The following is a 57,671-nucleotide window of genomic DNA, read 5'->3' as shown; positions in this document are numbered from 1 at the left end:
TAAAGCAACATACGGCTAATAATATGGCTGTCGTTGAAGAACATCGTAAAAATTACCCGAAATCTATTCAATATTATAAAGAATATATGATATGGACCGATTCAATAAACGATCAGGAGAAACTATATGCATTAGGACAAGCTGAACAAAAAGCTACTGTTGAAATCAAACAAAAAGAAGTTGCAGTACTAAAAGCTGAAAATAAAGCGAAACAAGCAGAGTTGGATACGTATTTATATTCTGCGATCATTTTATTTGTCATGTTTGGTGTAAGCATGTATTTGTATCGTGAAAAAGTAAAACGCAATAAGATCATTAATACGCAAAAGGAAGATTTAGATGAATTGAATGCCACAAAAGACAAACTGTTTTCTATTGTGAGTCACGATTTACGTTCTTCAGTGAATGCTATTAAAACAAGTAATAAAAAGTTAATGACGACGATAGAAACTAAAGATTTTCATAAAGTTGGCAATCTATTACAGAATAATAGTTCTATTGTAAATGGCGCTTATAATTTATTGGATAATTTATTGAACTGGGCATTGCTGCAAACCAAACAAACACGTTTTGAAATATCCAAACTTCGCCTGACTTCAATTATAGATCATGTTGCGTATAACTACAAAGCTATTTTAACAGATAAAGAACTTAAGTTTGAAAATACCATTTCTAAAAAAGAGGTGGTTTATGCCGATCAAGAATCGCTTAAAATCATTTTACGAAACCTGATTGACAATGCTATTAAGTTTACAAATCCAAACGGTAAGATTACGGTATACACTCATAATGATGATCCCGATTTTTGTCAGTTAATTATAGAAGATACAGGCATTGGCATGAATGAAACTACACGTTTAGAATTGCTCAAAGACACTACACTACTTGCCAAAAAACAACATGAAGACATCATCGGTACAGGATTAGGTATGCAACTCTGCAAATCTATGATCAAAAAAAACAACGGTACTTTTTCTATAGAAAGCGAATTGGGAAAAGGCACAAAAATGATGGTTTCGTTGCCTAAAATGATGCCATCATAACTATTACTTTTCTCTTTTACTTTTTAAAATACATTTTATTGTCTATTTGGTGATTTTTCAGCTTATAAAAGTTTGTATTTCTACCTCCAAAAAATTCCATACCCAAATTTTTGAGTTTTATTCCAAAAAAGTGAACTCTCGTTCTTTTCATTCAGAAAATCAACGATTTAATCTTTTTCTTTGTATAGAATTATTAAACTAATAAAGCTAATAATTCTATACAAAATTAAAATAACGGCGGAATCTGAAAAGCCTTAAAAGAGTAGGAAATCAACTAAACACTTAAAGTATGCATACAGAATATTCAGATCATTCGGTAATTGGTCAACTAACTAATCTTGCAGTAACGAAGTCAACAATGCAAGAAATAGAAAAAATTATAGACCCACTTTTAGAAGATTTTGGTAAAGGAGAAATACTAATTAAAGGACAAGCTCCGTTGGGGCAACCATTTTATGAATCTGTAGGTCATAATTCATCACTGATTAATAAAATGCCTCATATTGACAGAGCAATAGATCATCTATTATCTCCCACTCCTATTGCTTTTTCTACAGTAAATGGAAGAATTACATTTGGCTTGTCTTTAATTGCCAAAACTAAAAATCCTTTAATAAACATCAGCCATCGAAATTTCACGTATCAACTTACGTTAAGTCAATACGGAACTCCTCAATTAAACATTTATGTATTCTTTGATGAAAGTAATAATCGTTCAGGTCAACTGGAGTTTTGGGATAATACTTTTTATATAGAATTTCCTGCGGGATCCATTCCTCATTTAACAAACCCAAATACTATTGAACATATACAAGCATTTATCATAGAAAATGACCCTAGAACTTCTAGAGGAACGGTTACTACAGTAAAACCAACAAGTAATTAATGTTAAAATTATGTATCTAAAGGCGAATTCCGAAAAGCCTCTAAGAGAGTAGGAAGTAAACTAAATAATTATAGCTATGAGCACACACGATAAATTAGAAGAAATCAAAAAAATAGTAACTGAAATTGAAAATGATATAACGCAACTTGAAGGCATTAATTATCAAATTCCAGGTATAAAGTTAGCCCCAACCTATTACAATCATAAACTTATAAAAAACATACCTGATCCCAATAAACTCCTTTTAGAAGCTACTAGGCAGCAAATTACAGGATTAATCTCTTATTTAGAAGGACATGATTATAGTAATCCAGAAATTAATGGAACTTTACAAAAATATGGAACCGAAATCGTCGATATGATGATTAGTTTTTTAGGACTTACAAAAGGAAATACTGAAATTTCACAGGAATATGAAAAATTGTATTACGAATTTATAAGGACCGCATCTGATAGTGAAATCTTAATTCAACCTACAATTGGAGCACTTAGAGATGATAAAAATATTTATACTAGTATTTACTTTTTTGAAAATTATGCTAAAGAGATGACAAAAGATGATTTTGACATCTATCAAAATTTCTCAATTGGTCCTGGTGGAAGATCTCAATTGAGTTATTACGTATGCTTCAATCGCCAAGATAAAGAAAGAGGAGGCTCCTATCGAATGCATAAGTTTACTGTAAAAAATTTAGAAATTGAATATGCTACTTTTAACTCAAAAACTAAAACAATATCTCAACAACCACTTGATATTAATAACATTGAAAATGTGATGGTTTCAGTAATAGATGTAGATCCAAAAGCTTCTCGTGGAACAGTTACTACTGTAAAACCTACGGGCAATTGATTTTTGTGTGAAATAAGATCATTTTGCTAATTACATAGTAAGATTTATGTTAAAAGTAATAAAATGAAGCAGTGAATATTTTTTAGAATACTCACTGCTTTTTTTATATTTTAAATTTTACTTAAATTGTTGAAAAATGATACATGCATAAGAAACTAAAAACTACATTGATTTTTTTATTTATATGTATTCCTTCATTTCTTTTATCGCAAGAGAAATCAGAATCTAGTGCATTAAACAAATCCATACAGCATAACACTACTTCTTTTACTACAAATGCGGATTTTAAAAAAGCGCAATCATACTTTTTTAATAATCATTGGGATTCTACACTAGTACTTACGACAAAAGTATTGAGTACATCAGCAAAAGATGAAAAACTAATTGATTATTGTCATTTTTTTAGAGGTATTAGTTTTTTCGAAAAAAAGCTATTTAAAAAAGCGGAAGATGAATTTTTAAAAATTTCAAAGAATTTTCAATTATTACCCAATGTAAAAGCAAAATTAGGTTCTATTGCATTAGAATCGTACTTATTTGAAAAAGCTCTTTCTTATTATAAAGAAGTAGAAAAAATACCAAAACTACATAGTCAAACGATTAATATGGAACATATTAAAGATAATATAGGTATATGTTATCTTCATTTACAAAAATATGAGAAAGCCAAACCTTATTTATTAGAAAGTGTTAGATATCAAGAGGAACAAAAAGATACTGTATTGCTCATTGGTTCGTACGGAAACCTTGCTACACTATACTATGATCTATATAAAGACAATCTAGCAATTCCGCTTTTTCAAAAAGCCTATGCACTAGCTAAAACGACTAACGATTTTAGTACGCTACAGACCACAACCGAAAATATGGCAGTAGTAGAAGAAAACAGAAAAGATTATAAGAAAGCACTGCAATACAGAAAAGAATACGAACAGTGGACCGATTCATTGAACGATCAAAATAAAATTTATGCTACTGCGAAAGCTGAAGAGAAAATAGCTGTTGAAAAAGAACAAAAAAGAATTGTAAAACTTGAAGCTGAAAAGGAAATTGAAGCAGCCGAAAGAGATACCTTTTTATACTCAGCCATTATCTTATTTGTTATGTTAGGTGTCAGTCTCTATTTCTATAGAGCAAAAGTAAAGCGTAATAAAATCATTCATCAACAAAAAGAAAATTTAGATGCGTTGAATACCACAAAAGATAAACTATTTTCCATTGTGAGTCACGATTTACGTTCCTCCGTAAACGCCATCAAAACGAGTAATAAAAAATTAATAAAAACACTTGAATCAGAAAAACGTTCGAAAGTCAACGATTTATTGCAAAATAATAGTGCTATTGTCAATAATGCGTATACATTGCTAGATAATTTACTAAACTGGGCATTATTACAAACAGATCAAACCTTTTTTCGAATGACAAACCTGCAGCTTTACAATACCGTAGAACATGTTGCATACAATTACACCGCCATTTTAGCTGACAAAGAAATTTCCTTTGAAAATACGGTTCCAAAAAACGAAACCATCTATGCAGATAAAGAATCGTTAAAAATTATTTTGAGGAATTTAATTGACAATGCTATTAAGTTTTCTCATTCAAAGGATCAAATACGTATTTACACAAAAAACGATGCGACAAATTTTTGTCACTTAATTGTTGAAGATACCGGAATTGGCATGGATACAAACACACGTCAAGAATTGCTTAAAGACACTACCTTACTCGCAAAAAAGCAACACGAAAACATCATAGGAACAGGATTAGGCATGCAGCTCTGTAAATCAATGATCAAAAAAAATAATGGTACTTTTTCAATAGAAAGTGAATTAGGAAAAGGCACTAAAATGATAATTTCACTCCCTAAAAAACTTATCTAATGGAAAATATTAATGTATTAGTTGTTGAAGATAAACCCGAACAGAGCACTAAATTAGTTGAAATATTAAAAGAAAATAACTTCACTATTTCTGGTACAGCAACCTCTTTTAGAGAAGCCGTTGATATTTTTTATGCACAAAATATTGATATTGCCATTATTGATATTTTCCTCAATGGTCGCCCAGATGGTATTGCCTTTGCCGAATTTATTGATGCGCAACCCAATGGATTAAAACCTTTTATCTTTTTAACCAGCGCTACAAGTCGTGAAATCTTTAATCGCGCAAAGCTTACCAAACCCTACGGTTATATTGTAAAACCTTTTAATGAACTAGAATTGATTTACGCCATTGAAAATACAATTGAAAAATTTTATGGTCAGGAAGATTCTTTTTCTGCTGAAGATGAAAACACCATCATTAGCGATGACAACTTATTCATTAAAAAAGGAAAAGCTCTCAAAAAAGTAAATGTAGATGATATCATTTTAATTGAAGTAGAAGAAAAGTATTGCAACATTATTACGGAAAAAGAAAAGTTTGTCATTCTCATCTCGCTTGTCAAAATTTTAGACCTTTTAGACACTACAAAATTCTACCGTACGCATCGTAATTTTATCGTAAACATTCGCAAAATAGAAGAAATCATTCCGCAGGACAATTTAATTCTTTTGGAAGGAAATCACAGTGCAACTTTAAGCGGGAAATACAAGGACATCATCAATAAGTTTCGAACGCTTAAATAATACTATAAAACTGTTCATTCAAACCACCAAAAAATAAAAAAATGAAAACCGTAATCGTAGAAATTACTACAGAAGATTTAATACAACTAAAAGATGCTAAGTACAATTTATGCTTTGCAAAAAAACTCAACGATAGTTTTAATGTGGTTTGGCAATCCTATGACAATTTCTTGAATACTAATCATTTCTCATACGAACCAAACTATGAATTATTTTGTTCAAATACGTTTGAAGAAAATGAACTTGTAGTTGTATCTACTAATATTCAACCTTGTGATTTAGGGAATTATTGTACTCTTACTGAAGCAGGTGTTCTTGATCCACAAACAAGTGGCGGAATTAATAACAGTTTAACATTAAAGAATGATTACGATACAATTCATTCTGGCGTACAACAATCTTCTACAGGAATAGATGGAAAAACCATCAGTACACCTATTTATGTCTCTGAAAAAGCCATCATAAAAGGCTACGATGAACTCAATCCAAAAGACATTGTCAGAGTTTGGTTTCAACAAGACATTGAAACTAGCACAATGATTCTGCCACCTCCATTTCAACAAAGACTAGCTTCTTCATATTATATTGATGTAGATTTAACATCCACTAATGAAGTAACCTGTGTTTTTGAAAATGGCGATTGGAAAACTAGCTAAACTCATCATCCTTTAAGAAACCTTTTTTATTTACAAGTGCCAAAACCAGTTCTAAAAACATTGGTTGTTGCTTATGATTTCTACTTTATAATCTAGTTCTACAAATATGAGTATTCGTGGACAAGAATCTCCATCTTGTTCCATTAATCTCTTTTTTCTTACAACTTACCTCTAATTTTACATCAGAAATAAAACGCTAGCAATTTTATATCTACCATTATTAATTAATCATTCTAAAAATAGAAATTATGAGTAAAAATATATCACAAGTAGCTGCTTTACAGTTACACGAAGCTTTAGTTGCATCACAAAAAGTAGTAAATGTAGAAGTTGCTTTAGATGACTTAGAAAACTTAAAAAAATCTGGATACAAATTATGTTTTGCTAAAAAAGTAGGCGACAGTTTTAATGTGGTTTGGGAATCATACAGTGACTACTTATTCACTAACAGTTTTTCTTGGACACCACAATATGAATTATTTGGAACCAATACATTCCAAAGCGGAGTAGAAGTAAGAGCTACTACAAATATTCAGCCTTGTAATTTAGGAAATCAATGTACCTTAAATGAATTTGGAATCTTAGAAGCACAAGTAAGTGGCGGACCTGACACTAGTATGACGATGGTGAACGAATATGGCTCTATTCATCCTGGAGTAAATCAACTTTCTACAGGTATTGACGGACGCACAACGATGACACCAATTTATGTTGCTGAAAACTCAATTGTTACTGGAGAAGTAGTATTAACTCCTAAAGAAGAAGTGAGAGTTTGGTTTCAACAAAATATTGAAACAAGCACAATGATTAGTGACTCTACATCTAATTATATTGATTTAAACTTGACACAGATAAACGAGTTATCTTGTAAATATGAAAATCAAAAATGGACTCTTGTGTAATGCAATAAATTCATAAATAAAAAGGCTGTTTTAGTATATAAACAGCCTTTCTAATTTTTTTAAACATTGAATAGTATGAAAACCAATGCAACATTTATCTCAGACGATACTTTAGAAGTATTACAACAAAAAAACTTAGTGTATAACTATAACTTCTTAAACTTTAGCAACAGAGGAACTGCCATAACTCCTGATGAATACGGACATCCTGATGGTTGGATATATAAAGCATCTGGATCTGGAGCTATGATTGGTCTTGATGAATCTTTAGGAGCTTGTCGGATTAAAAAAAGTGCCGATGACTCAGAAGTAATTTTACAGCAAAATATTAGCGAATTTCCGCGTTGGGAACAAACATTAAAAAACAAAACGATCAGTGCAGAAATTGTTATAACGAATCAATGGACAGATGCTTTTGAAATCACGGTCGAATTATCTGACGGAGTCACGACAAGCAGCACTTCCAACAATATTTCAAGCGATCAAACAAATACGATACGATTGCAACATAAATTCGATTCAAATGCAACCACTTTGGTACTTGCTATTAGATCTTCAACCCAAAATGCCGAAATCTTAATTCAAAAAGCCTATGCTAACATTGGAAATTTTGCTATGGAAGCACTTCCATGCATGGTAAATGGGTTTATAGGTGAACGTAAGCAATATCTTTCTACTGAAACAGCGCCAGCTACTGAAATCTCACTCTGTGAAGCCACAAAAAAATTATCAGAATATAATGGTTCATACACACGCTTAAGCTCCTTCTTAAACGGGCGATTTGGCGGTGATATGGAAGATTCTTTCCTTCCAGATATGCGTGGATATTTTAGCAGAGTTTGGGACAATGGCGCAAAAACAGATCCTAATGCTGATGAAAGACTTGCGCTTGGCGAAGGAACTGTTGAAGGAGATCATGTAGGAACTGTAGAAGAAGATATTTTTGAACAACATACACATGAACTAAAATATGATACAGTTTCAATCTTCTATGAAAAAGGAAGTCCTACGTATGGTCTTGACATTACGAAGACTTCAGAAACAGAAGTAGCAGGAAAAGATAATCGAGAAACTCGTCCCAAAAATATTTCTGAATTATATACCATGAAATGGGCATAAGCAACAGAGTCAATACACATTTGGAAACGAATCACATAAAAAATTGGGCAAACGATACTAAAATAGAAAAAAGATGAGTCGTTCCATTATGACTATAATTTATCAAAAAGAATAGCTTTTATGCAGCACATAGAAGCTATTTTGCTTTTTTGTTTTATTCGCAACAAAAGCCTACTAATTTTATAGATTTATAAAATTTTACACCATTTATACTGTGAAATTTAACAATTTAACAAAATACCTCGTCTAGATTCTGTATATTTGCACGGCTTAAAAATGAAAGAGTCTACCCTAATAGACAATCCTGAATGACTGAAAAAGAAGACATACTCAATCTACCAATATCCTTTAAAAACATTCGACTCATACGCCTAAATCTACCACAAAAAGAACAATTTGTGTCTGGAATTGGTGTCCGAAACTCACGTGAAGCACTCATCATTGAATGGGAAGATATGACCGGAACGAAAGGCTACGGAGAATGTTCGTGTCGTCCAGATCCTTATTATTCAGATGAATTTATTGATGGCGCTATTGCTTTAGTCAATCAATTTATTGTTCCGTTTTTAAAGCCTACACAAACCTTTGGCGATCTTGTTCAATTGCTAGATAAAATTCGCGGTTGGAATTTTACCAAAGCTGCTGTAGAAATGGCCGCTTTGCAAGTCATTGAAAAAAATACAGGAAAATCGCCTTTTGAATTATTACAAAACAAACCTTTAGCAACGGTACCTGTTGGCATCTCACTTGGTTTATATACGGAATTAGATCGTATGAAAGAAGTGGTGAAAAATGCCTTAGAAACTGGTTACAGACGCTTAAAGTTTAAAATATCACCGAACGTACGAATTGACTTTTTTGAAGAAATCAATCCGATGTTGTTCAAAGCTGACACCTACGTAAGTTTTGATGCAAATGGTAGTTTTGGAACACATGATTTTGAAATCTTCAACTATTTTGCCAATACGTATCAATCCATGATTGAGCAACCGTTTGCTCCTACTCGATTTGATTTGTTGTTGAAAGCAAAACAAGAAAATCCAGATGTTTTTATCTGTTATGATGAAGAAATAAAATCCTTAGGAGATGTATTAAAATTACATCACTTAGGTGTGTTGGATGAAGTCAACTTAAAAGTAGGTCGTGTTGGCGGTGTCATGAAAAGTATTGAAATTATTCAGTATTGTGCCCAACATAACATTCCATGTTGGATTGGCGGCATGTTTGAAACTGGTATTGGAAGAACGCTCAATTTACGCATGGCTTCCTATTTACCAAATGCACGCGCGCATGATTTAAGTCCGTCAGATCGTTACTTTTTAGAAGACGTCATTGCGCCAAATGTGGAAATGAACAAAGGATATGTTTCCATAGAAAGCTTACAACATTGCCAAGTGCAACCCAACTTAATAGAAAAATATACTATTGATCAAAAAACGATAGAAGTTACATGCTAGATTTTTATATACAAAACGCAAAAATTTGTACCGGACATAAGGAAAATGCCAGGATTGGAAATGTTGGTATCCTAAATGATCGCATTGCATGTATTCATTATGAAGGAGAAGATTTTGAAACTCCAACGGCAAAAGAAACCATCGATGCTACGGGACTTATTTTAACGCCTGGTTTTATTGATCCGCATGCTTCTACAGGTTTTGGATATTTCTTTCCAAATGCTGCCGATCATAAATTATATCAAGGAATTACTACCGAAATATTTGGAAACTGCGGAACTTCGCCAGCGCCAATTGCACCACATTTAGACAAAACCATGAACCGTTTATCGGACGAAATTGGATTTCCGTTTGAATGGCGATCACTTCAAGAATATTTTGATCAAATACAAGATAAATTACAATTCAATATTGCAACCCTCGTCGGTCATAGTACGCTTCGTGCAGGAAATATGGACGACTGGCACAATTTACAACCTTCGCAACTAGAAATGATGAAAACTGCATTAGCAGAAGCCATGGACGAAGGTGCTTTAGGAATTTCCACAGGATTGATATATGCGCCTGGTTGCTTTGCCGAAATGGACGAAATTGTAAGTTTGGCAAAAGTAACTGCCGAAAAAGGAGGTGTATATGCTTCACATGTTCGTAATGAACGTGATGGATTGGAAGAAGCAGTTGCAGAAGCATTAACCATTGGTAAACAAGCAGACATTCGTGTACTTATCAGTCACATCAAAGCTGCTGAAAAAGAAAACTGGGGAAAAATTCCGAAAGTGCTAAAAATGCTTGAGGAATATAATAAAACCAGCGAATTGCAAGCTGCCTGTGATGTATATCCGTATACGGCAGTTTCAACAAAACTACGCGCGTTTATTCCTAAGTACATGTTACAAGATGGGATTGCTGCTGTAGCAGAAAAAATGAACGATGCCGAAAACGTTGCAGCTATTGCTAATTGGATTGAGAAGAAAGATTACGACATGTCACGCATGTTGATCATTTCAGACGATTTAGAAAAATATTACAATAAGAATGTTTCTGAAATTGCAGAAGAATTTAATATTTCACTCGCACAAGCTGTGGCTGATATATTAGCAGCAAGCACAGAAACGTGGGTTGTATATCATTGCATTGATCAAAAAGATATTGATACCGCAGTAATGTGGTCAAATGCAATGATTTGTACTGATTCTTGGAGTTATCCGATCAATGCACCCAAAAGCATTGGACAACCGCATCCAAGATCATACGGAGCATTCACGGAATTTTTACAGCGTTTTGTCATTGATGAAAAAATGTTGAGCTGGGAAGAAGCCATTCATAAAGTAACGTATTTGCCTGCTGAGTTTTTTCAACTAAAACACAGAGGTTTGATTGCAAAAGATTATTATGCTGATATTGTGTTATTTGACCCAAATTCAGTAAAAGCAAATGCTACCTATTTAGCTCCTAGAGAATTATCGTCGGGAGTAGAACATTTATGGGTAAATGGTTCGCATCTCATTCAAAATGCAGAAATGCAAAAGGCAACACCTGGAAAAGTATTGACATTGAACGATTGATAATGCAACAGAATACAAACATAAGAGAAGCAAACACTTGTGATTATCAGAGTATTGCTAACATATATAACGAATATATTACACTTGGGACTTCCAATATGGAAGAAACCTTTAAAACCACTGCAGATATTGCAGGTTGGAGGAAAAAATTCAACGATCGGGAAAAATTATATGTCTTTACAGACCATGAAATTGTAATCGGTTGGGGAATTATAAAACGCTATAGCGATCGAGAAGGTTACCGTTTTGCATGTGAAACTGCTGTATATTTCACCGAAACGGAATTGGGAAAAGGATATGGTACACAAATGAAAAAGTTTGTCATTGATGCTTGTAAGCAATTGCAATACAAACATTTGGTTGCCAAAGTTTTTGCCACAAATACAGCAAGTATTGCATATAATGAAAAACTAGGTTACACCATTGTTGGACGTCAACATCAAATTGGATTTAGAAATGGACAATGGTTAGATATGATTATTATGCAATACATAATTGAAAACGAGTAAGAAGAAATTAATTTAAAAAACCACAAAGGACATGATGTTACAAGAAGAAGTTTTAGCACCTGCTTTAGAGAACCTAAAAACATTGATACAGGATGCAGTTGATAGTGGAGAAAAAGTCACTGCCTCACGTATTAAAGAATTTGTAGAGCAAGCTCAAATTACACAAAAAGATTTGGAAGCCTATGCCGACTTTGATCACCCAATTGAAGATGGTTATGGACGTAAAATGATTTACGATGCTGGAAAATTTGAAATTATGGCAATGTCTTGGAATCCTGGTGACTATTCTTCTATTCACAATCATGGATATACACAATGGGGCGTAGTTCAGGTATTTGGAAATGTACATCACTTTATTTATCAAAATAGAAACAATCAACTGCGTTTTGCGAAGAAAGAGATTTTAACATCTGGTTCTGTTGTAAAAGTAGTAAACGCAATGATTCACCAAATGGGAAATCCTTCTACAGAACGTTATATGACCTTACATATTTACGGTTGTTGTGACAAAAGCGGTGATATTACTGCCGATGCAAAAAACTATGAATTAGAGCACGATCGTGTAAATCATACGACTGGTGGTGCATTTTTCAACTTGCCAGAAGATCAGATTTATGATTTTGAACCAGGACCAATTCCAACAGACGACGTATTTATCAATTATGCAAAACTAATGATTGATTATTATCACCGTCAAGAACAAACTCCTGAAATTATTGAACTAAAAGAAAAATTGATGAAAAAATTGCATGAGCGCATTTGCCTTTCGTAATTATCATTCCTTTTTTAAATATATACAGAACCAATCATTAATTTGATTGGTTTTTTTATGGCTTTTATTGATTATATATGATGATCTTATTTTTTAGAAAACAAAAAGTAAGTCAAAAAATTAATTCAAAATACACGTATTTTTACTGATTTAAATTAGAAAAAGAAGACCTATATTGTAGCAATACAATCGTTAATACCATGACCAAAAAAATACAAATAGCGCTTATATTGGCAGTTTCACTCTTTTTTATTAGCTACAGTAGTTCATCTTCAAGTGATGCAGAAACTACTGAAAATAAGATTCCGCCATTAGAAATTTACATCGTTGATCAAGAAACAATGCCCAAAGACGCGGGTGTTCCTAATACATCGTATACAGCATCTGTTTTTGTCATTGATAATGAAAAGAAGCAAGTTTTTGGTCCCTTTAAAGGAAGTAGCTATCCAAACTCTAGAGAAACAGAACCTGGTTCCGACAAACCCAATACCGTAGATACAGGAATTCATTTATTCAATAATGAATACGGACATAAAGGCGGCACGGTAAAAGGATTGAATCTTATAAATCAAGAAGAACAACGAAAAACTGATGGATATTCTTGGACCAAAAAACCAACTACGATGTCATATGTAAATTTGCATCAAGGATATTCTGATTTAGGAAATTATAACAGCCGAGGCTCTTTGGGTTGTATAACAATTCAACCTGATGAAGTGGGTCAATTTTGGTCACATTTTGACTTTAGCATCAACGGTACAAAAGGTACTTCAAATGGTGTTGTATATGTATTTAGAGAATCCGAAGAAAAAAGAGAACAATTGATTAATGAAATTAAAAATGTATACCAATAAATTCCTCATCGTACTCATTCTGTTGTCCTGCTTTTTTAGTTGTATAAAAGCTCCTAAAGGCAGTGCAGAAGCTATACAATCAAATGATGATTCTATAGCACGTAAAATAAAGCTTATCAACGCAAAATTAGATGCCATTGGTGACAAAATTGGCTTGAATCTAGATTCTATCAAATTAAAAGATGATACTAGTAATATTGTAGGCAGCTCAACATATATAGACAGTATTCGGTCTGAAATGCATTTAGCCTATAACAAAGGAAAAGCAGAAACTACAAAAGCAACCTCATTTGTTGTAAAAGATAGCACATCACTTTGTACTCCTTGCGATATGAGTTTCTTAGCGTATTTAGACAAAAAAGACGATTATAGTAAATACGACGTTCAAGTATTAATGTGTCTTGATGATAATGGCGTTTGCGATGATTCTGCCGAATTTGTAACTTATTATAATGAAATTGTCTTTAAAGTATTTAAGAAGAAAATTAAAACCATGTCTCCCGAGGACATTAAAAATTATCTAAAAGACAACGAACTCAATCTTGAGTTTTTAAATCCTGTGATCGATAAAAATTCGAGCTCGTTTATTGATTCGCTCAAAGCAAGAATAAAAGAAAAAATGAAGCGATAATAAGCTTTAAAAAAACAAAGTCTTACTCCTATGTAGTAAGACTTTGCAACGATACTTATGAAAACGTGGCGTGATTTATTATTGATATTGAATAAACCACATATATATAGGCATTCCCAATGTAATATTGAATGGAAACGTTATTGCCAATGCCATTGGTAAATATAAACTTGGATTTGCTTTTGGCGCTGCTATTCGCATTGCTGCTGGCACAGCGATATAAGAAGCACTTGCTGCCAAGATTGAAAGTAATAAGCGATCACCTTCACTACTCAATATATGTGATGATAAATACGCTACCGTAATTCCGTTCACAATTGGAATAAAGATGGCAAAAATTAACGCAAACCAACCTTTTTTAATCAGTGCGCCAATTTCTTTTCCACTCGTAATTCCCATATCTAATAAGAAAACGGCTAAAAATCCTTTAAAAATATCTGTGGTAAATGGTTTGATACCTTCTGCTTGCGCATCACTTGCCATAAAACCTATGACCAAACTTCCTAATATTAGCAGTACACTTCCGTTGGTGACTGCATGTTTTACGAGTCCTATTATTTCTTTAGATGATTTCTTTCCATTCGAATGAATTCGCATCAACAATACGCCTACAATAATTGACGGAGCTTCCATCAAAGCCATTACAGCAACCATATGTCCGCCAAATGAAATGTTTTTCATTTCCAAAAAGCTAATTGCTGTCACAAAAGTTACGGCACTTACCGAACCATACGCCGCAGCAATAGCACCAGCATTTTCTACTGTAAACTTTAACCGTAAAATATAGTATGAATACAAGGGCACTATAATGGCTAATACGATTCCTACAATGAGCGACCAACCAATATCTGCTGTGTAATTGCTATGTGCTAACTCTTGCCCACCTTTAAAACCGATGGCAAGCAAGAGATATAAAGAAATAAATTTTGAAGAGTTTTTCGGAATTTCTAAATCGCTTTTTACTTGTGCTGCGATAATTCCTAAAACAAAAAATAATAATGCTGGATTCGTTAAATTATCGAATAGTAAATGTAAATCCATTAGTTTTTTTTAAAGACAAAATTGTCTTAGTCGATGATTTCTATTTCTAAAATTCCATTGATACGTACTTGCTTCCCTGCTTGCTTAGCTTCCATATAAATTTCTCTAAAACTCTCCTTTTCACGTATCAACTGCCCTACTCGGCTATCATCATAAGTTGTATCGCTATTCATATCTCCTTCACAGATTGCCAAACGATGAATTTTGTGAAAATTAATTTTTTCATCAATTAAAGAATTGATTACTTCTTTTGCTTCCATCGCTGTAAACTTACCGTCTACTAATTGTACTTTGTGCGTTACTTCTGCTGTTGTCATCATACTTAATTTTTAACTTTATACTTGATTGAGATTTTATTGTTAAGAGACTTTTCTCTTTTTTTAAACAGTGCAAAGTTTATATTTAATATTCATATATTTTTATTTATATTTATTATATAAAACATAAGCATCATTTATGAACTATACATTACATCAACTCAAAGTCTTTGTAGAAATTGTAAACAAGCAAAGCATTACCAAAGCATCGGAAGCTTTATTTTTAACACAACCTGCCGTTTCTATTCAACTTAAAAAATTTCAAGATCAATTTCCTTTACCGCTCACAGAAGTCGTAGGTCGTAAATTGTATGTCACAAATTTTGGAAAGGAGATTGCGGTTACGGCTCAAAAAATTCTAGATGAAGTTTCTACAATTGATCATAAAACCAAAGAATACCAAGGGAAATTAGCGGGGAAATTAACCTTAACTTGTGTTTCTACAGGAAAATATGTCTTGCCATATTACCTTTCGGGTTTTGTGAATCAGCATGCAGGAATTGACTTTACGATTGATGTAACGAATAAACAAAATGTGGTGAAGGATTTGGAACAGAATAAGGTCGATTTTGCCTTGGTTTCTGTATTACCCACACATTTATCTTTAGAAACATTGCCTTTGCTTAAAAACAGTTTGTATCTCGTTGGTGGAAAGGAACGCGAGGCGCAACGCAATGGTAAAATTGAAGATATTTTTCAAGAAGAACCGTTATTATATCGTGAAAAAGGTTCGGCCACTCGAAACGCCATGGAAGCTTTTATTGATGGGAAAAATGTATCTGTACAGAAAAAGATTGAGTTGACTTCCAATGAAGCTTTGAAGCAGGCTGTCATTGCTGGTTTAGGCTATTCAATTATGCCATTATTGGGAATCAAAAATGCAGTGGACAATGGAGCTATCAACATTATAAAATACAAAGGTTTGCCCATTCATACCCAATGGAATTTAGTATGGTTAAAAAACAAATCGCTTTCTCCGGTCGCCAAAGCATTTATTTCTTATTTAGAAGCAGAAAAGCTGGCTATTAAAACAAAATACTTTGATTGGGTTGAAGAATAAAATTACACAGATATTGACTGAAAGATGATTGTTTCAAAATTATCCGAAAAACCAAAGTGATTCCTCCTGTAAATTAGATGATTTCATGATGAATCTGCCTTTTACCTATATGTAAATCACAAAAAACGTAAGTAATTACTCTAAAACTTATAAATATTTTATTTATTTTAGGCTAACCATATTATTTCGTTATTTAACTACAGAATGACGTATTACTAACCTAAAACCCTTTCCATAATGAGTACTAAATCATTAATTAGTGAATTAAAAAATATAAAAAAAACCAAAACACGGGGAAATTCATATAAAGACAATTGACTCCTATCAATAATGTATGATTGAAATACATGGTACAGAAAAAGGATTTTCTCCAGATCAAATTTAAAAATTAACCATCTTACGACACTTACTACTGAAAAAATTGATCGTTCTAAAGGTGTCGGACTAGGATTATTGCTATGTGTGACACTTATTAAGAAGAATAATAGTACATTGAGTATTGAAAACAATCAACCCGAAGGATCGATTATAAAAATTTCACTACCAAAAATTTAAGCACCATGGAAAACTTACACATTTTAGTCTTAGAAGATCAACAAGATGATGCTGACGTACTTATAGATATCCTTGAAAAAAATGAATATATTGTTACACATGTTCTTAATAGACAAGAAGCGCATGAAGCTTTGAAAGATAAAAAGTTTGATATTATGGTTCTTGATATTATGATTCACGGAAAGCCAGAAGGAATTGATTTTGCGCAACAATTAGATACTGAAGGAATTAGGATTCCATTTGTTTTTTTAACAAGCATACATAGCCGTATTATTTTTGAAAAAGCCAAGTATACCAAACCCTTTTCATATCTGTTAAAACCATTTAATGAAATGGAATTGCTGTATACGATTGAATTGGCCATTGAAATGCATCATGGTCAAGAAAACACTATGAGTGTTACGGAGAACAATGCTGTGATTGCGCCTGAGTTTTTGTTTGTTAAAAAACAACGGAAAGTTGTGAAAGTAAATGTATCTACCATCAATTATATTGAAGTGAGTGAGAAATATTGTAGTTTAATTTGTGATGCAGGAGATTATCTTATCAAGCTTTCGTTATCAAAAATTAAGAATATATTGGCGAATCCAGATTTTAAACAAACACATCGTAACTATTTGGTTAACATTAAAAAAATAAAAGAACTCTACGTAGAAGACAACTTAATTATTTTAGAAACCAATCATAAAGTTCCTTTTAGTGAGCGCTATAAAGCTGCATTTTTACGCGATGGATTGTTTTTCAGGTAATTTTATTCTTTGTAAATATCTTTCAAATTCCCAAAAAACACATCCAAATCATCCGTCGTATTTTCAAAATGATATGAATCGCTTTTTTGCCACAAAAACAAGCCTTCTTCTTCCCAAATAATTGGTAATTTGGGAAAGTTTTCGTGAGTCCACGATGCTAAATAGAGTTTGTATTTTGCAAATTCTTTATTGTCTAAATAATGATTTGCGAAAGAAGTATCGACATAAATAATTGGATTTCGTTCAGTTTTTGCGGTTATATATTGTAAAAACAATAGCAAATCGTGTTGTAAAGTGGCTTTCGTAATATCTTCTCCATTAAAGCTCAATTCTTCGATATCTAGTACTGGTGCAATATCATTTGTATCAAAATTTCCTACTACTTGCAAAAAATGTTTCGCTTGTTGTATGGGAGACACTTCTGCATCGTAAAAATGATACGCGCCACGAATGATCTTTTTTTCTTTGAGTTCTTTCCAGTTATTTTTAAAAGTAGGATCTACAAAATAATCGCCTTGTGTGGCTTTGCAAATTACAAAATGTATGCTGTCTTTTGAATTTAGCAATGAAACAATATTGCCATTATAATGCGATATATCTAAACCATATTGTATGTTTTTGATATTGTAATTTTTTGAAGTTGTCGTTGGAAAATTTGATGCTACAGGTTGTGTTGTCTGTACTATTTCATGTTGCAACTTAGTTTGCGCTTCTTCTTTAGGATGCTTTGTAAAATACATATACAATAATGTTATCAATCCGATAATAAGAAGAAAAGTTATTGAGCTTAGTATTACCAATAATTTGTGTTTCTTTTGAAACCATGCTACATGTGATGTTTTCTTTTCGATTACTTCTTCAATTTTTTCTTCTTCATTTTTAAGTACTGTTTGTCGTTTTGTCACTGCTGTTTCTGGAATTGCTATTGCCTTTTTTTCTCCTGATTTTAAAACTTTTACGGTAGGTTCTATCTTTTGATTGATGAGTTGTTTTAGTTGTTCACAGAGTGTTTCATTTAAAAAAGTCCCTTTATAAGCTACTTTCCCTGAAGCATTCTTAATTACTGTTGGATTGTTTGTGTAATAGCCATTTGAAAACACAATTCTTTGTTCCTCTATCGCTTCAATTTCTAATAAATTACTGAAAATGATAATATCCTCTGATTGTTCCTTATGCATTGCCGATATTTCAATTTCTTTATCAGCTTTCATTTCAAGAATCTTAGTCATAAACTCTTGCAAAACATTTTCTGTCACACAAGGTTGATGAATATCATCCACAGCACAATATAAAATTGCTTGATTCAACTCTACATGAAAAAGACCGAATAACATTTTTCTATTTTGCTTAAAATATGCTTTTAGAAAATCTGTAAACAATAAGCTTTTATCCTTTTGATACACTCCTTGTAAAACTGTTTGTATGCTTGATAGGTTCATAACTGTTCTTTTGATTCGTATTTCTTTTTAAACTTTCTTTTCTTAGCTTTTCCTCTCTATTGTACGAAAGCAACTCCACATACAAATGTTGGTTATCTCTTTGTATTGAATGGTTTATTGACTTAAATAATTATATGCTGATTCTGTTATGTAAAAGTCCATAACTTCTCTGAAAAAGATATGAGTGTTTTCCCTCGCTTTTCAAATTAGAAGAATTCTCTGATAGAATAATCGCTTCACTTTCAGAGATTTGTATAAGAAAATTTAACACACCAACCAACATGCAAGAACATTGTGAGCATATCAATCTCATTATAAGTATTGTTTAATCATTATTAGAAATTATGGCAGACAACTCTACAGTAAACGGACAAGTCACAGATGCAGTAACACAAACCAATGTTACCGTACTTGGTGAATCGCCAGCACAGGCATTGAGTAATTTATATCAAATGGCAACACATGCGAATGGTATGGCTATGCAAAATTCAGTTTCCAATCAGCAGAATTTAAATCAGCTAAATGCAGTAATTATAGCTGATGCTATTAAAATGTTGAAATAATAATTTAAAAAACTAACAAATGGCCAATCAAGAAAATAATACCCAAGGAATGCAGCAAACGCAAAACGCAATTGAGTTTATCAATAAAAGCGTCCTTACACCAAACGTTAAGCCGATGAAAGGAACCGCTTCTCCAATGATAGACCAAGCAACTGGAATGATGGTACAAGATTTACAGTCTTTCTTAAAAGGGTTTGAACAAGTTGGATTGGTTGCTTTGGCGCGACTTGCTAATAATATTTTAACCTACGGAAATTATTACGGCCCAAAACCAGATAGTGATGGAAATCCTGAAGGTGGAGAAGATAAAAAAAGTAACGCAAAAACAACACTTTCTTTCGATAATGCTGAACAAATTGGCTCAGATGCAATGAAAGGGTTATTTTCTGTAGTTGGTGAATATGGTAAAATGAAAGCTGAAATTAGTTCTATGATTCATAATAATCATTTTAAAGGAAATGACTCAAGTCAACCAATTCCTCCAGAAGATCCTACTCCTAAAAAGGCTTCGCACTTAGTAAACGTTGATAATTTTGATACAAAAACACCAACTCCAAAAGAAGCTGCTCCAGTAGCAAATGCTGCTGTAGAAATTCCTAAAACTGAAATACAGAATACACGAGTATCTGCTAGTGATTTACATCAAACATCACAACCAGAAAATGATGAAAAAAAAATTCTAACCAACAGTTTCGAGGAAATTTTTGAGCTTTTGATTGATACTTCAGAACAGCTTACTGAAGATTTACATAAAGAAGAAGATAATTTTGAACATCGCACTGATAATGAAGATGATAACGACGATGATGATACTGCATCTGATCAAAAAACATATTGGTTTCCTAAAAAAAAATAATTGAATTTATAGTGAAGTATCTATGGAAAATCAGGAACAGTCTCAACACAAAAGTACAACGTATCATTCGTTTGAAGAACTCGCTAAAATAGCGCATGAAAATGAAGAAGAAATCATAGCATATATTAAAAAGAAAGCTCTGAAAGCTACTTTAGAAGCAATTCAACCTTTGCTTGACAAGCTAGAAGAAGCTGCCCAACAACAGAAAAAAGCAGCAAATCAGAATCCTACAATTAGTTATGAAAATCAGCTGCAAAAATTACAGGCAAACGCTCTTGACAAAATGAAAATTCAAGAACAACGAATTCAAGCCAGAATGCAAACATTACAGAATAGAATGTCTAAACATTAGTAAATACTATAAAAACTAAGCATACATATGTCAATGAATCCTTCTTCCAATACAATCAAAAATGAGCAGAATACTAATGAAAAGTTGAAAATGGAGCATGAAAAATCCGTATTTGAAGAAGCGACTCAACAACAAAAACATCAGTTTCAAACAGGAATTGATAATCTTCAAAAAGAAATCGAAAGCATATTTCAATTGAAGTCAAAATTCACACCTATTGTAGGGAATCGCGTAAGCCGTTTTATAAATATTAAAAGTAGGTTTCAATAGCATTAAACAGTATTTAATTTCAAAATAAAGCATACAATTGGAAAGTCCAGTTGTGTATATTTCTAACCAAGAATGAAAACATTCTTAAAACCAATTAATTATTATGTCAAATCATGTAAATCCACAAATTACTGATGCAGTAACACAATCAAATGTAAAAGTCGTAGGAGAAGCTCCTGCAATGGCTTTAGGAAATGTGTATCAATCGGCTGCACATTCAACAGGATTAATGTTTGAAAATGCAGTAAATGCACAAAGTCAACAAAACATTTTAGCACAAACAGCTACAACGCAAGGAGTTATGCAAATTTATAGTATGGATACTATTGCAGATGCTATTGGAGTTGCAAAGATGTTAAATGCTTCTGTGAATGCAAGCTAATATGCTGCAACTTATACAGTGAGAAAAAGATAGTTTTTTTTCTCGCTGTATTTTATCAATCAAGCAACAACAATTCGTCTGGTTGTACAATTTTATTTTGAATTGCATAAATGATCAAACCTGCTGTATTTTTTACACCAGTCTTCAATAGTAAGTTTGTTTTATGCGTTTCTACGGTTTTGGGAGAAATGAATAATTGTTCGCCAATTTCTTTCGTAGTACATTGCTGGCAAAGCAATTTTAAAATTTCTGTTTCCCTAGAGGTAAGAGATTCTTTGCTATTATCTGTGTATTCAGGTGTTTTTTTAGAAAGCTGTTGACGCATCACTTGCAACTGTTCTTTTGAAAAATAATGACCTCTTTTATATACCGTTTCTATAACTTCTATGAGTTCTTCTCCTTCAATATCTTTAGGTAAAAAAGAACTCACTCCTAGTTTAAGCATTTGTCCCATAAATGAAGTTCTGTAATAGGTAGAAAGTACAATAATTCTTAATTCATAAGCTTCATTTTGTAACTCACGCAGTACATACAAGCCACTTCCATCATCCATACGTAAATCTAGTATTAAAACATCAATGGTGTATTTTTCAATATTTTCGATCAATTCTTTTCCATTATTGGCAATGTATACCGTTTCCATGTCATTTTGCTCATCAATGAATCGGCTCAATAATTGTGTAAACAATTTATCATCGTCAACAATAGCAATTTTTATAGTTTCATTCATAATTCTTCTAATTGTATTGTGGAATAAATATAATAAACATTGTGTATTTTCCTAACATTGTTTTAAACTTATACCTACTTTTTATGATTTCTGCACGATATTGAATGTTTTTTAATCCAATTCCTTGCATGGTTTTTTCTGGATTGAATCCACATCCGTTATCTTTTACAAATAATATTGTTGATTGTGTCGTGTTTCGAAATTGTATTTCTATTTCTGTGGCTTTGGAATGTTTCAATATATTACTGATGAGTTCTTGAAAAATTCTAAACATATTTAGTTTTACGGAAGCGGAAAGTTTTTCTTTTGTTTGCGAATTCAACACCGTATAATTGATCTGTATTTTGTCTTCTATTTGTGAAATATAATCTTCTACCATAAGCGAAAAATCATCCGTATGCGCTTCCATAGGCGCAAAATTATGCGATAGCGCACGTATAATTTTCATGGACGTTTTAAGGTTTTTATGAAGCAATTCTATATCACCATCTAACAAGTTTAGACGCATTAAATGGAATCGACTCATAACGTTATCATGCAATTCTTCTGATAAGCGTTTTCGATCTTCTTCTTGAAAATGAATCAGTTTTTGAAGGTATTCTTCTTTTAGATTTAAAATGACTTGAGCGGAATGATTGGAAATGTTTTTTACTTCAGCATTGAATCTGCCTGTCAAAAATACAAAAGCTACAGCATACAATCCGAAAACCAGCAGTGTGACACCGATTTGGCTGAAAGCAATGATATGTTTTGTATATATTTCCATTTACAATCCTTTGAAGAGGATTACAAAATTGGGCGAATAAAAAACGAAGCCTGGAAAAATGTCCCTAAGCGCTGTATAGTAATTTTTTAGTGTATCTTTTTTTGGTATGAACGAAGCAAATAGCGCCTTATCATAAATACAAGACGCTATTTTTAAAGATTATATTGGCTTATCTAAAATGATCATTCCGTAAATCAGTGTATCACTTTCCCGGATTTGTCGCCACTTCATGACCTCAACATTGAGTTTGTTTTTTAATGAATCTTTTATCGCGACTTTAATTTTCATTGGTATTCCCGTAAAAGCTACCGAAATATCGTAGTTATGATACATATCGGCTACGCGTTTTGGATAATATTCATAATCTGTTTTACCTATATAGATATAGCGATTGTATCCAAAATTATGTCCTAACAACTTTACATACGCAGGATTAAAATATTGCGCAATGAAATCGTTTCCGCGTTTTAATTTTTGAAAAATTGGCATCGGAAATGTTTCAAAACTTCGGTTGTATACGATCATGTTTGAAACCAAAGTTTCATTCAAGGTTTCCAATCGTGCGACTCGTTGCACCAAACCTTCATTTTTTTGGCGTAAACTAAATGACGAGATTGAGAGAACTACAATAGGTATGTAGGTAAATAATCGATACTTTTTACAGGCTTCTAAAATAAGTTGATACCACTTTTTTATATTTTCTTTTTCCATAGTTTCCATTAAGAGAATAATTTTTTAAATGCATTTTTCACAAACAGTCCAAGGTTATTATTAACCACACCAATAAACTTTCCACTCGAACACAAAACAAAACCTACGATGATCAAAATCGTTCTTGTTTTTGAGAATTGAATTTCTTCCATGCCAATAATCATATACGCATGCATCGGTTGAATTAATGGAATGACGAATATTAAAAAACCAATAAAACGCACTATAAGAATCCAATATCGCTGCGTTTTGTTATTTCTATTTTTTATTATTTTGATTGAACTCATCTTGTAAATTTTAATTAATACTGATACAAGAATTTTAGTCATGCATTCGCATTCCAACTAGTTATATGTCTAGTGGTGTTTGGTTTTTGGTTGGTTATACTATTGGAATACGCAGGATGTAATGCGTTGTTATTTTTTAATTAAAAAACTTAGTTTTTAAGATTCATAGAAGAGGGAAATCATCACGTAATTCTGTGTATCAATGCATTACACTTGTCCAAATGAGAAGAAAATAATATGACTCATGTAAAATGTTATCGATGCTTTTAGGTGATATCTATGATAAAAATACTCGGCAATTTTTTGACTAAAAATCCTTTGCTATACAAAAATACAAAACAGGAAATCTTTGAAAGATTCTTTAAGAAGGGTTTGTCTGTAGTTTCAGTAAGAAGTAATAAATGATTTTTTCATTGAACAAGAAATATATAAAAACAAGAAAGCCTCACTATTTTTAGTAAGACTTTGTCTTGTGATCGCGAACCTTCTAAATTCAAACTTTTTGACGGAAGATTTGTTAAAGATTCATATGCTTATCAAATCATTTAGTTAAATTTTAAAATTTTCAGTTCAGCATTTTTATTTAAAATAATAAAATGAGTCATCCCTTGTATCACAATTTTCTGAATGGATTTTGCTTCTGAATGGTTGAGATAACTAGTATCTTTTTTATATTGATATTCTCTTTTGTCATTGCCTAATAGTAAATACCCTTTGGAAGCATCATAACGAATAGTCTCTACCTCTGCCTCATAGACGTTTCCAACACCAAAAATATCTGTAAAACCATCATTATTAAAATCGTGTGTTATAATACTTAAAGTTGGACCAAACTGTGCATGATTTGGCAAAATTTGAATGTCAAATTCTCCCTTTCCTTTATTTTTTAAGATCAAAGATTTAAAGTTTTTTACTTCATAATGTGTCGCATTCGCTAGGTTTTCTTGCCCGTAAATGTCTAACAATGTAGAAGTAGCAAACTCTTTATAGGTTTTTATTTTACTATTTAAAATTGGTGTTTGTTGAGAAGAACATTGTTTGCCACGTACTGGAAGTAGCTCCCCTGTTTTAGAAACCTTACTCAATGCCATGTCAAAAGAAGCATTGTCGTCAAAATTTCCAGCATAAATATGCAATGGCTTTTCTTTTGTTGGATGAAACTTATTGTTAGTTCCCCAATTTCCAATGATATAATCTTGATCGCCATCATTGTCAATATCAGTTGCGGTAATACTTTGATACCAACCGCTTGAATGTTCTATTTCAGATAGGTTCTTTTTGCTGAATTTTCCCTTTTTATTTTCAAATATGATTATTGGCATCCATTCACCTACTACAAGTAAATCCATGTCACCATCTGCATCATAATCAGAGAATACTGCATCATTTACGATGCGTAATTCATAAATTTCAGAAATAACAGTATCATTTGTATTGATGAATTTTCCGTTTTCATTTTTTAACAAATACGATGTTTCTGCAAGTGGATATTTTCCATGTTTAGTACTTCCACCAATAAAAATATCAAGATCACCATCATTGTCATAATCACCATACGCAATTGCTTTTGTATTGGAGTGTATTTTTGGCAAACGATCGGATTTTGTATAGTTTCCTTTCCCATCATTTATGTACAAGCGATCTTGTAAAAGCGGACTGTTTTCGGCATTTTCATAACCTCCAGAAGTTATATACAAATCTACATCGTTGTCATTATCAACGTCTATAAACTGTGCATTGGTATCTTCATACTTTTTGTCTGTTTCAAATGTTTTTTGACTTTTCTCAGTAAATGTTCCATCATTTTTTTGGATGAATAATTTCCCTGAAGCATCTTTTGCATTTCCTACGAAGAAATCGTCTAAACCATCATTATTAACATCAGCCACAGCTAAAGGATTTCCTTTTTCAGATTGTTTTTGAGGTAACAATACTTGCAAATCGAAATCATTAAAATCATTTTCTTTTTGAGCATATTCAATTCCTAAATCATTTGGAGATATCGTTTCAAATAAAGCTATTGAATTTGAGTTTTTTACTTTTTCCTTGATGGCATTTTTATATTCTATAGTAATTGTTTCGCCAATTTTTAAATTAGATAGCAATTGCCTTTTACCATCTTGCCAAAAGACTTCAACACTGTCAACTTTTGTAAGTTCGCCTAAACCAAAATGCAATTTATTGGTGATCGAAGATTGAAAACCTCGGCTCAATTGCAGTGTTTTGGATTGTTGCAATCCATTAGCATATACGTGAACCGTAGTTCCAATACCATGTATATTTTGAGAAGTTCCAATTAGTGAGATTGTAACGGAATTTCCATCGGAATAGTTTTTATACACCTGCGCTTCTGCATCTTGATTGTTTGTCACAAGATCTAAATCTCCATCATTGTCGAGATCAACATAGACAGCACCGCTAGAGTTGACTTTTGTTGTAAATCCCCAATCTTTTGTTCTATTAGAAAAGCTTAAATCTTTATTGTTTTGAAAAATATAATTGCTCAGCGTGTTTGAAGGCATCATATTAATTGCTTCTTCTAGCGATACTTTTTTTCGATTTTGAATGTTGGTTTTCATCTTATTTCGAAAGTCTTGATTGGACAAATCGTGCTCAATTCCGTTGGTCACAAATACATCATTGTATCCGTCATTATCAAAATCGGCTATCAAAGGCGCCCAACTCCAATCCGTTTTGGCAATGCCTGATAATTGCCCTATTTCGCTATACGTTCCATCGCCATTATTGAGTTGCAACATATTAGACATGTATTGATGATGATACCCTGCATTGACAACCGAATGGAAGTTTTCCGTACTCATGGTCGCCATATTTTCTTTGCTTCTGATGTGATCTTCCGCTAACATATCTAATACGATCAAATCAGGTAATAAATCGTTATTGATATCTGCAAAATCTGATCCCATACTATTTGCAGAAATATGTTTGAAACGCTCTAGAATTTCATCTTTAAAAGTACCATCACCTTGATTTATATATAAAAAGTCAGGTTCTAAAAAATCATTCGCTACATAAATATCTGGAAGATTGTCATTATTAAAATCTCCAATAGAAGCACTTAATCCCCAAGCTTTGTTTTCAATTCCCGCTGCGCTTGTTACATTCGTAAAACGTTTTCCATCATTTCGAAATAATTGATCTGAATTGAATGGTTCTTTGCGTTGTTGAATTCGCGGATCAATATTGGTATTATTCTGAAAATCAAAACGATGATTTACCAAGTACAAATCTAAATCGCCATCCGTATCATAATCAAAGAAATAAGCTTGTGTAGAAAATCCGAAATGATCGATGCCATACGCAGCAGCATTTTCTTTAAACGTATTGTCTTTTTGGTTGATGAATAATTTATTTTTTCGAAGATTGTGATTTTTTAAAGAACCAGACTTGCAGACATAAATATCCAGCCAGCCATCATTGTTAATATCAATCATGCTCACGCCAGTTGTCCAACCATGTTCATCAGAAACTTTGGACTTTTTAGTAATGTCTTCAAACTTAAAATCACCTTTATTTAAGTACAAAGCATTGCTCCCTTGATTTGAAGAAAAGTATAAATCGTCTAGTCCGTCATTATTGATATCTCCAACGGCAATTCCGCCGCCATTGTATATGTAAGAATAGTTTAAAAAATTAAAATAGAGGTTTTCTTGAACTTCGTTTTTGAAATGAATATTTGTGTGTTCATTATTGATCAAACCAAATAATGTATCACTTTTTTCTGATGTTTTTTGAGTACAGCCAACACAGAAAAGTAAGAGTAATACATAGACGATTTTATATTGTTTAAAAAATTTCATTTCAAAAGACTTATTTAGTGTTATGGCGTTGCTATTTTAGAGCGATCATTCCAATCTAGTGTTTTATAATGCTTTGCGAGATAGTTTTTAACAATAGAAATATCTTCCTTCGCCGTTAAATCGGGAACATGTTCTGAAAATGGAATGCCAAGAACTGTATTAGGATGTTCTTTCACCATATTTAGCAAAGCGTTTGGCAGCTCTTTTTCATTTCTAATAGGATGAATAGGACAGTTTTTAAGGTGTTTTAAGAAGATAGTTCCTTTAAACTTAAAGATATTCATACTCACTCTCAATACACCTGAAACATCTTTGTAGTTATCCACTTCTGCTAAGTCAGGTTTTTCTATAATGTCTGCTAATTGATTTTTTGTATTTAATTTGGCCAAAGCAAAGCGTGCAATTCTTTCCATAGAAAATTCTAGGGCATCTCTATTATATCCAATAAAAGCATGATCGCTCGTCGTTTTTCGTAAAGCTAAAAATGCTTTCGAAGAATATAGGTTATCACTATTGCAAACCGTGTAATAATCTGTATTCAATTCAGGATATTGTATTACAGCTTGATAAACAGCGTCAGCAGTACCTAAAGGCTTGATTCTTTCTTTTGGAATATGCTGTGTTGCAAAGGAAATATTGAGTCCGTGGAAGTCATTGTCTTTTTCTTTATTTCCGTAGAACTTTTTAAACAGTTCGCTTTGTTTACCAACAACAATATAGATGTTTTTATAGCCTGCTAGTTTTGCATTGTATAGCAAATAATCCAGTATTGGTCTACCATCAGGAGTCAAGCTTATAAGGCTTTTACTTCGTTGATTCGCTTCTGCAATTTCTTGCTCACTTAGGTTGCTACCTGTAGTTTGCTTTTTCATTCGCGAAGAAGCGCCGCCTGCCAATATGATTAAATTTGTATGCATGTTCCTGCTAATTATATTCTATGCTGGCACCAGTATCGATGGATACTAGATACGCATCTACAGCACCAGCATGTTTAATACTGTCAATTACTGCTTGTTCTTTTCCTTCTGCTGCTATTGCTACAATGCTTCCGCCTTTTCCCGATCCTACTATCTTTGTGCCCAATGCACCTGCATTCATAGCTGCATCAATCATATTGTCAATTCTTGGAACTGTAATGTGTAATAAGTCTCGCAATATCTCATGATGTTGATACATGAGATCGCCTATTTTTTTATAATCCAATACTTCTTTTTGAAATTCGATTAATGCTTCTTTCGTAATCAAATAATTTAAAATAGCTGCTCTAAAATATGGTTGTAATTCTGGAATTAGATAGTTTTCATAGGTTTCTATATCATTTTTCTTGACTTTTCTGATATCAAAATTCCCTTCAAATTCTTTTACCTTTTCAATAGATAGTATAGCGTTTGTCTTTAATTCTTTTAATGTTCCCAAAGTGTCTTTAGGAATGCCCGATTCTCCAATAATGAGTCCAGGTAATTTCTTAGGAATGGTTTGATATGCTAAACTTTCGTCCGTTTCTAAGTAGATAATATTGCCCAAGCTAATACTATATTGATCCATTTTTCCACCAGATGATTTCTGCTCAACTACTTCTGCTTCATAGGCTATTTGGGCAATAAATTCTTGTGTTACTTTTTGAGTGCACCCAAAAGCTTCTAGTAAAAATTGTGTCCAAGCAACTACAACTGCCGACGAGCTAGAAAGTCCGGCATTTATAGGAATTGTTCCTGTAATGGTGATGTCAAATCCTTTGTTTGGAATACAGTTGTACTTCTGTAGAACTTTTAAAACTGCCAAAAAGTGATCTCCAATGACATCGGTATTTTCGTTTACAGTATCAATTTGTATCATTCTTTGTTCGCCAATATCTGGTTTTGATATGTTGAACCATTCCGAATCATTTTCTACTGCTACTAATTTGATGGATTTATCAATGGCACAAGCAATAACTGGCAAACCTAAATAGTCTTGATGATCTCCAAAAAGACAAGTTCTACCAGGCGCTAATGATCGTATTTCCTTCATTAGTATGTATTTTTAATCCAATTGTATGGCGTTCGTTTTACCCACATTCCTCGTGTGAAATCTGGGAAATCTTGTGGCGCACCATTGTTTTCTATAGAAGCTTCCGAAAGTGGTGTAATGGCACTCCAAGCAGCTGCATCATACGCATCTAAAGGTGGCGCACTATTTTCTTTGGCAGATTCTACAAAAGCATTCAACACAAAAAAGTCCATTCCGCCATGACCAGAACCTGCGGCATATTCTCCATATTTTTGCCATAATGGATGATCGTACTTTTTAAGCCATTCATCAGCAACGTCCCAACGGTGCGGATCTGATTTTCCTTCTATATAGATTCTGTTTCCGTCTACTTCCCACAAACCATTGGCGCCTTGTACTCTAAAACCTAGAGAATACGGTCTTGGCAAGTTACAATCGTGTGTTACAATGATTGTTTCTCCTTTTGCAGTTTCAATCGTTGTGGTAATGACATCACCTTGTTTGAATTTTACTTTTGCATTCGGATGATCTTCTCCACCATGTTTTACAATATAATTATGAAGTCCAATAGCTTTTGAAGCGTTTGATGTTAAAGAAACAAAACGATTTCCTCTGTTGATATCGCACATCGTTGCCACTGGTCCAACACCGTGTGTAGGATATACATCGCCATTTCTAAGTACAGAATGTTGTGTACGCCATTTAGATTCTGAGATTCCTTTCTCTCCAAATTCAACACCTTTTCCATACGGAGTTTTTCCATCATTTAGTTTTACAAAACGTAAATCATGTTGGTATCCACATCTAAAATGAACCAATTCACCAAACACATTTTGACGTACCATATTCAGCACAGCCATCACATCTCGGCGATAGTTTACATTTTCAAGAATCATGAGATGAGAACCTGTAGCTTCATGTGTATTTACCAAATCCCAGCATTCTTCTAAGGTATTGGCCGCCGAAACTTCCAAACCTGTATATTTTCCTGCTTTCATAGCATCAACAGCCATTCTGGTATGCCATAACCAAGGTGTTGATATGATGACAGCATCTACTTCCTTTAAATCTAAAAGGTTTTTATAATCATGATCTGATTTCCCAAAGACTTTCGGTTTTTTATATCCAGCTTCTTCAATCTTTTTTAAGGCAATTTCTATTCGTTTCGGATCTATATCGCAGATGGCAGTCACTTCAATATCCTTTCGTTGTAGCGAATTGTTTAAATGGTTTGTTCCTCTGAGCCCAACACCAATAAAGGCTAGTTTGAGTTTTTGTTTGTTAGTATTGAGTACAGACCCAAAAGCAATATTGGGAACCATAGAAATACCAACTCCAGCCGCAGCGATGTTTTTTATGAAATTTCTTCTAGATTTCATTCTGTTTTTTTGGTTTGGTTAAGTATTGTCAATAAAACTAGAAAATTATAAACGATTAAAGAAATAGATGTTCTACTATTTAGGCTTGCTGTAGATCAATATGTTAATTCAATTCCACATGAAAGTTATCTTCACGTAAGTGATGAATTAAGTTTTCCATAGGTCTTCTTACAAAACTCGCTGCCAACAATCCTTTTTTTGCCAATTCATTATTGATGAAATCTTTTCCATGATACGCAATAGAACCTACAAAATGTAAGGGAACTGTTTTGAGTTCTTCTCGATATTGTAGGATATGATTTTCTATAAATTTTTCCATGCCTTTAGCGAGCAATTTAGCAATGTACGGATGTTCTTCATTTTCAAACATAAATTTTGCAAATTCCGCTAAGTACTTATTTGGTGTCGCAGATTTGTACAATTTGTCAATGACTTTCTTTTCTTTTAGGTTAAAAGCTGCCCCGAAAGAAAGTCGCAATTCTTCGGGCATTTTTTTATAAAAATAGTCTTGTAGTAATCTTTTACCAAAATAGTTTCCGCTTCCTTCATCCATTAGGATATATCCAAGAGATGGAATTTTTGAATGGGTAGTTTTTCCATCAAAATAGCAACAATTTGAACCAGTACCCAAAATACAAACTACCGCGGGTTCATTGGTAGTTGCCCAAACCGCTGCCATTATATCTTCTCGTACGATTGATTTTGAGTTCGCAAAGAACCTGTTTAAAATATGTTCAACTTTTACCTGATTCTTTTTAGTACCACAGCCAGCACCAAAAAAACAAACAGAGGTAACTTTGTCTTTGTATGTAGTAAGTTTTGAGTTTTCTGTAATGATTTTTTGAAGTGCTTTTTTGGATAATATGGTAGGATTTAGTCCTTTGGTACGGATTCGCAAAGGTTGTTTTTCTTTGTTTTCATATAATATCCAATCGCACTTTGTAGAACCACTGTCTGCTATTAATACCATTTTTTTACGTTTAAGAGTTTTTTGCTAATAGATTGTATACAGACATGATTTCTTCAATTAGATCAATGCCTTTTTGTAGCACTTTGCTTTTTAAATGAATTTCAGCAATAACTGTCGTTTCTGTTTTTGTATCGCTTTTAATGTGAAACTTTCCTTCTGGAAAGAACACATGCAATCCATTGGATTCATCTTGTAAGTACAAATCAAATTCGCCGCTTACCCAATTTAGAAACTTATCATACCTTTTGGAAGATGAAAATGTCGTTTTTCGAATGAGTTCGTGATACGGATTTGTATAGGATATGTTGGTTTCGTTGTCCACTTTTTGTTGTTTTACGCACTTAAATTCAGTTGCTCATTTTCAATTTTCCTCAATAGTTTTTTAACACAACATTGCCCAGTTTTAAAGCCATCTTTTTGTGAACAAGCACTACTTTGTTGAACCTCATCAGAAGAAAATTTGATGTTGTTTTTTATATATACTACAGGCAATCCTTTTTCAGTAATACTTTTGATATGCGCTACTTTTTTGGAAGTCACTGTTTCTTTTATGGAGGAAAAAATTAAACCATCAATAATGTTGCTTTCAGACAATAATTTGGTGTATGCAATTTCTTTTTTATAGTCATTACACGATTGATATACCATAATTTTGTAATCATTCTTAGAAGATTCTTCCGTAATTCCAATCAAAGAATCTAAAAAGAAAGCATCTTTTAAATCTGGTAAAATCACGCCTAATATCAAGCTTCTTCTATTGCGAAGTGCAGCTGCTATAACATTAGGTTTGTAATTCAGCGATTTTGCTACTTGATGTACTTTGTTTTTGGTAGCTATACTGATTTCTGGACTATTATTTAAAGCTTTTGAAACAGTAGAAATAGACAACTCTAAGATTGTTGCCATATCTTTTAGTGTAACATTTGTATGTTTTTTACTTGAGTGGAACATCTTTTATTATTTGACAAGATATTTTGCTTTACAATAGAGCAATAGTTTTTGCAATGCATCCACGATGACTACTTCTGTATCAGCAAATGGTTCTTTGAGTTGTTTGATATAGTTTTTACATTGATCAAATTCTGCTTCAGTGATTTTTTTAGTTTGAAATGAAGTGTGTAGCAATTGAGAAACTTCTGCTAAGTTTTTAGATAAAGGCACTAATGATTGTAGTATTGGATTTTTTGAAATTTGCATGAATGCTTCATGATTCTCAGTCCATTTCATTAAATATTCTTTAATTTTTGAGGAAGTATTACTGTTATTATCCTCTAGAAATTGTGTTGTATTTTTATTAAAAACAACAGCATCTTTGGCGTCTACAACACAGGCATCTGCAAATAGTGTGAATGGAGAAAAAGACTTGTATTCTGTACCACCTTTATTTCGAGAATATACTTTTAACGGTTCGCAAATGTTTGATAAAGTAATTAATGAAGAAATGTCTTTTCCTTTGGTCATATTTCGCAGAATGACATCTTTGTTACGAATGTGTGTGATGCCTAATTCTTCTAAGTGCAGACTTACCTTTTCGAGTCTATGCAACATATTATCAATATCTGTGATCTCTTTGGCTGACCAATAACGTTCCGCAATTGCTGCAGTTCTTGGCCAAATTCTAGAATCAATGGTTAGTGGTGTTACTAGTTCGCTCCACATGGTCGTTTCGGCTCCTAAAATTCGTTTGCGTTCTTCTTTTGTCAGTACAGCATCAGCAATCGGATCTACACTATAATGATGTTGTACCGAAAGCATTCTGTCTATATAATATCCGTTAGAAAGTACGGTGTTATATCCTTTTTTTGCAGCTTCAATCAGTGTACTACTTTTTAAACCTTCATTGGTGCCTCTCCATGAGTGAATTACTGCAGTTGTAGGCATGGTTGGTGTCATAATTTCATCCCAACCCATCAACTTTTTGTCTAATTTCTTTAAGATTTTTTCCAGTCGAATATTAAAAAAAGTTTGTAAGTCGTGATTCGTTTTTAGTTGATGTTTCTTTTTAAATTTTTCAATTTCCTTGTTTTCTGTCCAATGTTTCCCTTCATTTTCATCGCCACCAATGTGGAAATATTCATCAGGAAATAGTGGTGCGATTTCAGTAAATAGGTTTTCTAAAAACACATAGGTTTCTTCTTTGATCGGATTTAATGTCGGATCAAAAACTCCCGCATATCTTTCAATACTATAGGTATAATTGTCTTTACTTCCTAATTCAGGATACGCTGTTAATAATGCAGAAGCATGACCTGGCACATCAAATTCTGGAATGACTCTGATTCCTAAATCTGAAGCATACTGAACTACATCTTTTATTTGTGCATGTGTATAATACAATCCGTCTGATGCTAATTCTTGTAGTTTTGGATAGGTTTTAGATGCTACTCTAAATCCTTGATCGTCTGTTAAATGCCAATGAAAAACATTTAGTTTTACGGAAGCCATCGCATCCAAATTCCTTTTTATAACAGCTACAGGTTGAAAATGTCTGGCAACATCGATCATTAAACCTCTCCAAACAAATCTTGGCGTATCTTGAATGGTAACTCCTGGAAAGTAGTTACCTAAATTTGTATGTGTTGTTAATTGTAATAAGGTTTCTAAAGCTCGTAAAGCGCCAACATCGGTTTTTGCCTGAATTAGAACCTCATCACTTTTTATATGTAAAGTATAAGATTCATCTTGATGTATTGTTAAATCTGAAACTGATTGAAAATCAATTTTGATAGCTGCATTCTTGTTTTCAATAGGAAAACCAGTATCTATAAAAACTCCTGTTCTATCAGCTAATCTTCTTAAAAATTTAGTGCTTGCTTTTTGCACTCTTCCTTCCGAATCGTTTCCAAGAATAGTTATTGTGAGCGATTCATTTATGTTGAATTTCGAATTATTTTCTTGGATTTCTTGTGGCCAAGGCATTAAGTTATACTTCTCTGACAATGCCTGTTGAGAAGTTGCAAATTGACTAAAAAGTCCAGTTATTATGATGAGAATAATTCTATTCATTTCTTTAGTTTGATGTATTTTTCTATGATAAATCGGTCAATACCTGCGTCTTCAATTCTTTCAATTCCGGATTGAATTAGTGTGTCTCCTTTGCGTTTAACGGTAAAAGAGAATGTATGGTTTTTAATAGCTTCAACCGCTGTAAAATTCAAGGTTTCGGTATACTGTTTTCCTTCTAGCGTATAGGTTCCTGCTCCTCCATAAAAATTAGCATTGCTGTTGTTTTCTTGATTGAAAAAAGCAAAGTGATTTTTATTGATAATTTTTATAAACGTTGTGTTTGTTAAGTCTTTAAATTTGATACTGTCGCCTTCAATGGTTTTGGCTGCTATCATTTTCCATGTACCTTCTATATTTTCAGATGTTTCTTTCTTAGTACAAAAACAAAGACTGAAAAGTATTATTAAAAAAAGAAGCGTCTTTTGCATTTTAAAAATGATAGCGTTTAAAGGCTTCAATAGCTGCATAATCTGCCAATCCTAAGTCATTATATTTTTTAGCAGTTAATCTATTTCGATCTTCAGCTCTTACCCAAAATTCTCTAGAATCGTCACCTTGAAACATCACTCCATCTTTTTGTGATTGATGATAAAAGATAGCATGTCGTTTTTTTAGTATTTGATCTGGACTCATTGGTACCGCCATTTCTATTTCATACGATTCCCATTCATGCCAAGCGCCACGATACAACCAAACCCAACAATCGTCCATATATTCATTTGTTTTTAATTGCTTTAAGGCGATAAAAAGAGCATCTAAACATACTTTATGTGTTCCGTGCGGATCGGCTAAATCGCCCGCAGCATATATTTGATGAGGTTTTATTTCATCAATAATATCTTTCATGATTTGGATATCATTTTGAGTAAGGTTTCCTTTTTTAATAGTTCCTGTCTCGTAAAATGGAAGGTTTAAAAAGTGTACATTTTTATCTTGTAAACCAAGATATCTAGTTGCAGCTAGAGATTCACTTTTTCGAATAGCACCTTTTAGCTTTCGCACATCTACGGAATCTAAAGTATCGTTATCTTTTTTATTGTTTAAAAAGTTGATAATACCGTTTGCATTTAAAGAAGTTGGTTCGAGACTTCTCGTGATTTCTGCAAACTTTAGTGCTTCTTCATCAGACACTGCTATATTTCCAGAGGTTTGATATGCTACATGCACATCGTGTCCTTGTTCTACCAATCGATCAAATGTTCCGCCCATAGAAATTACATCATCATCAGGATGTGGACTAAAAATGATGATTCTTTTTTTGGCAGGAAATGCGCGTTCTGGTCTTTTGGAATCGTCTGCATTTGGTTTTCCTCCTGGCCAACCTGTAATGGTATGTTGTATTTTATTGAACATTTTTATATTCATATCATACGCAGAACCTTCTTCCGTTAAAAGTCCTGACATTCCATTGTCGTTATAGTCTTTGTCGGTTAATTTTAGAAAAGGTTTTTCAAGCAATTCACTCAACCAAACAACAGCTTTTAGTTTTAAATCTTCTGTCCAAACGCATGAAGTCACTAACCAAGGCGTTTTTACGCGAGTCAACTCAGAAGAAGCTTCTTTATCTAAAATGAAGGTTGTATTTTCATGTTGTTGCAAATATGTCGCAGGTACATTAGCACTTATATTTCCTTCAATAGTTTGTCTTATGATGTCACTTTTGTTAATTCCCCAAGCTAATAGAATGATTCTTTTTGCACTAAGTACAGTGCCAATTCCCATAGTAATGGCTTTTCTTGGCACATTGTCAATTCCTAAAAAAGCAGGTGCAGCATCAACACGCGTTAAATGATCTAAGGTGATGATACGTGTTCCTGAATTTAGGTGCGAACCTGGTTCATTAAATCCAATATGTCCAGTTCTTCCAATGCCCAATAGTTGAAAATCTAATCCGCCAACATCTTTTATTTTGAGTTCATAGTCAATACAATATTGATATAAGTTTTCGGCATTTACTTTGCCATCAGGAATGTTGATGTTTTCTTGTAAAATATCGACATGATTAAAAAGATGTTCATGCATGAAGTAATAGTAACTTTGAATATTACTTTTCTCCATAGGATAATATTCGTCAAGATTGAATGTAATTACATTCGCAAAACTTAAGCCTTCTTCTTTGTGCATTCTCACAAGTTCTTCATATAATCGTATAGGAGAAGAACCAGTAGCTAAGCCTAAAACACATGGTTGGTTTAAGAGCTCTTTTTCTCTGATTAAAGAAGCAATTTCTTGTGCGACAAGAATAGACGCTTCATTGGACGTTTGAAAAATGACATTGTGTATTTTTTCGAAACGTGTTTCTTCAAACTTTCCTGCTTTGGTGTAAGAAATGTTTTTGTAATCTGCAAAATCGACTTCCATTGGTTATAAAGTTTCTTTTTTTGAATTCATTTGGTAGGGTAAGACAACGAGAACCGAAGTTCTCGTTGAATAAACTAATTAAACTTGAAATATGAGAGCGTTATTTTTAAAAATTAGATCCTCCAGTGTCCCACCATAAACGTGTTCCACCATTATCAGGACCGCCTAATAATCCTACAGCAATATCTACATTAGCGCTGTTGGTATTTCGTTCGTTTTCAACAAAATTGATTCTTCTTATTTGAATATTTGTATCAATAGTTCCGCCACTGTTATTGACAACTACAGGATAAATTCTTGGATATCCTGTACGTCTGAATTCACTCCAAGCCTCTTGACCATCAGGAAACATTGAAATCCATTTTTGAGTAATGATTTGTTCTAGTTGTTCCTCATTGGTTCCGCCAGCATTGTAGGCTATTTTTACATCGCTTCCGTAGGCAATATTGTTCGTTGCAAATAAAGCATCCACAAAATCGTTAGGCGTACTTGTATTGTCTGCTAAGTAATCTGACACACCAGAAACTCCATGTTGTGTAAATGATGCTGTAACTCCAGCTTCATAATGTGCTTGTGCACTTCCAGCACCAGCCCAACCTCTTAGAGCAGCTTCAGCTCTTAAGAAATATACTTCTGCAGCTGTCATCCAAGTGATGGTTTCTCCATTAATAACACTACCAATAGAAGCATGATCTAAATATTGTGCTTTGGATTCAATATCGATTCCCATTCGAATTCCTTTATAATCGCCTGCAAGAGATTCGTCTACAGAAGGATTGAAATATTTCTCGATACGACCATCATTATATCCTGTTAGTATTGACTCCATTTCTGCGCCCATTCTAATATCTCCCCAAGAACCACTGATAACTGTGATAGGATGAGGAAAACCTGTATTGACAACCATATCTTCGGTTTCTAATAAACCTGCATTGCTCGCTAAGGCTAATTCTCCTTGTGTTTTAGCAAGTGTAGGATTTACTTTTGAAATTCGGATCGCTAATCGTAAACGTACACTATTCGCAAATTGTCTCCATTTTGCAATATCACCAGCTAAGGTTGATTTATCAAAAGGAATAAATTGTACATCTCCAATAAAAGGTTCTAAACCATCAATGGCAGCTCCTAGGTCATCAAAAAATGCTTGGTATGCTACTTCTTGTGAATCATATTCTCCAGTGGTTGCAAAATCATCAAACTTGGTATAGCGTATTGGGCCATAAATATCAGATACACGATGCATTGCTGTTACTTTTATGATGTTTGCCAAGTGCACAAATTTGATCGCATTGTCATCTCCCGATAGTGCTACCGCATTTTTAATATTTAGTGCTTGTGGCATTACATTTTGATAGGCATCTGACCATGGAAAACCATTCCATCCATCTACTAATGAATACGTCATGTTATTTACATTTCCTGCAAATGGAGTTGGAGGCGTCATATAACCTGAATACACATCTCCAATAAGACCTTGTTGTAATTGATAATTCCATGCAGGAGTTGCATTAAATACATTTAAGAACATTGGTTGAAATTCATTTCCAACATTATTGTTCATTTGGGTCAAACTCTCTTCAGTGATCCCATTTGGGTCTGTGTTGATGTCTTGAAAGTCATCGGTACAGTTTGATAAACTCATTGCTACTAAAATAACAAGTGAGTATTTTATAAATATGTTCTTCATTTTCTTAGAAATTTACATTAATGTTTAAACCTATGCTTCTTGTAGAAGGTTGACCATATATATCAACACCTTGTAATCCTATTCCTGTACTTGAAGCAATATTTGGATCAAATGGAGCATCTTTGTATATAAAGAAAAGATTGTTTGCAATTACTGACAAACTGATAGATTCAAAGTAATCGCTTTTTATAGGAAGTCTGTAACCTATAGATAATTCTCGTAAGCTAACGTTTGTTGCATCGTATACATATTCTCCTAATAAACCTGCTCTACCACCTGTTTTTGTATAATAATCTTGTGCTGTCATTTGAAGTTGATTTCCATTGGTATCAACTACATTTATCATTCCTCCATTGTTATTTCTAGCATCAGCACTTGCTTGTGATACTCCGTAGAAATCATTTACAGCTTCCGTAACACTTACAACATCTCCTCCAAATTTTCCATCGATCAAGAAGTTTAATGTAAAGTCTTTGTATGTAAATGTATTGCTCCATCCTAAGGTAAAATCAGGTTGTGCATGTGCCACTGTTTCAAAGTCGGTAGCTTCAATGGTTAGGTTTCCACTTCCATCGTCTGTAACTACTGGTAATCCTGCAGCATTTCTAACTACAGAACGCGCACGGATACTACCAAAGTCTTCTCCTTCTACCAAGGAATATCCGTATCCATTTACTCCAGGTCCTGTGATGATAGCTTCTCCATTATCTAGTGATGGATGCACCGATACCACTTTGTTTTTGTTTGAAGCATAGTTTAATGCTGTGTTCCAATTAAAATTATCACTCACATAAGGTTTTGCATTAATGATTAATTCAACACCTTTGTTTGTAATTTTACCTGCATTCACAATGTTTTGTGTATATCCTTGAATGTTTGGTTGTGCAGCAATAAAGAATATTTGATTTTCTGTGGTTGAACTATAATACGTGAAATCGATTCCTAATCTGTTCCCAAAGAATCTCCACTCTGTTCCAATTTCGAACGATTTTTGATTTTCTGGTTCCAAGGTTTCTCCTTCTCTAGGCGCAAATGTTGCTTGGTCGGCAGAACCTGTATTGCTAATAGTTCTTAAAGGAATTGTTGCATAGGCTGGAATGTCTTTACCAACTTCTGCATAGGAAGCTCTAATTTTTGCAAAAGAGATAGATTCAGGCATTTCAAACATGTTTGATAAAATACCTGTAAGACCTACAGAAGGGTAAAAGAAAGAACTTGATGCTGTATTTACTAATGTAGAAGACCAGTCTGTTCTACCTGTAATGTCTAAGTATAACATGTCTTTGTATCCGAAGTTAGCAGTTCCGAAAACCGATTGTACTTCTCTGTTGGTTACACTTTGCGATATATTGTTTGTTTGTACAAAGTTGGCAATGGTAAATTCGTTTGGAAAACGCAAACCTCCATTGGTACCTGAGTCTAAAGTTACTCGATCACCAAGAGAATATTTCGTAAGACTAGTTCCGAAGGTGAATCCAAAATCAAAATCTTCTGAGAATTGCTTTGTATAGTTTGCAATTAAGTCAACATACTGTTGCGTATTTTCTGTTTTTTCAAGAATATACCTTCCTGTGTCAGGTACAAAAGTTAAATCGCTACCTGCATACATTCTTTTGTCAAACGTAAAGAACGATTTGTCAAAACTTCCTCTTGATTGAAGTGAGAAGTTTTCACTGATTTGATATTTTATACTCACACTTGCTAACACTCTTTGTGCAATATCTTTACTTGGATTACGATTGATTAACCAATATGGATTTTGTTGAATATTTTCATCAAAAGAAGTTGCATACTGATCCATCATGTTGGTTGCGGTATTGAAGTATTCAAATTGATCTCTGTAATTATTTAAATCAATTCCAACTGGATTTAAATACAATCCAGTTAAAGGATTTGAGTATAATCCGTTCGTTGGTCTATTCCAAATTCTTTGATCGGATAAATTAATATTTGCAGAAACTTGAATTTTATCATCTAAGAAACTTGCTGTTTCTCTTAGATTAAGTACATTTCTATTCAATCTATTTCCAGGCATTACTCCACCTGCATTTGTATTTGCAAATGAAAAATACGTTTGTGCTTTACTATTTCCAGCACTTAAAGAGATTGATTGTATGGAAGTTACTCCTGTTTCAAAAAAGTCATCTACAGTATTTGATAAACCACTAGCTCTTGCTCCCCAAGATTTAGGATCGGTAACTCTTCCGTTTTCAGCAATTGGTTCTCCTACAGATAACGATTGGTATTCTGTTTGTAATTCTGGCAATGAAACAACATTATCAATGGTTAAGGTTGAACTGAAGTTTACTTTTACCCTTCCTTCTTTTCCGGTTTTTGTGGTAATAAGTATCACACCATTAGCTCCTTGACTACCATATAAAGCTGCGGCAGAAGCTCCTTTTAATATAGAAATGCTTTCTACATCATCAGGATTTATTAAAGAAGTAATATCTCCTCCATCTCTGTTTCCTATTTGACTTCCAAAGATATCGCCTCCTGGTTGTGCGCCATTACCATTGTTTAACATTGGCACACCATCAATAACATATAAAGGGTCATTATTTGTTGTAGAAGAATTTCCTCTTAATACTACTTTGGTAGATCCTCCTACACCCGAGGAACTTCTTGTAATAGCTAATCCGGCAGACTTTCCCGATAAACTATTGATAGGATTTGTTTGTTTTACTCTAGTTAAATCGTCTCCTTTAACATCTTGTGCGGCATACGTAAGTGTTTTTCTTTCTTTTTTGATACCAAGTGCCGTCACAATCACTGCATCTAATGCTTCTTGGTTATCTTCAAGTTGAACGTTAATGACATTTGAATCAGCAACAGTTACTTGCTTTGTAGTCATTCCTATAAAAGAGAATGTTAATACATCTCCAGGAGATGCTTTGATAGAGTATTTTCCATCGAAATCTGTCTGTGCTCCTTTTGTTGTTCCTTCTACTGATATATTAGCTCCTGGAAGCGGTATACCATCTGATTTAGATGTCACTATACCAGTAATCTCCTTTTCCTGAGCAAAAGAATATTGCACAGATAATAGAAAAAAAGAAAACAAAAATAACACTCGTAAATTTTGTTTCATAATGTTGGTTATTTACAATTTATTGACGGCAAAGTATTTCAAACAAAAATAATTTGGAAAAAAAATATATAAACAACATTATTTTACACACAGACGACAATGAATTGAAGACTAATGATTTTTGCAAAATAAAGAATAATCAATTTTATTGTTAATTAATTATTATATCGTTAAAATTGCTGTATAAAATTGATGATTCATTATTAATAAAACTAAAAAATCGTGCTCAATTCTATCTTTAAAGAAGGTTCCAGTCATACTATACCAAGGAAGTATCATATTGCTTTTTGGATAGGATATTTTACACTAAACTTTATTAGATGGGGAAGCTATTATCAAGATTATTGGTATTCTTTTAAATCGAATTTATTAACAGTTTCTATAGGAGTTGTATTGGTATATGTCAATATTTACTTCTTATTTCCAAAGTTTATTTTAAATAAAAAGTACACTAGCTATATATTTTACTTTTTTATTACACTGAGTATTTTTTATGTAGTGCGTACCGAGTTGATTTATGCGTTGATTAATGAAAATGTTTGGCCAGAATCAGATACACCTCAAAAAGCATATTCTTTTAATCATATTATAGTCGTGTTTATGATTGGGATTTATGATGTGGCTTTAGTGACTACTTTAAAATTAACGACCGATTGGATTTTTGAAAGAAAGAGAACTGAGCGATTGAAAGAAGTACAAATGCGAACAGAGTTAAATCTTCTAAAATCTCAAATTCAGCCACACTTTTTCTTTAATACATTAAATAGCTTGTATGCTTTGGCAATTAACAAATCAGAAGATACACCTAGAGTAATTTTGAAGTTGTCTGATATGATGCAATATGCTTTATATGAGGTAAAAGACTCAAAAGTAGAATTGTTAAAAGAGATCAACCATATCAACAATTATATAGATATTGAAAAGATGCGATTCAATGATCGTATAGAATCCAATATGAACATTACAGGAAATATTGATGATGTTGAAATTCCTCCATTACTGTTTTTATCTTTTGTGGAAAACTGTTTTAAGCATGGATTAAAAGGTGTGGAAAAGATCAATATTGACATCAGTTTTGAAATTACTAAAAAAAACGATTTAGAATTTAGACTTATAAATAATTTTAATGCGGACGCAGAAGAAGAAGAAAATCACGGAATAGGAATTATGAATTCCCAAAGAAGGCTAACATTGTTGTACGACAATGATTTTATTTTAGAGACTCATGTAGAAAATAACACATACAATTTATTTTTAAAGATTCCAGTATTATGAAAATCAAGTGCGTTATAATAGATGATGAACATTTGGCGATTCAGGTGATCGAAAATCATTTAAAGAATTTTGATCATGTTGAGGTCATTGCCACCTTCAATAATCCGCTAAAGGCATATCCGATTTTGGAACAGGAAAAAATCGATGTCATTTTTTTAGATATCAATATGCCGCAAATGACGGGTTTTAAGTTTATAGAAAACTTGAGCTACAAGCCGCTTATTGTCATCACAACTGCGTACAGAGAATATGCTGTAAAAAGCTTTGAATTGAATGTGTTAGATTATTTGGTAAAGCCGATTCCTTTTGATCGCTTTTTAAAAACTATTAATAAGATTTACCAGCAAGTATATATGAATAATGCAACCTCAGATGTTGGGTTGCAACAAGAACCACATATTTTCTTGAAAGTCAACAAAAAGCTGGTCAAAGTAAATTTCAGCGATATTTTATTCATTGAAAGTTTGAAAGATTATATCAAAGTGAATACAACCATTGGTGATTATGTAGTTCATAAATCACTTTCTGCTATTACGGAAGAATTACCACAATCCAGCTTTTTAAGAATACATCGATCTTATACAATATCCATCAATAAAATAACGGCTTTAGAAGGCAATACCGTTGAAATTTTGAATAAAAAAATACCAATAGGTAGAAACTATCTTAAAATCACCAAACAACGTATTTTCAATATTAACGACGATACTAAAAATTAACTAATTTTCAACGCATTATAATGTCTACAACTAACGATACATTAAAAAAGTCAACAATAGTTCCTATCGCTATCATTGCAGGTTTATTCTTTGTTTTTGGATTTGTAACTTGGATTAATGGCGCGCTTATTCCTTACATGAAAACCATTAATGAATTAACAGATTCACAGTCGTATTTAGTGGCTTCTGCTTCGTATATTTCTTTTGTGGTAATGGCGCTTCCTGCTTCCTATATCATTAAAAAAATAGGTTTTAAAGGCGGAATGTCATTAGGTTTATTAGTCATGGCTGTAGGTGCTTTAATTTTTATTCCAGCAGCAAATGCAAGAACCTATTGGATGTTTTTAGTCGCTATTTTTATCCAAGGAATTGGAATGACTTTATTACAAACGGCTTCTAATCCTTATATAACCATATTAGGACCTATAGAAAGTGGTGCCAAACGAATTGCTATTATGGGAATTGCCAATAAAGTAGCTGGCGCGTTAGGTTCTCTTATTTTTGGAGCTATTTTATTGACGGGTATCGATGATGTAAAAGAAAAATTGACCACTATTAGTGAAGTTGAAAAAGATCAATTATTAAATAGCACAGCAGATGGAGTTGTGATGCCTTATATTATCATGGCAATTGTGCTCGTTATTTTAGGTATTTTAATAAGAAAAGCGCCCTTACCACATGTAGAAGCAGCTCCTATAGAAGCATCAAAAGATAATGAAAAGTCAAAAACAAGTATTTTTCAATTTCCACATTTATGGTTAGGTGTTTTGGCATTGTTTGTATATGTTGGCGTAGAAGTGATTGCTGGTGATACTATTATTGCCTATGGAATTGCTTTAGATATTCCTACCGATCAGGCTAAATTCTTTACACTATTAACACTTATGGCAATGGTATTTACCTATGCATTAGGTGTCTTTTTAATTCCAAAATACATAAGTCAGGCTTTGGCATTAAAAATAAGTGCGTTTTTAGGAATTGTACTTTCAATTGCCATCGTTTTCACGAGCGGATTTACCTCTGTTCTTTTTGTAGCAGCTTTAGGATTTGCCAATGCACTAGTATGGCCCGCAGTATGGCCTTTAGCCTTGACAGGATTAGGGAAGTTTACAAAAACAGCTTCCGCCTTGTTAATTATGGGAATCTCAGGAGGCGCTGTACTTCCTCCTTTATATGGAGCATTGGTAGATCATAAAAAAGAAGAATTGATCGCTAGTGGAATAGAAGAATTATCAGCAACAGCAGAAGCAGCATCCTATGGATATTGGATACTGCTGCCATGTTATGTCATTATTTTATATTATGCGTTTTGGGGACATAAAGTAGGACTTAAAAGATCGTAATGTATTTCTATTATGGGAAAAGAAAGAATAGCTTCCGTTGATATTTTAAGAGGAATTACCATTGTAGCAATGATTCTGGTAAATACTCCTGGAACTTGGTCACATGTGTATGCGCCATTATTACATGCGGAATGGCATGGCTTAACACCAACTGATTTAATATTTCCTTTCTTTTTATTCATTGTTGGAGTTTCTATTGCATTTGCTTATAAAAACAAACCTAAAACTGTATTTACGTACAATAAGATTTTTATTCGAAGTTTAAAACTTATTGGACTAGGCTTATTTCTAAACCTATTCGTACCGTATTTACCATTCATTACAGATTTAGAAACCATGCGAATACCAGGTGTTTTACAACGCATTGGTATCGTATTTTGTATTTCTGCAATACTATATCTTCATTGCAATTGGAAAGTTTTATTAGGCTTATCTGTAACTACTTTGCTTATTTATTGGAGCTTTTTAGGTTTTTTCCCTTTTTCAGATGGAACCCTACCAACTTTTGACAGAGCTCCTAATAATTGGGTAAACTATATTGATGTAAGTGTATTGGGAAAACACACTTGGAAACCCGATTATGATCCTGAAGGAATTTTAAGTACAATTCCTTCAATCATAACCTGTGTGTTAGGAATTTTGATTGGTAAAGTATTGATGAGTCATCAACATAGAAAAGAAATTAATCTTTTCTTCATAGCTATAGGTTTACTTGCCATAGGATATATTTTTAGCTATTGGTTTCCTATAAATAAAGCTTTATGGAGTAGTAGTTTTGTTTTGGTTACTAGTGGTTGGGCAGTGTTCATATTATCAATTATTTACGTTATAACGGATGTACTACATTTAAAATTTGGAGCTGTTTTTAAATATGTTGGAACGAATGCTATTACTATTTATTTCTTGTCCAGTTTCATTTCTAAAGTCTTTTATTTAACTAAACTTGGAGAAAATGACAATATACATTCATATCTATATAAAAATCTCTTCGTACACTCCTTTTTTAGTGATGAAATGTCTTCCTTACTGTATGCTTTAGTTGTGGTGTTATTTTACATCCTATTGGGTTATATTTTATTTAAAAAAAGAATTATTATTAAAGTTTGACTTTCATCTACATTGTCTATGAATTGAAACATTATCATACTTTAGTACGTATTTAGTATGTTTTGTTTGTTATATGTAACAAAATGCATGTTATAAAAAGCAAAATTTGAGGAAGAAAAGAAACGTCTAAAAACAACAAAACCCCAGTTATACTGAGGTTTTTGTGTTGTGATCGCGACAGGATTCGAACCTGTGACCGTCTGCTTAGAAGGCAGATGCTCTATCCAGCTGAGCTACGCGACCGGACTAAGTGTTTAATGAAAACGCCATCCTTACGGATAGACATCATAGTTTTACACTTTTTGCTTTTAATAATTTTGTCGGGGTGGCAGGATTCGAACCTGCGACCTCCGCGTCCCAAACGCGGCGCGATAACCGGGCTACGCTACACCCCGAAAAATTTTAAATTCTTAGCGTAATTTATTTCAAACAGAATTGAAAAACTACACCTAGAAACAGTATGATAATTCAAAAAAAGCGGAGAGACTGGGATTCGAACCCAGGCATCCCTAAGGATGACAGCTTAGCAGGCTGCTGCATTACCACTCTGCCACCTCTCCAATATTCTTTATGAATTAAGAACTTATACAATTGTGAAATTGCGGTTGCAAATGTAACTGTTCATTTCGTATCAAGCAACTATTTGCGTGTTTTTTTGCACTTTTTTTATTGTTTTTTTTACAATATTTTAATTTTCAGTTGACTACCGATTATTCTGGATATTCAATTCGTAAATGATAGATGTTGTTTAGCTTCTTTTTGAGCACTTTTTTTATAGTCACAATTTCCTTTAATGTAATATCTGCATTCATAAATTGTTGTGCTTCCATTTGCTTATCAATTATACGTTCTACAAATTGATCGATTTTTTGAGATGTTGGTTCTTTTAAACTTTTAGAAGCCGCCTCCACAGAATCTGCCATCATCAATATTGCCGTTTCTTTAGAAAAAGGAATCGGTCCAGGATATTGAAATTTTTCTATCGCTACATCGTCATCGAGCTCTTTGGCTTTTTGATAGAAGTAATATACCGTAGATGTCCCGTGATGCGTTCGAATGAAATCAATGATTCTATCTGGCAATTTATTACTTTTTGCAATTTCAATTCCATCCAATACATGATCAATAATGGTTTTTGCACTTTCATCTGGTGCTAATTCGTCATGCGGATTTACAGAAGTGGCTTGATTTTCTATAAAGAACGTCGGATTGTTCATTTTTCCAATGTCATGATATAAAGCTCCTACCCTAACCAACATAGTATTCGCTCCTATTTCGCTGGCTGCTGCTTCCGCTAGATTTGCCACTTGAAGTGAATGATGAAATGTTCCTGGTGCTTCATTGGCGAGTCGCTTCAAAAGTTTTGAATTGGTATCTGAAAGTTCTAACAGAGACACATCCGACACCAGTCCAAACATCTTTTCATAAATATAAATTAAAGGCTGCACAAATAAGGTTGCCAATCCACACAACATAAATTGTAGAAAGTACACCCAAATTACATGCAAGTTTCCAGATTCGTTTCTGCTGAATACTTCCGAAAACTTGATTCCGCCTTCATGCGTAATGTAAAACGCGAAATACGCCACGATATAGATTAATGTGATCTGTCCGACAGAAATAAAGAGATTCGCGCGCTTATACAGCTCAGAAACGGTCAAAATTGTGACAATTCCTGCTATAATTTGTAAAAAGATATATTCCGAGCTATTCGGCACAATAAATCCTAATAATAATACCGTAAGCACATGCGCAAATAAACCTAATCGTGCATCAAAGAACGCTTTTAAAATCAAAGGTAAAATACATAAAGGAACCACGTATACGTAGTTTGAATCATATTTTACCACTAAAGTTGTCAATACAATCATGAACACGATATTCATGAAGATGAAGGTGACTTTATTGTTGTTTTCATAAATCTCAGGACGATATTTTCGAATAAACAACAACAGCATCATTAAAGCAAGTGCCACTAAAATACTATATCCAAATACAATCCAATTGTAGTTTGATTCATTCCAAACCTGCGACTCGTATTCTTTTTTGAGCGAGTTTAATTGCTCTAATTTTTGTCCTTCAACCACTTCTCCTTTCGCAATAATCCGAATTCCTTTTTGCACGTTTCCTCGAGTTGGAGAAATTTCTTTTAACTTTTGGGCCAACATCGAATTTGTATGCTCCTGATTGATCACAACATTAGGCTCAATAATTTCAAAAAAGAGATTGTATAAGAGCGTTTCGTATTTTTCGAGCATCTCCCGTTCTACAAAATCATTGATATAATCTTGGAGACTATTTAGTTTGATAAATTGATTGTAGCCTACAGTTCCCAATTCTATATTATTCTCTACCAAGCCTACAAGTTTGCCAAATTTAGACTCATCTAGTGTAGCAATAATTCCATTGCGATAAAAATTACTTAATAAGCGACTTGTTTTACGTTTTAGGTTATTGTAGCCACCTGTATCAATAAGACTGTCAATAGAAAATAGTTGCTGAAATTGGGTTTCAAAATTATTTGTTACACGTGTTACCACCTCACTATCGTATTCGTAATAGGTTTTAGCACTAGCAATACCTCGCGCTTTGTCTTCTTCTATTTCTTCAAGTGTTTTTACAATAGGAAAATCGAAAGGAGCAATTAAGGTTTCGTATTGCCAAGGTTTTCCTTTTTGAAACTCAAACTGAAACTTTCCTCCTTTCGGGAAAAGATATACTACTAAAACCGTGGTAAGTATGTGTAAAAGTAGTTTATATATAAACGATTGATTCTTATATAACTTAGTGATGAGCTGCTTCATTAAACGAATATAGGTATTATTCAAAAGTAATAAAATTAACGATGTCTTAAATATTAAAGCAGTTCCATTTTTTAAACGACAAAAAGCAGAACTCAAAATTGTAATGTTGAACGAATGCGATAGAAAAAAGAAGTCTCAAATTTAAAACAGACTTGTTAGTCATATTGTACACTTTAAATTTATCCTAAAATTGGATATCTTTTATTGCTTAATTGATAATTTATACGGATATCTTCTAAAAAATAATTAAATTCGCAGCTATTAAACTATAAGCAAAAATCATGAGTAAAAAAGTTGTAATTGTTGCAGCTGCAAGAACTCCAATCGGAAGTTTTTTAAGCGCTTTATCTACTATACCAGCTCCAAAGTTAGGAGCAACAGCTATTAAAGGTGCTTTGGCACAAATAAATTTAGCTCCAGAACATGTTGAAGAAGTGATTATGGGGAATGTTGTACAAGCTGGTACTGGACAAGCTCCTGCAAGACAAGCCGCTATTTTTGCTGGAATTCCAGATACAGTTCCATGTACTACGGTAAATAAAGTATGTGCTTCAGGTATGAAAGCCGTTATGCAAGCCGCACAAGCTATCGCTTTAGGTGATGCTGACATTGTAGTTGCTGGAGGAATGGAAAATATGAGTTTAATTCCACATTATTTCCACGCAAGAAACGCTACCAAGTTTGGACCTGCTAAAATGGAAGATGGAATGCAGAAAGATGGTTTGGTAGATGTATATGACAATGTTGCCATGGGCGTTTGTGCTGATGCATGTGCTACTGAATATGAATTTTCAAGAGAAGACCAAGATGCCTTTGCAATTCAATCATACGAGCGTTCTGCAAAAGCTTGGGCAGAAGGAAAATTTGCAAATGAAGTTGTTCCTGTAGAAGTTCCACAACGAAGAGGTGAACCTGTTGTTGTGAGTGAAGATGAAGAATACAAAAACGTAAAAATGGAAAAGATTCCTAATTTACGCGCAGCTTTTACAAAAGATGGTACAGTTACCGCAGCCAATGCTTCTACGATTAATGATGGCGCTGGAGCTATGGTATTGATGAGTGCTGAAAAGGCCGCAGAATTAGGATTAACACCATTAGCAACTGTAAAAGGATATGCAGATGCAGCACACGAACCAAAATGGTTTACTACTGCGCCTGCAAAAGCACTTCCAAAAGCTTTAGCGAAAGCGAATGTAACTCTTGATGATGTAGATTATTTTGAATTTAATGAAGCTTTTTCAGTAGTTGGATTGGCAAATATGAAAATTCTTGGCTTGACAGATGATAAAGTAAATGTAAATGGTGGAGCGGTTTCTTTAGGACATCCATTAGGTTGTTCGGGAGTTCGTATCTTGATTACTTTATTGAATGTATTAGCTCAAAATGATGCAAAAATTGGAGCAGCAGCCATCTGTAATGGCGGCGGTGGTGCTTCTGCATTTGTGATAGAAAGAGCCTAATTACCAACTAAAAAAATACCCGATTTTAATACATGCAATACGGAATTTGCAATTTAAGTATTGTTCCGCTTCGTGCTGAACCAAGCGATATGAGTGAACTTGTATCGCAAGTACTGTATGGAGAACATTTTAAAGTACTGGAACAACGCAAAAAATGGAGTCGAATTCGTATCGCTTTTGATAAGTATGAAGGTTGGATAGATAATAAACAGTATCTAGAAATTACCGAAGCTATCTATAAAGAAAAAGACAAAGAGGATTTAATTTTGTCTTCTGATTTGGTAGAATTTATTACAGACGAATCACTTTTGATGCCCATTCCTATTGGTGCAGTGCTAAATTCTATGGAATTGCTGTCGCATCAACATGATGGAAATACCGTTAGTGGTATTGTATCAAAAGAAAATATCATCAAAACATCGTATATGTATTTGGGTGCGCCATATTTATGGGGCGGAAAAACACCTTTCGGAATTGACTGTTCAGGTTTCACCCAAATGGTGTATAAACTTAATGGTTATAAACTATTGCGCGATGCTTCTCAACAAGCAACACAAGGTGAAGCTTTAAGTTTTATTGAAGAAAGTGAACCTGGCGATTTGGCATTTTTTGATAATGAAGAAGGAAATATTATCCATGTTGGTATTATCATGGAGAATAATTACATCATTCATGCACACGGGAAAGTTCGTATTGATCGTATTGATCACTCAGGAATTTTTAATGTAGAGACCAATCGACATACACACAGACTTCGTGTGATAAAAAAGATTATTTAAAATTTATTTTTTGACATAAAAAAAACCTCGTATTGATACGAGGTTTTTTTGTTTTATAAGCGTAAGGATTATTGTCCTAGCTCTGCTAATTTAGCTTTTATCTTTTTGAATTTGTCATCTTCTCCTAAGAAAGAATACAATCCTTTTAATTGCTTTAAGATCCCTACATCATCAGGAACACTTTCTACAATTCCTTCTAAGATTGTCAATGACTTTCGGTATAACGAAGTTTGTTGTTCTTTGTACTCGTCAAATTTCTTATTATCCTCAGCAGAAGTTCCTAATTCGTTCATTTTATCAACGACATCAGAAGCTTCATCTAAATACGTTTTAGATAAGTTAATACCTGCATTTACATATCCAGGATCTAATTCCAATACTTTTTTATATGCATCTCTCGCTTCTTGGATATCACCATTTTCAGCACTAATTACTCCAATATTGTAATAAGAATCTACATCATTTGGATTTTTAGTAATGATCTCCTTCATGATTTCCTTGAACTTAGCTGTATCTCCCATTTTGTAGTAGATATTTCCTTTTGTCAATAAAAGAGAAGGATCATCAGGATTCACAGCAATTGCTTCTTCTACAGCTGCCAATGCTTTATCGTTATCTCCAACATGGTTTGTGTAAATCCAAGAGATATTCTTTACGATTTCTGGAAATCTAGACTTCGACTTTTCTTGCGTTGGACTTGCATGTGACTTTGATTTTACAGATAAATCTCTAACCGTTTTATCTTGAAATGGTTCTTTTTTTCCTGTAGAAACATTGACTGCATAGTACTGAGTTTTCACTCCTGTATACTCAGCATTTTTCAATTCTTCATAATACTTCAAAGCTTTGTCATAATCTTTCCCTGAAATTGAGTTAGAAGCTGCATAGTATAAGAAATCTTTATTATCTGGTTGCAACGTATACGTTAAGTGTAAAAGATCTGAAGCTTGAGCATAATCTTTCGCATTTTGTGCGTTGATAGCTTTGTCCACCATTTTACTAATCATTGTTTGTAAATTTGGCTTCGCTTCCTTTGTATAATTAAATTCTTTTTGCTCTCTTTCAAAAGCTAATAATTTATTGTATGCTTCTCCAGCAGTTTTTAAAGATGCATCTGCATCCATTCCTTTATCTGCTAAGTCTTGGTACGTTTTTCCTTTTAAAAAGTAATATTTTGCTTTGTACTTAGCTTCGGCACTTTCAATTGTAGATGAAATACTGTTGAGCATGTCTTTAGCTTCTGTTGTATTTCCTTTTTTTAATGCTTTCTCAGCGGCTTTTAATTCTTTCTTTTGAGCAAAAGAAAAGGCTGTAATCAACAGTGCTGAAAAAATTAAAATTGTCTTCTTCATTTTGTTAATGTTTAAAATAATTGAGGTTTTTTATTTATTATTATTCTTGTGATTCTTGATCACTATTGTTATCCATATCAACTGCCGTGCCATTTTCTGTAGCGTCTGTGTTTTCAACGTCTTCCACTACATCTTCATCCTCTTGTTGCTCGTTACGAACTTTGGCAACAGCCGCGATTGAATCTTTTCCTTTAATATTAATTAATCGAACTCCTTGCGTTGCTCTTCCCATAACTCTTAAATCAGCTACTGCCATACGTATAGCAATTCCAGATTTATTGATGATCATTAAACCATCTTCATCAGTTACGTTTTTAATAGCGACTAAATTACCTGTTTTTTCTGTAACGGAAATAGTTTTCACTCCTTTTCCACCACGATTCGTAATTCGGTAATCTTCTAAACTTGATCGTTTTCCATATCCGTTTTCAGAAACTACTAAGATGTTGCTTTCCATATCGTTTACAGCAACCATTCCAACAACTTCGTCGTTTTCGTTTGCCAAGGTAATTCCACGAACTCCAGAAGCATTTCTTCCCATTGGACGCGTTTTCTCTTCTTCGAATCGGATGGCTTTTCCAGATTTAACGGCCAACATTACTTGACTGTTTCCTGTAGTTAACTTCGCTTCTAACAATTCGTCTCCATCTTTAATCGTAATTGCATTGATACCATTGGTACGCGGACGTGAATATTGCTCTAACGGCGTTTTCTTCACTTGCCCTTTCTTCGTAGCCATGATTACATAATGATTATTGATGTATTCTTCGTCTTTTAGGTTTTGTGTACAGATGAACGCTTTTACTTTATCTTCTTTTTCAATATTGATTAAGTTTTGTATCGCTCTACCTTTAGACGTTTTACTTCCTTCAGGAATTTCATATACACGCATCCAGAAACATTTTCCTCTTTGCGTAAAGAATAACATATATTGGTGATTGGTTCCAACAAATAAATGCTCTAGGAAATCTTCATTTCGTGTCGCACTACCTTTTTGTCCAACGCCACCTCTATTCTGTCTTTTATATTCATTAAGTGAAGTTCTTTTAATATAACCAGCGTGAGAAATGGTAATTACTACTTTTTCATCTGGAATTAAATCTTCAATACTTACATCTCCACCAGCATATTCAATCATCGAACGTCTTTCATCACCATACTTATCTTTGATGACTGCCAATTCTTCTTTGATGATATTCATTCTTCTTGACTTATTTGCCAAAATATCACGGTAATCTTCAATGCTCTTCATGATTTCGTCGTACTCTGCACGTAACTTGTCTTGTTCCAGACCTGTTAACTGACGTAATCGCATTTCAACAATCGCTTTCGCTTGAATCTCTGTCAATTCAAAACGCTTGATTAAGTTGTTTCGTGCGTCTTCAGCATTTTGCGAACCTCTAATAATAGCGATTACTTCATCAATATTATCAGAAGCAATAATGAGTCCTTCTAATATATGAGCGCGTTCTTCCGCTTTCTTTAGTTCGTACTGTGTTCTACGTGTTACAACTTCATGTCTGTGCTCTACAAAATGATGAATCATATCTTTTAGATTCAACAATTGCGGACGTCCGTGGACTAAGGCAATATTATTGACACTAAATGATGATTGTAACGCAGTATACTTATACAATTTATTTAATACGATATTTGGAATAGCATCACGTTTTAATATATAAACGATACGCATACCTTTTCTATCGGATTCATCACGAATAGAAGAAATACCATCTATTTTCTTATCATTAATCAAGTCAGCAGTTTTCTTAATCATATCTGCTTTATTCACTTGATATGGAATTTCAGTTACAATGATACATTCTCTACCTTGTACTTCTTCCATGACAGCTTTTCCACGCATGACAACGCGTCCACGTCCTGTTTTAAACGCTTCACGAACACCATCATATCCATAGATAATTCCACCTGTTGGGAAATCTGGTGCTTTTACGTGTTGAATTAACTCATCGATTTCGATATCATTATTATCGATATACGCGTGAATTCCGTCTACAACTTCAGACAAGTTGTGTGGCGGCATGTTGGTTGCCATACCAACGGCAATACCTGAAGCTCCATTAATTAATAATCCAGGAACTCGTGTAGGCAACACAGTTGGTTCTTTTAAGGTATCATCAAAATTTAGGGAATGATCTACGGTATCTTTGTCAATATCTGCCAACATATCATCTGATATCTTGCGCATTCTTGCTTCCGTATAACGCATTGCTGCAGGACTGTCTCCATCAATTGAACCGAAGTTTCCTTGCCCATCTACTAGCATATAACGCAAACTCCATTCTTGCGCCATACGAACCATAGCGTCGTATACAGATGTATCTCCATGTGGGTGATACTTTCCTAATACTTCTCCTACGATTCTTGCAGATTTTTTGTGAGCGGAACTAGACCTTACTCCGAGTTCATGCATTCCAAAGAGTACTCTACGATGTACGGGTTTCATACCATCTCTTACATCTGGAAGCGCACGTGACACAATGACTGACATCGAATAATCGATGTAAGCAGACTTCATCTCATCTTCAATATTAATGGGGATTAACTTTTCTCCTTCTGCCATGTATTTTAAGTTTTAATATTTCGAGTTTTACAAATCGGGTCAATATACAACATTTACTAGTATTCAGCGAGGATTTAGCAAGTCATTTTAAGGTTTTTTTATTAACAATTTTTAATAAGTTTTTTGATATTTTACGATGACAATCTGTGATTTCTGTGTTTTTTTCCGTCTAATGCGTTAAATATGCTTTCATGACGGAACAATTTTTGTATTATTCAGTTTGAAGTATTAATTTTAATGTCGAAAGGAAATAATATATATGGATGATAATTTCTCCCCAAGAGTAAAGGATGTAATAGCCTACAGCAAGGAAGAAGCGTTGCGTCTTGGCCATGATTTCATTGGCACAGAACATTTAATGCTCGGACTTCTGAGAGACGGAAGCGGTAAAGCTATCAATATTTTGAACGCATTAGATGTCGATTTGACACATTTGCGTCGAAAAGTTGAGATTTTAAGCCCGGCAAACCCAAATGTGGCAGTCGCACCAAACGAAAAGCGCAACTTACATTTAACGAGACAAGCCGAAAGAGCCCTCAAAACTACATTTTTAGAAGCAAAACTTTTTCAAAGTTCTTCTATCAACACGGCACACCTATTGTTGTGCATTTTACGAAATGAAAACGATCCTACAACCAAACTTTTGAATAAGTTGAAAGTGGATTATGATAATGTTAAAGAGCAATTTAAGTATATGATAACAAACGATGACGATTATATAGATACACCGCGTTCTGAATCATTCTCGGATGACAGTAGTGGATCTCAAGAATCTTCTAAAGAGAATCCTTTTGGTTCTTCTAATTCAGGTGGAAAAGTGAATAAAAAATCCAAAACACCTGTATTGGATAACTTCGGAAGAGATTTGACTGCATTGGCAGAAGAAGGTAAATTAGACCCTGTAGTTGGTCGTGAAAAAGAAATTCAACGTGTGTCTCAAATTCTGAGCAGACGTAAAAAGAACAATCCAATTTTAATTGGAGAACCTGGTGTTGGTAAATCTGCCATCGCCGAAGGTTTGGCCAATAGAATTGTAAAGCGTAAAGTTTCGCGTATTCTCTTTAATAAAAGAGTTGTTACGTTAGACTTGGCAAGCTTGGTCGCTGGAACAAAATACAGAGGTCAGTTTGAAGAGCGTATGAAAGCTGTGATGAACGAATTGGAAAAGAATGATGACATCATCTTATTCATTGATGAAATTCACACAATTGTTGGTGCAGGTGGTGCTACTGGAAGTTTAGATGCTTCCAACATGTTTAAACCAGCATTAGCCAGAGGAGAAATCCAATGTATTGGTGCAACGACATTAGACGAATACAGACAATATATTGAAAAAGATGGTGCTTTAGAAAGACGTTTCCAAAAAGTAGTGGTAGAACCTACTACTGTAGAAGAAACTATTGAAATTTTAGAGAACATCAAAGACAAATACGAAGAACACCATAATGTATTGTATACACCAGAAGCTATTAAAGCTTGTGTGATGTTGACAAATAGATACATGTCGGATCGTTTTCTTCCAGACAAAGCTATTGATGCTTTAGACGAAGCAGGTTCAAGAGTTCATATTACCAATATTGATGTGCCAAAGCAGATTTTAGATTTGGAACGCCAATTGGAAGAAGTACGTGAATTGAAAAATTCTGTAGTAAAAAAGCAGAAATATGAAGAAGCTGCCAAATTGAGAGACGACGAAAAGCGTTTGGAAAAAGAATTGGCAATTTCACAAGAAAAATGGGAAGAAGAGTCAAAACAACACAAAGAAACTGTTGACGAAGAAAATGTGGCAGATGTAGTTTCGATGATGACAGGAATTCCTGTAAATAGAATTGCGCAAACAGAAAGTAATAAACTAGCACAACTTCCAGAGTTAATTAAAGGAAAAGTAATTGGACAAGATGAAGCGGTTGGAAAAGTCGTAAAAGCGATTCAGCGTAATCGTGCGGGACTTAAAGATCCTAACAAACCAATTGGTTCATTTATCTTTTTAGGA

Annotated in this window: 50 protein-coding genes and 3 tRNA genes (2 of these 53 cut by a window edge); 28 read left to right on the top strand and 25 right to left on the bottom strand. The window is 33.4% G+C overall.

Translation table 11 applies throughout. The features are described from left to right. The 14 genes from Q0845_RS11710 to Q0845_RS11645 all read left to right on the top strand — a co-directional run. A protein-coding gene (locus Q0845_RS11710; protein WP_298513160.1) for a tetratricopeptide repeat-containing sensor histidine kinase crosses the window boundary here: on the top strand, positions 1 to 1,043 show its 3' portion. It extends 700 nt beyond the left edge of the window; 1,043 of the gene's 1,743 nt are visible here — the last part of the coding sequence; its start codon lies beyond the left edge, outside the window; its stop codon occupies positions 1,041 to 1,043. 289 nt (positions 1,044 to 1,332) lie between these two features. Next, positions 1,333 to 1,929, top strand: coding sequence for a hypothetical protein (locus Q0845_RS11705; RefSeq protein ID WP_298513158.1), 597 nt, complete (start codon positions 1,333 to 1,335; stop codon positions 1,927 to 1,929). Between the two features lie 76 nt (positions 1,930 to 2,005). Then, positions 2,006 to 2,779, top strand: a complete 774-nt coding sequence (locus Q0845_RS11700; protein ID WP_298513155.1) for a hypothetical protein — start codon at positions 2,006 to 2,008, stop codon at positions 2,777 to 2,779. A 143-nt stretch (positions 2,780 to 2,922) separates the two neighbouring features. Then, entirely contained in the window at positions 2,923 to 4,662 is a 1,740-nt protein-coding gene (locus Q0845_RS11695; protein ID WP_298513153.1) for a tetratricopeptide repeat-containing sensor histidine kinase, read from the top strand. Then, positions 4,662 to 5,408, top strand: a complete 747-nt coding sequence (locus Q0845_RS11690; RefSeq protein ID WP_298513151.1) for a LytTR family DNA-binding domain-containing protein — start codon at positions 4,662 to 4,664, stop codon at positions 5,406 to 5,408. The genes Q0845_RS11695 and Q0845_RS11690 overlap by 1 nt, the downstream gene beginning before the upstream one ends. 41 nt (positions 5,409 to 5,449) lie before the next feature. After that, positions 5,450 to 6,064 carry a hypothetical protein gene (locus tag Q0845_RS11685; protein ID WP_298513149.1) on the top strand — a complete coding sequence of 205 codons (615 nt, stop codon included), beginning with the start codon at positions 5,450 to 5,452 and terminating at the stop codon, positions 6,062 to 6,064. Between the two features lie 248 nt (positions 6,065 to 6,312). Then, positions 6,313 to 6,966 carry a hypothetical protein gene (locus Q0845_RS11680; protein ID WP_298513147.1) on the top strand — a complete coding sequence of 218 codons (654 nt, stop codon included), beginning with the start codon at positions 6,313 to 6,315 and terminating at the stop codon, positions 6,964 to 6,966. A gap of 75 nt (positions 6,967 to 7,041) precedes the next feature. Beyond that, positions 7,042 to 8,085, top strand: a complete 1,044-nt coding sequence (locus Q0845_RS11675) for a hypothetical protein (RefSeq protein WP_298513145.1) — start codon at positions 7,042 to 7,044, stop codon at positions 8,083 to 8,085. A gap of 308 nt (positions 8,086 to 8,393) precedes the next feature. Beyond that, complete coding sequence (menC, locus tag Q0845_RS11670; protein ID WP_298513143.1) at positions 8,394 to 9,542, top strand: o-succinylbenzoate synthase; 1,149 nt, start codon at positions 8,394 to 8,396, stop codon at positions 9,540 to 9,542. Further along, positions 9,536 to 11,107 carry an amidohydrolase family protein gene (locus Q0845_RS11665; protein WP_298513138.1) on the top strand — a complete coding sequence of 524 codons (1,572 nt, stop codon included), beginning with the start codon at positions 9,536 to 9,538 and terminating at the stop codon, positions 11,105 to 11,107. The genes menC and Q0845_RS11665 overlap by 7 nt, the downstream gene beginning before the upstream one ends. Before the next feature lie 2 nt (positions 11,108 to 11,109). Beyond that, complete coding sequence (locus Q0845_RS11660) at positions 11,110 to 11,616, top strand: GNAT family N-acetyltransferase (RefSeq protein ID WP_298513135.1); 507 nt, start codon at positions 11,110 to 11,112, stop codon at positions 11,614 to 11,616. Between the two features lie 31 nt (positions 11,617 to 11,647). Beyond that, positions 11,648 to 12,388 (top strand): cysteine dioxygenase family protein, encoded by a 741-nt coding sequence (locus Q0845_RS11655; RefSeq protein WP_298513133.1) that lies wholly within the window; start codon positions 11,648 to 11,650, stop codon positions 12,386 to 12,388. 200 nt (positions 12,389 to 12,588) lie between these two features. Next, entirely contained in the window at positions 12,589 to 13,242 is a 654-nt protein-coding gene (locus Q0845_RS11650) for a hypothetical protein (RefSeq protein ID WP_298513131.1), read from the top strand. Further along, positions 13,217 to 13,873, top strand: coding sequence for a hypothetical protein (locus Q0845_RS11645; RefSeq protein ID WP_298513129.1), 657 nt, complete (start codon positions 13,217 to 13,219; stop codon positions 13,871 to 13,873). Before Q0845_RS11650 ends, Q0845_RS11645 begins: the two co-directional genes overlap by 26 nt. Positions 13,874 to 13,951: 78 nt before the next feature. Here Q0845_RS11645 and Q0845_RS11640 read toward each other — a convergent pair whose 3' ends face one another. Continuing rightward, a complete protein-coding gene (locus tag Q0845_RS11640) occupies positions 13,952 to 14,914 on the bottom strand; it encodes a sodium-dependent bicarbonate transport family permease (RefSeq protein ID WP_298513127.1) in 963 nt (320 codons plus the stop codon). A gap of 26 nt (positions 14,915 to 14,940) precedes the next feature. Then, positions 14,941 to 15,234 (bottom strand): hypothetical protein, encoded by a 294-nt coding sequence (locus tag Q0845_RS11635; RefSeq protein WP_298513125.1) that lies wholly within the window; start codon positions 15,232 to 15,234, stop codon positions 14,941 to 14,943. Between the two features lie 136 nt (positions 15,235 to 15,370). On the opposite strand from Q0845_RS11635, the gene Q0845_RS11630 reads away from it, so the two are divergent. Further along, positions 15,371 to 16,291 carry a LysR family transcriptional regulator gene (locus tag Q0845_RS11630; protein ID WP_298513122.1) on the top strand — a complete coding sequence of 307 codons (921 nt, stop codon included), beginning with the start codon at positions 15,371 to 15,373 and terminating at the stop codon, positions 16,289 to 16,291. 560 nt (positions 16,292 to 16,851) lie between these two features. Beyond that, positions 16,852 to 17,595, top strand: coding sequence for a LytTR family DNA-binding domain-containing protein (locus Q0845_RS11625; RefSeq protein WP_298513120.1), 744 nt, complete (start codon positions 16,852 to 16,854; stop codon positions 17,593 to 17,595). 2 nt (positions 17,596 to 17,597) lie between these two features. Here the strand turns inward: Q0845_RS11625 and Q0845_RS11620 are convergent, their stop codons facing one another. Further along, positions 17,598 to 19,034: a GH25 family lysozyme gene (locus tag Q0845_RS11620; protein ID WP_298513119.1), complete on the bottom strand. Its 1,437-nt coding sequence runs from the start codon at positions 19,032 to 19,034 to the stop codon at positions 17,598 to 17,600. Between the two features lie 344 nt (positions 19,035 to 19,378). Here Q0845_RS11620 and Q0845_RS11615 point away from each other — a divergent pair, with 344 nt between their 5' ends. The 5 genes from Q0845_RS11615 (at position 19,379) to Q0845_RS11595 (ending at position 21,457) form a co-directional block, all read left to right on the top strand. Further along, a complete protein-coding gene (locus tag Q0845_RS11615; RefSeq protein ID WP_298513118.1) occupies positions 19,379 to 19,597 on the top strand; it encodes a RebB family R body protein in 219 nt (72 codons plus the stop codon). A 19-nt stretch (positions 19,598 to 19,616) separates the two neighbouring features. Beyond that, positions 19,617 to 20,453, top strand: a complete 837-nt coding sequence (locus tag Q0845_RS11610; protein WP_298513117.1) for a hypothetical protein — start codon at positions 19,617 to 19,619, stop codon at positions 20,451 to 20,453. A gap of 22 nt (positions 20,454 to 20,475) precedes the next feature. Then, positions 20,476 to 20,805 (top strand): hypothetical protein, encoded by a 330-nt coding sequence (locus tag Q0845_RS11605; protein ID WP_298513116.1) that lies wholly within the window; start codon positions 20,476 to 20,478, stop codon positions 20,803 to 20,805. A 27-nt stretch (positions 20,806 to 20,832) separates the two neighbouring features. Further along, the gene (locus Q0845_RS11600) at positions 20,833 to 21,075 is read left to right on the top strand and encodes a hypothetical protein (RefSeq protein ID WP_298513115.1); all 243 of its coding nucleotides are present in this window, start codon (positions 20,833 to 20,835) and stop codon (positions 21,073 to 21,075) included. A 103-nt stretch (positions 21,076 to 21,178) separates the two neighbouring features. Continuing rightward, positions 21,179 to 21,457 (top strand): RebB family R body protein, encoded by a 279-nt coding sequence (locus tag Q0845_RS11595; protein ID WP_298513114.1) that lies wholly within the window; start codon positions 21,179 to 21,181, stop codon positions 21,455 to 21,457. Positions 21,458 to 21,512: 55 nt separating this feature from the next. On the opposite strand, the gene Q0845_RS11590 is transcribed toward Q0845_RS11595, so the two are convergent. The 16 genes from Q0845_RS11590 to Q0845_RS11515 form a co-directional block, all read right to left on the bottom strand. Continuing rightward, positions 21,513 to 22,187, bottom strand: coding sequence for a response regulator transcription factor (locus tag Q0845_RS11590; RefSeq protein WP_298513113.1), 675 nt, complete (start codon positions 22,185 to 22,187; stop codon positions 21,513 to 21,515). 7 nt (positions 22,188 to 22,194) lie between these two features. Further along, on the bottom strand, positions 22,195 to 22,953 hold the full coding sequence (locus Q0845_RS11585) for an ATP-binding protein (protein WP_298513112.1): 759 nt from the start codon (positions 22,951 to 22,953) through the stop codon (positions 22,195 to 22,197). 159 nt (positions 22,954 to 23,112) lie between these two features. Next, positions 23,113 to 23,673 carry a hypothetical protein gene (locus Q0845_RS11580; protein WP_298513110.1) on the bottom strand — a complete coding sequence of 187 codons (561 nt, stop codon included), beginning with the start codon at positions 23,671 to 23,673 and terminating at the stop codon, positions 23,113 to 23,115. Then, complete coding sequence (locus Q0845_RS11575) at positions 23,673 to 23,951, bottom strand: hypothetical protein (RefSeq protein ID WP_298513108.1); 279 nt, start codon at positions 23,949 to 23,951, stop codon at positions 23,673 to 23,675. Before Q0845_RS11575 ends, Q0845_RS11580 begins: the two co-directional genes overlap by 1 nt. Before the next feature lie 545 nt (positions 23,952 to 24,496). Next, positions 24,497 to 27,772: a VCBS repeat-containing protein gene (locus Q0845_RS11570; RefSeq protein WP_298513106.1), complete on the bottom strand. Its 3,276-nt coding sequence runs from the start codon at positions 27,770 to 27,772 to the stop codon at positions 24,497 to 24,499. 20 nt (positions 27,773 to 27,792) lie between these two features. Then, complete coding sequence (locus tag Q0845_RS11565) at positions 27,793 to 28,689, bottom strand: sugar phosphate nucleotidyltransferase (protein ID WP_298513104.1); 897 nt, start codon at positions 28,687 to 28,689, stop codon at positions 27,793 to 27,795. Between the two features lie 7 nt (positions 28,690 to 28,696). Beyond that, the gene (locus tag Q0845_RS11560; protein ID WP_298513102.1) at positions 28,697 to 29,782 is read right to left on the bottom strand and encodes a galactokinase family protein; all 1,086 of its coding nucleotides are present in this window, start codon (positions 29,780 to 29,782) and stop codon (positions 28,697 to 28,699) included. Then, complete coding sequence (locus Q0845_RS11555) at positions 29,782 to 31,140, bottom strand: Gfo/Idh/MocA family oxidoreductase (protein ID WP_298513100.1); 1,359 nt, start codon at positions 31,138 to 31,140, stop codon at positions 29,782 to 29,784. Before Q0845_RS11555 ends, Q0845_RS11560 begins: the two co-directional genes overlap by 1 nt. Positions 31,141 to 31,243: 103 nt before the next feature. Further along, positions 31,244 to 32,110 (bottom strand): BadF/BadG/BcrA/BcrD ATPase family protein, encoded by an 867-nt coding sequence (locus tag Q0845_RS11550; protein ID WP_298513098.1) that lies wholly within the window; start codon positions 32,108 to 32,110, stop codon positions 31,244 to 31,246. 10 nt (positions 32,111 to 32,120) lie between these two features. Beyond that, positions 32,121 to 32,432, bottom strand: a complete 312-nt coding sequence (locus Q0845_RS11545; RefSeq protein ID WP_298513096.1) for a hypothetical protein — start codon at positions 32,430 to 32,432, stop codon at positions 32,121 to 32,123. Between the two features lie 11 nt (positions 32,433 to 32,443). Beyond that, the gene (locus tag Q0845_RS11540; RefSeq protein ID WP_298513094.1) at positions 32,444 to 33,016 is read right to left on the bottom strand and encodes a LacI family DNA-binding transcriptional regulator; all 573 of its coding nucleotides are present in this window, start codon (positions 33,014 to 33,016) and stop codon (positions 32,444 to 32,446) included. A 51-nt stretch (positions 33,017 to 33,067) separates the two neighbouring features. Further along, the gene (locus Q0845_RS11535) at positions 33,068 to 35,116 is read right to left on the bottom strand and encodes a family 20 glycosylhydrolase (RefSeq protein ID WP_298513092.1); all 2,049 of its coding nucleotides are present in this window, start codon (positions 35,114 to 35,116) and stop codon (positions 33,068 to 33,070) included. Further along, a complete protein-coding gene (locus Q0845_RS11530) occupies positions 35,113 to 35,451 on the bottom strand; it encodes a hypothetical protein (RefSeq protein WP_298513090.1) in 339 nt (112 codons plus the stop codon). The genes Q0845_RS11535 and Q0845_RS11530 overlap by 4 nt, the downstream gene beginning before the upstream one ends. A 94-nt stretch (positions 35,452 to 35,545) precedes the next feature. Next, positions 35,546 to 37,477 (bottom strand): glucosamine-6-phosphate deaminase, encoded by a 1,932-nt coding sequence (nagB, locus tag Q0845_RS11525; RefSeq protein WP_298513087.1) that lies wholly within the window; start codon positions 37,475 to 37,477, stop codon positions 35,546 to 35,548. Positions 37,478 to 37,583: 106 nt separating this feature from the next. Further along, on the bottom strand, positions 37,584 to 39,164 hold the full coding sequence (locus Q0845_RS11520; protein ID WP_298513085.1) for a RagB/SusD family nutrient uptake outer membrane protein: 1,581 nt from the start codon (positions 39,162 to 39,164) through the stop codon (positions 37,584 to 37,586). Positions 39,165 to 39,168: 4 nt separating this feature from the next. Next, the gene (locus Q0845_RS11515; RefSeq protein ID WP_298513083.1) at positions 39,169 to 42,255 is read right to left on the bottom strand and encodes a SusC/RagA family TonB-linked outer membrane protein; all 3,087 of its coding nucleotides are present in this window, start codon (positions 42,253 to 42,255) and stop codon (positions 39,169 to 39,171) included. Between the two features lie 222 nt (positions 42,256 to 42,477). On the opposite strand from Q0845_RS11515, the gene Q0845_RS11510 reads away from it, so the two are divergent. The 4 genes from Q0845_RS11510 to Q0845_RS11495 are packed head-to-tail and all read left to right on the top strand — an operon-like array spanning position 42,478 to position 46,699. Further along, positions 42,478 to 43,530, top strand: coding sequence for a sensor histidine kinase (locus Q0845_RS11510; RefSeq protein ID WP_298513081.1), 1,053 nt, complete (start codon positions 42,478 to 42,480; stop codon positions 43,528 to 43,530). Further along, a complete protein-coding gene (locus tag Q0845_RS11505) occupies positions 43,527 to 44,249 on the top strand; it encodes a LytTR family DNA-binding domain-containing protein (protein WP_298513079.1) in 723 nt (240 codons plus the stop codon). The genes Q0845_RS11510 and Q0845_RS11505 overlap by 4 nt, the downstream gene beginning before the upstream one ends. 20 nt (positions 44,250 to 44,269) lie before the next feature. Continuing rightward, positions 44,270 to 45,592: a sugar MFS transporter gene (locus tag Q0845_RS11500; RefSeq protein WP_298513077.1), complete on the top strand. Its 1,323-nt coding sequence runs from the start codon at positions 44,270 to 44,272 to the stop codon at positions 45,590 to 45,592. Positions 45,593 to 45,604: 12 nt separating this feature from the next. Next, positions 45,605 to 46,699 carry a DUF5009 domain-containing protein gene (locus tag Q0845_RS11495; RefSeq protein ID WP_298513075.1) on the top strand — a complete coding sequence of 365 codons (1,095 nt, stop codon included), beginning with the start codon at positions 45,605 to 45,607 and terminating at the stop codon, positions 46,697 to 46,699. 169 nt (positions 46,700 to 46,868) lie between these two features. Here Q0845_RS11495 and Q0845_RS11490 read toward each other — a convergent pair. The 4 genes from Q0845_RS11490 to Q0845_RS11475 form a co-directional block, all read right to left on the bottom strand. After that, positions 46,869 to 46,942: transfer RNA gene (locus Q0845_RS11490), tRNA-Arg, on the bottom strand. A gap of 77 nt (positions 46,943 to 47,019) precedes the next feature. After that, positions 47,020 to 47,094, bottom strand: a tRNA-Pro gene (locus Q0845_RS11485). An 83-nt stretch (positions 47,095 to 47,177) separates the two neighbouring features. Then, a tRNA-Ser gene (locus tag Q0845_RS11480) sits at positions 47,178 to 47,259 on the bottom strand. A gap of 150 nt (positions 47,260 to 47,409) precedes the next feature. After that, positions 47,410 to 49,503 (bottom strand): HDIG domain-containing metalloprotein, encoded by a 2,094-nt coding sequence (locus Q0845_RS11475; protein ID WP_298513073.1) that lies wholly within the window; start codon positions 49,501 to 49,503, stop codon positions 47,410 to 47,412. Positions 49,504 to 49,784: 281 nt separating this feature from the next. On the opposite strand from Q0845_RS11475, the gene Q0845_RS11470 reads away from it, so the two are divergent. Together Q0845_RS11470 and Q0845_RS11465 are read left to right on the top strand one after the other, a co-directional pair. Then, positions 49,785 to 50,963, top strand: coding sequence for an acetyl-CoA C-acyltransferase (locus Q0845_RS11470; RefSeq protein WP_298513071.1), 1,179 nt, complete (start codon positions 49,785 to 49,787; stop codon positions 50,961 to 50,963). A gap of 32 nt (positions 50,964 to 50,995) precedes the next feature. Next, complete coding sequence (locus tag Q0845_RS11465; RefSeq protein WP_298513069.1) at positions 50,996 to 51,742, top strand: C40 family peptidase; 747 nt, start codon at positions 50,996 to 50,998, stop codon at positions 51,740 to 51,742. A 68-nt stretch (positions 51,743 to 51,810) separates the two neighbouring features. On the opposite strand, the gene Q0845_RS11460 is transcribed toward Q0845_RS11465, so the two are convergent. Together Q0845_RS11460 and gyrA are read right to left on the bottom strand one after the other, a co-directional pair. Next, a complete protein-coding gene (locus Q0845_RS11460; protein ID WP_298513067.1) occupies positions 51,811 to 53,094 on the bottom strand; it encodes a tetratricopeptide repeat protein in 1,284 nt (427 codons plus the stop codon). Between the two features lie 40 nt (positions 53,095 to 53,134). Continuing rightward, positions 53,135 to 55,678 (bottom strand): DNA gyrase subunit A, encoded by a 2,544-nt coding sequence (gene gyrA / locus Q0845_RS11455; protein WP_298513064.1) that lies wholly within the window; start codon positions 55,676 to 55,678, stop codon positions 53,135 to 53,137. A gap of 259 nt (positions 55,679 to 55,937) precedes the next feature. Between gyrA and Q0845_RS11450 the strand changes: the two genes are divergently transcribed. Beyond that, positions 55,938 to 57,671, top strand: partial view of an ATP-dependent Clp protease ATP-binding subunit gene (locus tag Q0845_RS11450; RefSeq protein ID WP_298513062.1) — the 5' portion only. 822 nt of this gene lie beyond the right edge of the window; only the first 1,734 of its 2,556 coding nucleotides appear in the window; its start codon is at positions 55,938 to 55,940; the stop codon falls past the right edge of the window.

Origin of the sequence: uncultured Kordia sp., from assembly GCF_947489565.1 — a bacterium.
Lineage (GTDB): Bacteria > Bacteroidota > Bacteroidia > Flavobacteriales > Flavobacteriaceae > Kordia.
The sequence above is the reverse complement of the archived record's forward strand: the minus strand, read 5'-3'. Positions and strand labels throughout refer to the sequence as shown.

Excerpts from the sequence above, each read along its gene's own strand:
- Q0845_RS11505 (WP_298513079.1), top strand. The coding sequence starts at position 43,527 with ATGAAAATCAAGTGCGTTATAATAGATGATGAACATTTGGCGATTCAG.
- Q0845_RS11500 (WP_298513077.1), top strand. The coding sequence starts at position 44,270 with ATGTCTACAACTAACGATACATTAAAAAAGTCAACAATAGTTCCTATC.
- Q0845_RS11675 (WP_298513145.1), top strand. The coding sequence starts at position 7,042 with ATGAAAACCAATGCAACATTTATCTCAGACGATACTTTAGAAGTATTA.
- Q0845_RS11605 (WP_298513116.1), top strand. The coding sequence starts at position 20,476 with ATGGAAAATCAGGAACAGTCTCAACACAAAAGTACAACGTATCATTCG.
- Q0845_RS11550 (WP_298513098.1), bottom strand. The coding sequence starts at position 32,110 with ATGGTATTAATAGCAGACAGTGGTTCTACAAAGTGCGATTGGATATTA.
- Q0845_RS11540 (WP_298513094.1), bottom strand. The coding sequence starts at position 33,016 with ATGGCAACAATCTTAGAGTTGTCTATTTCTACTGTTTCAAAAGCTTTA.
- Q0845_RS11610 (WP_298513117.1), top strand. The coding sequence starts at position 19,617 with ATGGCCAATCAAGAAAATAATACCCAAGGAATGCAGCAAACGCAAAAC.
- Q0845_RS11700 (WP_298513155.1), top strand. The coding sequence starts at position 2,006 with ATGAGCACACACGATAAATTAGAAGAAATCAAAAAAATAGTAACTGAA.
- Q0845_RS11680 (WP_298513147.1), top strand. The coding sequence starts at position 6,313 with ATGAGTAAAAATATATCACAAGTAGCTGCTTTACAGTTACACGAAGCT.
- Q0845_RS11625 (WP_298513120.1), top strand. The coding sequence starts at position 16,852 with ATGGAAAACTTACACATTTTAGTCTTAGAAGATCAACAAGATGATGCT.
- nagB (WP_298513087.1), bottom strand. The coding sequence starts at position 37,477 with ATGGAAGTCGATTTTGCAGATTACAAAAACATTTCTTACACCAAAGCA.
- Q0845_RS11590 (WP_298513113.1), bottom strand. The coding sequence starts at position 22,187 with ATGAATGAAACTATAAAAATTGCTATTGTTGACGATGATAAATTGTTT.
- Q0845_RS11465 (WP_298513069.1), top strand. The coding sequence starts at position 50,996 with ATGCAATACGGAATTTGCAATTTAAGTATTGTTCCGCTTCGTGCTGAA.
- Q0845_RS11640 (WP_298513127.1), bottom strand. The coding sequence starts at position 14,914 with ATGGATTTACATTTACTATTCGATAATTTAACGAATCCAGCATTATTA.
- Q0845_RS11585 (WP_298513112.1), bottom strand. The coding sequence starts at position 22,953 with ATGGAAATATATACAAAACATATCATTGCTTTCAGCCAAATCGGTGTC.
- Q0845_RS11515 (WP_298513083.1), bottom strand. The coding sequence starts at position 42,255 with ATGAAACAAAATTTACGAGTGTTATTTTTGTTTTCTTTTTTTCTATTA.
- Q0845_RS11645 (WP_298513129.1), top strand. The coding sequence starts at position 13,217 with ATGAAATTAAAAATGTATACCAATAAATTCCTCATCGTACTCATTCTG.
- Q0845_RS11665 (WP_298513138.1), top strand. The coding sequence starts at position 9,536 with ATGCTAGATTTTTATATACAAAACGCAAAAATTTGTACCGGACATAAG.
- Q0845_RS11495 (WP_298513075.1), top strand. The coding sequence starts at position 45,605 with ATGGGAAAAGAAAGAATAGCTTCCGTTGATATTTTAAGAGGAATTACC.
- Q0845_RS11595 (WP_298513114.1), top strand. The coding sequence starts at position 21,179 with ATGTCAAATCATGTAAATCCACAAATTACTGATGCAGTAACACAATCA.
- Q0845_RS11650 (WP_298513131.1), top strand. The coding sequence starts at position 12,589 with ATGACCAAAAAAATACAAATAGCGCTTATATTGGCAGTTTCACTCTTT.
- Q0845_RS11630 (WP_298513122.1), top strand. The coding sequence starts at position 15,371 with ATGAACTATACATTACATCAACTCAAAGTCTTTGTAGAAATTGTAAAC.
- Q0845_RS11535 (WP_298513092.1), bottom strand. The coding sequence starts at position 35,116 with ATGAATAGAATTATTCTCATCATAATAACTGGACTTTTTAGTCAATTT.
- Q0845_RS11635 (WP_298513125.1), bottom strand. The coding sequence starts at position 15,234 with ATGATGACAACAGCAGAAGTAACGCACAAAGTACAATTAGTAGACGGT.
- Q0845_RS11575 (WP_298513108.1), bottom strand. The coding sequence starts at position 23,951 with ATGAGTTCAATCAAAATAATAAAAAATAGAAATAACAAAACGCAGCGA.
- Q0845_RS11705 (WP_298513158.1), top strand. The coding sequence starts at position 1,333 with ATGCATACAGAATATTCAGATCATTCGGTAATTGGTCAACTAACTAAT.
- Q0845_RS11555 (WP_298513100.1), bottom strand. The coding sequence starts at position 31,140 with ATGAAATCTAGAAGAAATTTCATAAAAAACATCGCTGCGGCTGGAGTT.
- Q0845_RS11520 (WP_298513085.1), bottom strand. The coding sequence starts at position 39,164 with ATGAAGAACATATTTATAAAATACTCACTTGTTATTTTAGTAGCAATG.
- Q0845_RS11560 (WP_298513102.1), bottom strand. The coding sequence starts at position 29,782 with ATGAAGGAAATACGATCATTAGCGCCTGGTAGAACTTGTCTTTTTGGA.
- Q0845_RS11470 (WP_298513071.1), top strand. The coding sequence starts at position 49,785 with ATGAGTAAAAAAGTTGTAATTGTTGCAGCTGCAAGAACTCCAATCGGA.
- Q0845_RS11690 (WP_298513151.1), top strand. The coding sequence starts at position 4,662 with ATGGAAAATATTAATGTATTAGTTGTTGAAGATAAACCCGAACAGAGC.
- Q0845_RS11660 (WP_298513135.1), top strand. The coding sequence starts at position 11,110 with ATGCAACAGAATACAAACATAAGAGAAGCAAACACTTGTGATTATCAG.
- Q0845_RS11615 (WP_298513118.1), top strand. The coding sequence starts at position 19,379 with ATGGCAGACAACTCTACAGTAAACGGACAAGTCACAGATGCAGTAACA.
- Q0845_RS11580 (WP_298513110.1), bottom strand. The coding sequence starts at position 23,673 with ATGGAAACTATGGAAAAAGAAAATATAAAAAAGTGGTATCAACTTATT.
- Q0845_RS11620 (WP_298513119.1), bottom strand. The coding sequence starts at position 19,034 with ATGAACCTATCAAGCATACAAACAGTTTTACAAGGAGTGTATCAAAAG.
- menC (WP_298513143.1), top strand. The coding sequence starts at position 8,394 with ATGACTGAAAAAGAAGACATACTCAATCTACCAATATCCTTTAAAAAC.
- Q0845_RS11695 (WP_298513153.1), top strand. The coding sequence starts at position 2,923 with ATGCATAAGAAACTAAAAACTACATTGATTTTTTTATTTATATGTATT.
- Q0845_RS11530 (WP_298513090.1), bottom strand. The coding sequence starts at position 35,451 with ATGATAGCAGCCAAAACCATTGAAGGCGACAGTATCAAATTTAAAGAC.
- Q0845_RS11685 (WP_298513149.1), top strand. The coding sequence starts at position 5,450 with ATGAAAACCGTAATCGTAGAAATTACTACAGAAGATTTAATACAACTA.
- Q0845_RS11570 (WP_298513106.1), bottom strand. The coding sequence starts at position 27,772 with ATGAAATTTTTTAAACAATATAAAATCGTCTATGTATTACTCTTACTT.
- Q0845_RS11655 (WP_298513133.1), top strand. The coding sequence starts at position 11,648 with ATGATGTTACAAGAAGAAGTTTTAGCACCTGCTTTAGAGAACCTAAAA.
- Q0845_RS11600 (WP_298513115.1), top strand. The coding sequence starts at position 20,833 with ATGTCAATGAATCCTTCTTCCAATACAATCAAAAATGAGCAGAATACT.
- Q0845_RS11475 (WP_298513073.1), bottom strand. The coding sequence starts at position 49,503 with ATGAAGCAGCTCATCACTAAGTTATATAAGAATCAATCGTTTATATAT.
- gyrA (WP_298513064.1), bottom strand. The coding sequence starts at position 55,678 with ATGGCAGAAGGAGAAAAGTTAATCCCCATTAATATTGAAGATGAGATG.
- Q0845_RS11460 (WP_298513067.1), bottom strand. The coding sequence starts at position 53,094 with ATGAAGAAGACAATTTTAATTTTTTCAGCACTGTTGATTACAGCCTTT.
- Q0845_RS11565 (WP_298513104.1), bottom strand. The coding sequence starts at position 28,689 with ATGCATACAAATTTAATCATATTGGCAGGCGGCGCTTCTTCGCGAATG.